The following is a 56807-nucleotide window of genomic DNA, read 5'->3' as shown; positions in this document are numbered from 1 at the left end:
GCCTGGACAAGCACGATCAGCACCACGACGACGGCAAGCATCACATCCGGCATGAAGCGCTGGTAGCCGTAGCGGATGCCGAGATCCCCCAAGCCGCCGCCGCCGACCGCGCCGACCATGGCCGAATAGCCGACCAGGCTGACGAGAGTGAGCGTCAGCGCCAGCGTCAGGCCGGGCTTGGCTTCGGCAAGGAGAACCTTGAAGACGATCTGCAGCGGCGTCGCGCCCATGGCACGCGCAGCCTCGATCAGGCCCTTGTCGACCTCGCGGATCGCCGCTTCGGCAAGCCGCGCGACGAAGGGAATGGTCGCCACCGTCAGCGGCACGATCGCCGCATAGGTGCCGATCGACGTGCCGGTGACGAGACGCGTGAACGGGATGATCGCCACCACCAGGATGATGAACGGCGTCGAGCGCGCCGCATTGACGATCGCGCCGATGATGCGGTTGGTGACCGGCGCGGGAAAGAGCTCGCCCTTGCCGCTGGTCGCCAGGAAAACGCCGATCGGCAGGCCGATCAGCGCGCCGATCAGGCCGGCGACGGCAACCATCTGCAGCGTCTGGCCGAGCGCTTTCAGGAGCAGGTTGAAGAGCATGTCAGGCGACATAACCGAGCACCTCCGTGGAAAGACCTGTCGCGGCATAAAAGCGCTCTGCGCGTTCCGTGACGGCAGGATCTGCCGGATAGGCAACGACCAGCGAGCCGTAGGGCTCGCCGGCGATTTCCTCGATCGTGCCGGCGAGGATGTTGACGTCGGCGCCGAGTTCGGTGACCAGCCGGGCGGTCAGCGGCTGGAAGGCCGTCGCGCCGAAGAAGATCAGCCGCACCAGCACGCGATCGCCTGCCGACGGCTGCTGCTTCAGGTTCGAGCGGATCCATTCCGGCAGGGTGGTGCCGAGTGCGGCCGACAGGAGCGAGCGGGTCGTCTCGTGCTTTGCGCCGGTAAAGACGTCGAAGGTACGGCCCGCCTCGACGATCTTGCCGCGGTCGATCACCGCGACGTCGGAGGCAATGGTCTTCACCACCTCCATCTCATGGGTGATCAGAAGCACGGTAAGGCCAAGCTCGGCATTGATGCGCTTCAGGAGCGCCAGGATCGACTGGGTGGTTTCCGGGTCGAGCGCCGAGGTCGCCTCGTCCGAAAGCAGCAGTTTCGGCGAGGTGGCAAGCGCCCGGGCGATGCCGATGCGCTGCTTCTGGCCGCCGGAGAGCTCGGCCGGGTAGCGGTCCGACTTGTCGCCGAGGCCGACCAGATCGATCAGCGGCGCCACCTTGTCGCGGATCGCCTTTTTATCGAGACCAGCGATCTCGAGCGGCAGCGCCACGTTCTCGAAGGCCGTACGCGAGGATAGCAGGTTGAAATGCTGGAAGATCATGCCGACCTGGCGGCGCAGATCCCGAAGACCGCTCTCCGACAGTCCTCCCACCTCGACACCATCGACGACGACGCGGCCCGACGTAGCCTTCTCCAGCCCGTTGACAAGGCGGATCAGCGTCGACTTGCCTGCGCCCGACCGGCCGATGATGCCGGTTATGGCGCCGCGAACGACCGAAAGGTCGATTCCATCAAGGGCGGTGAACTGGTTCTTGTCGTCGGCGCCGCCGAAACGTTTGGTCACCGCTTCGAACACCACCATGGAGGCTGGCGAAGTCAGTGACTGATTGGGCGGTATCGACACGGCGCCATTCTGCGCCTCCGACAGGATTTGAACGTTTGTGGACATCAGGAACTCTTTATTGGGCGCCGGACGGCGCAACGATGACACAAGGCAACATGCCGCTGGTCAGTCGCACATTCGACGGTTCAGGCGCCGATATAATAGTCTACCCATGTCTCGTCCACACGCAGCCGCCATCCGGGCCGGCAATACAGCGCTGTTATTGCACCGCAGCGTCGCAGCGCCGAGAAACGAATTTCCAGATATAGCACAGGATGGAAAATATTCGGGCGGAGTTGGCGGTACTCCCGCTTCAGGACGCCAGTTTCAGCTCCGGACTTGCAAAGCTCTCGAAGGTAGGCCGGCTGAAAATGTAGCCCTGCACCAGCGATACGCCGAGATCCTGCAGGACCTTGAGTTCGTCCAGCGTTTCCACGCCTTCGCATAGGGCAACGACGCCCAATTCGTCGAGCATCGCCAGGCTGTGTTTGACGACGATGCGCTTGGCCGGGTCGGTATCGATACCGCGGATCAGCTCCATGTCGAATTTGACGATATCCGGCTGGAATTGCGAAAGCAGGTTGAGCCCCGAATAACCAGCGCCGAAATCGTCGATCGCCGTCTTGAAGCCCATGTCTTTGTAGGTGCGCAAGATATTCAGGAGATGTTTTACATCGACCTGCTCGCCCTCGGTGAATTCGAAGATGATGCGATCCAGCGGAAAACCGACCTGCATGGCCGTCGCAAGCGTCAGCCGGATACAGGCCCGCGGCTCGTAGACGGCGTTCGGCATGAAATTGATGGAAAGCTTGGTATCCGGAGAATCGGCGCCCAGGCGCGCCGCAAGCTGAATGGCTTTGACGCGGCACTGCTGGTCGAACGCATAACGGTTATGCTCCGTCACCTGCGACAGGACCGACATGGCCCCCTCGCCGCCGAGCCCGCGAACCAGGGCCTCCTGCGCGAAGACCGTACCGGTTCGCAGATCGACGATCGGCTGGAAAGCCATCGAAAATGGGACTTCGAAACCTTCGCCCTCGCGGCATCCCGCACAACCCGTCATCGCACCATCTCCAGCAATCAGGAGGCGATGGGTATCACAGCATCCCTTAAAAAAGGATCTTCGAATTTATCCGGGCTTATGGTTGCCCTTCGGGAACAACGACGCCAGCTCGCGATACCATTTGCCGCTGTTCTTGATCGTCCGTTCCTGGGTTTCGTAATTCACATGCACGAGGCCGAACCGCATGCGGTAGCCCTCCGCCCACTCGAAATTGTCCATCAGGCTCCAGGCGAAATAACCCTTCATCGGATAACCGTCCTTGATAAGGTCGGCGACGACCGAAAGGTGCTGGACATAATAGTCGAGACGCGGCTGGTCATCCACCTCGCCGTTTTCCGGCTCCATATTGTAGCAGGCGCCGTTCTCGGTGATGTAGCAGTCCGGCAGGTCGTAGCGGCGGTAGAGGTCTTCGACGAGCAACTTCAGCCCCGGCGCATAGACTTCCCAGCCGATATCCGTCTTGACGTCGCTGGCGGGCTTGGCTTCGACCGTCCAGGGGAAATCGCCGGTGCGCGTCGCATCATCATGGACCCGGTCCGGCTTGTAGTAGTTGAGACCCCACCAGTCGAGTTTCTGGTTGATGATCTTCAGGTCCCCTTCTTCGACGACTGGCATGCGGTCCCCAAGCGCTTCCAGGAATTGCTGCGGATACTCGCCCTTGAAGACCGGGTCGAAGAAGGCGCCGTTGTGAAACTGGTGGGCGCGCTCGGCGGCTGCGAGATCGGCCGGGCTGTCGGAGCCGGCGATGATCGACGCGGCGTTGATGACGGTGCCGACCGGCACGTCCGGCGTCACATGCCGGATAGCCTCGACACCGAGGCCGTGCGCGAGATTGACGTGGTGCATGGCGGCAAGCGCCGCCTGCATGTTCTTCTCGCCCGGCGCATGGATGCCGTAGAGGTGGCTGAGCCAGACGATGCACCAGGGCTCGTTGAAGGTGGCGACCGCATCCAGCCGGTCACCGAGCCGCGCCATCACCACCTTGGCGTAGCGCTGGAAGGCATAGGCCGTCGACCGTGACGCCCATCCACCCTCGCCCATCAACGAAAGCGGCAGGTCCCAATGGTAGAGCGTCGCATAGGTCTTGATGCCGCGCGCCTTGCAGCCGTCGATGAGGCGATCGTAGAAATCCAGCCCCTGCTCGTTGATGCGGCCGGTACCGTCCGGAATGATCCGCGGCCAGGCGATCGAGAACCGGTAGGCTTCGACGCCCATCTCCTGGATGAGATCAAGGTCCTGCTCCCAGCGATTGTAATGATCGCAGGCGACATCGCCGTTATGCCCCTGATAGACCCGGCCCGGCATCTTCGAGAACGCATCCCAGATCGAGGCCTTGCGGCCATCCGCCTTGGTGGCCCCTTCGATCTGGTAGGATGCCGTCGCGACGCCCCAGAGGAAATCACCCGGAAACCCGGCCGCGAATTTTTGAGGATCGGGCGCTTTGGGATTGCGAGACTGGGGATTGCTCATTTTGGAATCGGTCATGAGGATGCCGCCATATCTGTTGCGCGAGGTCTGCGGGACCATCTTTCGCGGCGGTTTAACCAAGCTGGGCGCAGTTGTACAGATGCGAAATCTGAAACGTTGCAGGGGCGCAGCTACTCCCTCGCCGAATATGATCGCATCGACGTGGTAGAACTTTAGGAGGCTGATGAAATGGATATCGATTCTGTGCGTACCCTCATCGACGAGACGGAATACGAAGCGGCGTTGAAATCCGTGCGCCCCTATTTCGAGAACGAACCGGAAGCAGGGACAATCGAAGCCGCGCATTTCGATGCGCTCGTGCTGCTGATCGAGGAATACGAGGCCAAGCATTATTCTATTGCGCAAGCCTCGCCGGTCGAGGTGCTGAAATCGGTCATGGAGGCAAACAACTACACCCGCGCCGACCTGATCGAGATCGTCGGTTCGAAATCGCGCGCCGCCGACCTCTTGAACGGCCGGCGCGAGATCAATCTCGACCAGATCAGGAAGATCAGCCGGGCATGGCACATCCCGGCCGGTGCGCTTGTCGGCGATATGTCAGCCTGAGGCCAGCCACCTAAAGCTTCACCCACGCCCCGTTCTTCTTCGAGGACGCCACGCACGCCTCGACGAACTCCACGCCCTTCACGCCGTCGTCGACCGTCGGGTAGATCACGGCCTTGTCGACCGCGACGCCCTTCTTGACCGCGTTGATGGCGCGGGCGGCTTCCGTGTAGATCGTCGCAAAGGCTTCGAGATAACCTTCCGGGTGGCCGGACGGGATGCGGCTGACGCGGGCGGCGGACGGGCCGGACCCGGCGCCGTTGCGGGTGATCAGGCGCTTCGGCTCGCCGAACGGCGTGAACCACAGATAGTTCGGATCGGCCTGTACCCATTCGATGCCGCCCTTGGTGCCGTAGACGCGGATCTTCAGGCCGTTCTCATGGCCGGGCGCCACCTGGCTGCACCAGAGCATGCCCTTGGCGCCGCCTTCATAGCGCAGCATCACATGCGCGTTGTCGTCGAGCCTGCGGCCCTCGACGAAACTGTCGAGATCGGCGGCGAGGCTCTCCAGTGTCAGGCCGGTGACGAAGGCCGCGAGGTTATAGGCATGCGTGCCGATATCGCCGGTCGAACCGCCGGCGCCCGACTGGGCCGGATCGGTGCGCCAGACGGCTTGCTTGGCGCCGGTCTGCTCTACGGCCTCGGTCAGCCAGTCCTGCGGATATTCGACCTGCACGACGCGGATTTTCCCGAGATCGCCATTGGCGACCATTTCGCGCGCCTGCCGCACCATCGGATAACCGGTGTAATTGTGGGTGAGGATAAAAAGCGCGCCGCTCTCGTCGGCCGCCTTCTTCATTTTCCTGGCGTCTGCGAGATTGGAGGTCAGCGGCTTGTCGCAGATCACGTGGATGCCGCGTTTCAGGAACTCCTTGGCGGCATCGTAATGCACGTGGTTCGGCGTGACGATCGACACCGCCTCGATGCCGTCCTTCAGCCGCGCCTCGCGGATCGCCATCTCCTTGTAGGAGCCATAGGTGCGCGACGGATCGAGACCGAGATCGCGGCCCGATGCGATCGCCTTTTCCGGCGCCGACGACAGCGCGCCGGCGACGAGGTCGAACTGATCGTCCAGCCTTGCCGCCATGCGATGCACCGCCCCGATGAACGCGCCGGCCCCGCCGCCGACCATGCCGAGCCGGATGCGCGGCTCCCGCGCCTGTTCGTCCTTGCCTTCAATTGCCATGATGATTCTCCTTATTCGATTTCTTGAAAACCCTGTGGTGGATTTTGTCCCGCGATCAGGCTAGTTTTTTCTGCTGCGAGACAAAAGGACGCTCTGACCGTGAACACCAAGCTCCGCCTCCGCTGAGGCTCCACGTATTTCAAACAGCCGCCCGTCGAACGATAGGGCGCCTCTTGCAAATCCATGGAAAAGGTCCGGTCATGCCCCTTCTCGACGCGACAGCCACGCATCCCATCACCCTTCCCGATGGCAGGCTTTACCGCGATACGGTTTACCTGAAGAATGTCATCGATCACCCGCGCATGGAGATCGGCGATTTCAGCTACTACACCCATTCCGGAGAACCCGAGGACACCGCCGGCATCCTGGCGCCCTACCTCTTTCGCGGCAGCCTGGAGCGGCTGGTGATCGGCAAATTTGTGCAGATCGCCAGGGGCAGCTATTTCATCACCAGTTCCGCCAACCATCCGATGACGGGTTTTACCGCCTATCCGTTCCGCATCTTCAAGCCCGAGACATTCGGCTACAAGGATCTGCCAGTCCGGGACACGATCGTCGGACACGACGTCTGGATCGGCCACAACGCCGCGATCATGCCCGGCGTCACGATCGGCCACGGCGCGATCGTTGCCGCAGCCTCGGTGGTCGCGCGCGACGTGCCGCCCTATGCGGTTGTCGGCGGAAATCCGGCAGGTCTCATCCGCATGCGTTACCCCGCGGAGATCATCGCCGAACTTCTCGAGCTTGCTTGGTGGGATTGGCCGATCGACAAGATAGAGGCAAATCTGCCCGCCCTCGAAAGCGGCGATCTTGCAGCTCTCAAGAGGGCTTGAAAGTTTCACAGTATCACCGCCATGTGGAGCTCACGCGCCCCTTCTTGCCAGCACTCGATTGCCATGATTTGTCCCCTCGACGAACTTGAACAGTCGTCGTTTCCACGAATCCATTCTCCCCAGCGGGGAGAATGTGGCGGCAGCCGGATGAGGGGGCTTCGCGGCAGATTCTGCCTTTCGCGGTAGCGCTCAAGGCGTCGCTTCGCTCCTCCCCCTCATCTGCCCTATCGGGCATCTTCTCCCCGCCGGGGAGAAGAGGAGATCACAATCCCAGCATCCGCCGGTTCGCCGCCTCGTCGGTACCGCCGCTGGCAAAGTCGTCAAACGCCTTTTCGGTGACGCGGATGATATGCGCCTTGACGAATTCAGCCCCTTCGCGGGCTCCATCCTCGGGATGCTTCAGCGCGCATTCCCATTCGACCACGGCCCAGCCGTCGAAATCGTTGGCGGCCATTTTCGAGAAGATCGAACCGAAATCGACCTGGCCGTCGCCGGGCGAGCGGAAGCGGCCGGCGCGGCCGACCCAGCCCTGGTAACCGCCGTAAACACCCTGCCGGCCGGTCGGGTTGAATTCCGCGTCCTTGACGTGGAACATCTTGATCCGGTCCTTGTAGATATCGATGTTGTCGAGATAGTCGAGGCATTGCAGCACGTAATGCGACGGATCGTAGAGCATGTTGGCGCGCGGGTGGTTCTTCACCCGCTCAAGAAACATCTCGAAGGTGACGCCGTCATGCAGGTCTTCGCCTGGATGGATCTCGTAACATACGTCGACGCCGCAGGAATCGGCATGGTCGAGGATCGGCGTCCAGCGCTTGGCAAGTTCGTCGAAGGCGGTCTCGACGAGACCGGCCGGGCGCTGCGGCCACGGATACATGTAGGGCCAGGCAAGCGCGCCGGAAAAGGTCGCATGCGCCTTGATGCCGAGGTGCTTCGAGGCGGTGATCGCCATCTTCACCTGCTCGACGGCCCAGGCCTGGCGCGCCTTCGGATTGCCCCGCACTTCGGGTGCCGCGAAACCATCGAAGGCTTCGTCATAGGCCGGGTGCACCGCGACGAGCTGGCCCTGCAGATGGGTGGAAAGCTCGGTCACCTCGACGCCGTTCGCCCGCGCCACACCGGCAAATTCGTCGCAATAATCCTTGGAGGTGGCGGCCTTATTCAAATCGATGAGCTGACCGGCCCAGGTCGGCACCTGCACTCCGAGATACCCCTTGTCGGCCGCCCATTTGGTGATCCCGTCCCAGGTATTGAACGGAGCCGCATCGCCCGCGAACTGGCCGAGAAAGATGGCGGGGCCCTTGATCGTCTTCATGATGTTTCCTCTTCGGCTACGTGCAGTTAGTCGGTAACAACCTCAACTCCCTCATCCCTGTGACAAGCACAGGGATAAGGGTGATCGGGGTTGGCGGCGCCCGCCAGACGGGCGCCGTGTCGGTTATCAGAACGGAGAATCCGGGAAGTAGAAATTCTTGGCATTTTCCTTCGTCACCAGGGTGGCGTCGAGGATGTAAGTGCCGCTCACCGGAACCTTGTCGTAGAAGTTGCCGGCGGTGAGTTCCATGGCGGTCGCCACCATTGCCGGCGGATAGAGAACGTCGACCGGGATCATCTTGTCGCCGTCCATGACCTTCTTCACCATGTCCTTGGAGCCGGCGCCGCCGACCACATACTTGATGTCCGTGCGCTTGGACTGAGCGATGGCTTCGAGAACGCCGACGGCCATGTCGTCGTCCTGGCACCACACCACGTCGATCTTCGGGTACTTGGTCAGGTAGTCCTGCATGACCTTGAACGCGTCGTCGCGGCTCCAGTTGCCGAACTGGCGATCGAGGACCTTCACCTTGGAGCCGGCAATGCCCTTGTCGAAACCGTCCTGGCGCTGCTGGTCGATCGGAATCGGCAGGCCGCGGATGACGACGACCTGGGCGTCCGGCGTGGTCTTCTTGATATATTCGCCGGCGACCTGGCCGAGTGCCGGATTGTTGCCGGCGACATAGAGGTCACGGATGGTGCTGTCGTTGACGGAGGGCGCGCGGTCGACCAGCGCCACGAACGTACCCTTGTCCTTGACCTGCTGGATGGCATTGACAAGCGGATCCGGATCGGACGGCAGGATGACCAGCGCGTCGAGCCCCTGGACCGCAAGGTCCTGCACGGCGTTCGCCTGGCTTGCCGCGTCCGGCGAGGTCTTGACGATGACGTTGAGGCCCGGATGCTCCTTCATCAAGAGCTTGGCGACGCGTTCGGCATGGAACACGACGCCGGCGGTCCAGCCATGGTCTGCGGCCGGAATGGAAACGCCGATCGTCACCTTCTTGTCCTGGGCGAAGGCGGTGCCGGCGAGAAGCGTCAGCGACGCCACGGCCAGTCCCAAAATTTGTCTGCGCATTGTTTCTCTCTCCCACGATATCAGGGTCTTTAGTATTTCAGGACCGGGCGCGACCCATCAGCCCGGTCAGTTCTCGTTTGCCTGCCTCGGCGGGCTAATCAGCTTCAGCGGCCTACCTCCGCATCAGCGACCTTTGAACCAGCATGGCGATGATGATGATCGCTCCCTGGATGGCGCCGATCAGGTATTCGCTGACGAAGTTGGACAGCAGCATGATGTTGCCGACGATTTCCAGAATGAAGGCGCCGCAGATCGTGCCCCAGATGCGCCCGACCCCTCCCCGGAGTGCGGTACCGCCGACCACGACCGCGGTAATCGCCTGCAGTTCCCAGAAGCTGCCGGTCGTGGCGGACGTCGAGCCGAGGCGCGGCACGTAGAGCAGCACGGCGACGGCTACGCAGAGCCCCTGGATGACATAGGTGACGGTGCGCACCCGGTTGATCGAAATGCCGGAATAGCGCGCCACGTCCTCGTTCGAGCCGACCGCAGTGACATGCCGGCCGTAACGGGTGCGGTAAAGCACGAAGGCGGCAATCGCCGCGGTGACGAAGATGACGATGATCGGAATCGGTACGCCGGCGAACGAACCGGAATAGACCGGCCGGTAGAGCGCCAGAATATCGCGGTCGCGCACGGTGATGGCGCCGCCCTGGCTGAGCCATGTGGTGAGGCCGCGATAGATGCCCATCGTGCCGAGCGTGGCGATGAACGGTTCGATCCGGCCGATCGTAGTGATCAGGCCATTGGCGAGCCCGCAGGCGGCGCCGATCGCAATCGCCAGCGCCATACCGGCGGTGAGTGCCAGCGCGGGGTCGGCGATCGTCCCCGAGTTCAGGAAGAGGATCATCAGGCTGGCGACGAAGGCGAGCATCGCGCCGACCGAAAGGTCGAGCCCGCCCGAAGTGATCACATAGGTCGCGCCGAGCGCGATGACGGCAATGAAGGAGCTGCGCGTCACGACGTTCAAAAGATTGGCGGTCGTCATGAAATTCGGGTTGGCGAAATAGCCGAGCACCAAGAGAAGGGCGAGCGCAATGAACGGCGCGATCGCCGCCATGTCCCAGTCCTTGGAGGTCTTCGGTGCCTTGGCCGGTTCGGTAGCGACATTCGCCATCACGCGGCCTCTTCTTTGTTGACGCCCGTGGCGAGCACGACGATCTCGTTTTCGTTCATATGGTCCCCCGTCACTTCGCCGACGATCCGGCCGGAGCGCATGACGAGGATGCGGTCGCAGATGCCGATCAGTTCCGGCATTTCGGAGGAAACGACGATGATCGAACGCCCCTCCTCGGCCAGGTTGGCGATGAATTTGTAGATCTGTTCCTTGTTGCCGATATCGATGCCGCGCGTCGGCTCGTCGATGATGACGATTGACGGATCGAGCAGCATCATCTTGGCGAGCAGCAGCTTCTGCTGGTTGCCGCCCGAAAGCTGGCCGGCCAGGATGTCCTTGGCGCCGGTGCGAATGTCGAAATCGCGGATGGCCTTGTCGAGTGCTGCACTTTCGCGCTTGCGGTCGATCTGCAGGACACCCGCGAACTTGCCGAGCGAGGCGAGCGTCAGGTTGACGATCAGGTCCTTGGTGAGCAGCAGGCCCTTGCCCTTGCGGTCTTCGGAGAGATAGACGATGCCGGCCTTGAGGCTTGCATGCACGTCCCGGAAATTGACCGGCTTGCCGAGGTGACGGACCGTCCCGCGGCTGGGGCGAAGGCCGACCATGCCCTCCATCAGCTCGGTGCGGCCGGCGCCGACGAGGCCGGCAAAACCGAGAATCTCGCCTTTTTTCAGCTGAAACGAGGCATCCTGCGCATAACCGGGGACATTGAGGTGCTCGACTTCAAGCACCGTCTCGCGCGCCTGCGCCGCATGCCGGTCCGGATAGAGCTTTGCGACGTCGCGACCGACCATCAGCCGCGCCATGTCTGCGGGCTGGAGTTCGCTCGTATTATGAGAGGCAACAAGCCTTCCGTCGCGCAGCACCGTCACCCGGTCGGCGATCTCCTTCACCTCCGGCAGGCGGTGGGAAATGTAGAGCACGCCGACGCCCTTGGCGCGGATCTGCCGGATGACCTTGAGCAGTGCATCGGTCTCGTGCGGCGTCAGCGACGCGGTCGGCTCGTCGAAGATGACGATGCGATGCGGCACCAAGAGGACGCGGGCGATCTGCACCAGCTGGCGCTGGGCGATCGACAGGCGGCTGACGATCGTATTCGGATCGATATCGCTGCCGAGATCGCGGACAGCCTTGGCGGCGCCTTCGTTCATGGCGCGGTCGTCGATAAAGACGCCCTTGTGCAGCTCGCGGCCGAGATAGATGTTCTGGGCGACGGTCAGGTCCGGCGCCAGCAGGATTTCCTGATGCACCAGAACGATGCCGCGATGTTCCGCATCGACCGGGCCGGAAAAGGTGACGGTCTCGCCGTCGATCTTCATCTCGCCACGGGTCGGCGGCTGATTTCCGGCGATGATCTTCATCAACGTCGACTTGCCGGCGCCGTTTTCGCCGATGATCGCATGCACCTCGCCAGCGCGGAGGTTGATATTGATGTCCTTCAGCACCTCGACGATGCCAAATGTCTTGGAAAGGCCGGTCGCTTCGAACAGCGGCGCGACGGGGCTCGTCTCCGCGGAGCTCATCGCGCAGCACCCATGACCATTGGGCAATGCGCGGCCGGACAGCGGACCGCTGCGTTACCGACAGCACGCCTGTATATGATAATCTGCACCCAAGCTCCTCCCGATCAGAACGCTAGCCCAGATTCTGAGGTACGTAAAGCAGATTTGCCAAGCTCACACGCGAACGTGGGGACACTTTGCGCAAACCTCCTGCTGGTTGTCGTTTGTCGCGCTGTTGCCCTTCTCCAACGGCAGCGTCCGCCCCTCATCCGGCTGCGTCCCGCGGACCCTTCTCCCCACCTGCGGGGAGAAGGGTTATGCCGCGCCCGTCTCCCTCAAACGTAGCGTTGCGTGTGGCAAGTCCCTCTTCCCCGTTTTACGGGGAGAGGGCTAGGGTGAGGGGCAATCCGCTCAAACGTAGCGATTGACGACGTTTTCCAGGTATTCCTGGCGGCCGGACTTCGGTTCCGGGTTGATGTTCTGCTTCTCGACCCAGGAGGCGATGTCGTCGAGCTTGTATTCGCCACGCAGCATTTTCTGGTATTCGGGGCTGTCCCACTTCTCGTAGCGGGCATCGAGCGGAGCTTTCAGCGCACCGTCGTCGAGCATCTTCGCCGCCGCCTTGATGCCGCGGGCGCAGCAGTCCATGCCGCCGATATGGCCGATCAGCAGGTCTTCCGGATCGAGCGACTGGCGGCGCAGTTTCGCGTCGAAATTGGTGCCGCCGTTCTGGAAGCCGCCGCCGGCGAGCACGTGGTAATAGGCGAGCGCCATTTCCGGCACGTTGTTGGGGAACTGGTCGGTATCCCAGCCGGACTGCATATCGTTGCGGTTCATGTCGATCGAGCCGAAAATGCCGAAGGCGTTGGCCATGGCGATCTCGTGTTCGAAGGAATGGCCGGCGAGGATCGCGTGGCCCTGCTCGATATTGACCTTCACTTCCTTCTCGAGCCCGTTCTTCTGCAGGAAGGCATAGACGGTCGAAACGTCGTAGTCGTACTGGTGCTTGGTCGGCTCCTGCGGCTTCGGCTCGATCAGGATCGTGCCCTCAAAGCCGATCTTGTACTTGTATTCGACCACCAGATTGAGGAAACGGCCCATCTGGTCGAGTTCGCGTGACAGGTCGGTGTTGAGCAGCGTCTCGTAACCTTCGCGGCCGCCCCACAGCACGTAGTTGGACCCGCCGAGCTTCTTGGTGGCGTCGAGGCAGGTCTTCACCGTCGCCGCGGCGAAGGCGAAGACCTCCGGATCCGGATTGGTGGCGGCACCCGACATGTAGCGGCGGTTGGAGAAAAGGTTCGCCGTGCCCCAGAGAAGCTTCACACCGGTCTCGGCCTGCTTCTTTTGGAAATAGTCGACGATCTCGTTGAGGTTCTTCGTATTCTCGGCGAAATTGTTGCCTTCCGGACGCACGTCGGCATCGTGGAAGCAGTAGAAGGGCGCGCCGAGCAGCTGGAAGAATTCGAAGGCGACGTCCGCCTTCATCTTCGCCGCTTCCATCGTATCGGAGAACCACGGGCGCTGGAAGGTCTGGCCACCGAAGGGATCGCCGCCCGGCCAGGTGAAGGTATGCCAATAGGCGACGGCGAACCGGAGGTGATCCTCCATGCGCTTGCCGGCGACGATCTCATCGGGGTTGTAGTGCCGGAAGGCCAGCGGATTGGTGCTGTCCGGGCCTTCGTATTTGATCTTCTGGATGTCTCCGAAAAAGCCTGTGTTCATGGGGTGTTTCTCCTATCGAGTAATTGAGAGCGCCAAAGATCCCCTTCTGCCTGCCGGCATCTCCCCCACAAGGGGGGAGAACGCTGGTGGCACCGCCTTGCCCAATCGGAAAAGCGGAACTCGGGGCAATAAAGCCCCTCCCCCTTGTGGGGAGGGGTTGGGGAGGGGTCTTTTCAACGCACCTCCAGTGGAAGCTGTTCAATGCGCCAGCGACTTGATCGCCGGATAAAGCGCCCGGTAGCGGCCATAGGCAGCCTCATAAGCCTCCGACAGCCCCGAGACCGGCTCGACGGTCTCATCGGTCTTCGGTGCCGAGCAGACGGAAAGCGGGTCGGCACCTGTCGCGGCGATCAGGCCGAGGCGGGCAGCCCCGAAGGCGGCTCCGAAATCGCCGTCCGCCGGAATATCGACCGGAACCCCAAGCGACGTGGCGATCGACTGCAGCCAGTAGCGCGAGCGCGAGCCGCCGCCGATCGCGGTGACGCGGGAAATCGAGGTGCCGGCGGATTTCAGCGCTTCGAGATTGTCGCGGATCGCAAAGGTGACGCCTTCGAGCACCGCCTGGGTCAGCACCGTGCGGTCGCTCTCGTGTCCGAGGCCGACGAAGACGCCGCGGATGGCCGCATCATTGTGCGGCGTGCGCTCGCCGGAAAGATAGGGCAGGAAAGTGACGCCCGACGGGGCCTTCAGCACATCGCCGAGTTCCTGGGTGAGTTCGGCGGCGGTCTTGGCCGTAATGTTTGAATACCAGTTGAGCGCGTCGGTCGCCGACAGGATGACGCCCATCTGGTGCCAGGTTTTTGGCAGCGCATGGCAGAAGGCATGCACGGCGCTTTCCGGCTTCGGCAGATAGGAGGCGTTGGCGGCAAACAGCACGCCGGACGTGCCGAGCGAGACGAAGGCTTGGCCCTCCGCGACCGTGCCCATGCCGCAGGCCGACGCCGCATTGTCCCCTGCCCCACCGGCGATCACGACCCCCTCGGCCATGCCCCATTTGTAGGAAAGTTCGCCGCGCAGCTTGCCGGCCTGTTCGGTGCCCTCGACCAGCGACGGCATCTGGCTTTCGTCAAGGCCAGTTGCGGCAAGCAGTTCGGACGACCATTTGCGGGCGCCGGTATCGAGCCAGGACGTGCCGGCGGAATCGGACATTTCGGACATATGCTCGCCAGTCAGCCACAGCCGCAGATAATCCTTCGGCAGCAGCACCTTGGCGACCTTCGCAAAGATCTCCGGCTCGTTCTTGGCGACCCAGGCGAGCTTCGGGGCGGTAAACCCCGGGAAGACGATATTGCCGGTGAGCTTGCGGAAGATCGGATTGGCGTCGAGCGCAGCGGCTTCCTGATGGGAACGGGTGTCGTTCCAGAGGATGCAGGGCCGCAGCACCTTGTCTTCGGCATCCAGCAGCGTCGCGCCGTGCATCTGGCCGGAAAGCCCGATGCCCTTCACCGCCGCCAGTTCCTTCGGGAACTTCGCCTTGAGGCCGGCGACGGCCTCTTCCGTGGCGCGGATCCAGTGGGCGGGATCCTGCTCCGACCAGCCGGAATGCGGACGCGAGACGTCGAGCGAGCCGCTCGCCGAACCGATGATCTTCTGATCGCCGTCGATCAGCATCGCCTTGACGCCCGAAGTGCCGAGATCGAGACCGAGATACATGGTGTTTCTCCTAGTGCTCCGCCCTTCAGGGCAGATTGTCTTTCAAGAATATGTCGATGCGGATGCGTTCCTGGGCGGCGAGCACCGGCAGGCCGTCGGCCTTGGCTTTCAGCACCCGGATCGCACTTCTGACTTCGTGGCCCGCATCCTGGTTCAGAACCGCGTCGATGATACCGTCCGAAAGTGCTGCGCGGGTCGAGGCGGTGAGTTCATGGGCGATGACCAGCGGCCGGCGGGGGCCGTGCGCCTTCTGAAGCGCGCGGATGAGGCCTCGGTTGCCGGCACCGAGACTGTAGATGCCGGCAATGTCGGCATTGCGGCGCAGCGCATCCGCAACCATCGTCTCAGTGAGCGCCGGGTCGTCGCGGCCTTCGAGCACGGGCAGGATGTGAACGTTCGGATAGGCCTCACCGATGACGGTCGAAAAACCTTCCAGCCGCTCGCGATGGTCGCGCACCAGCATGGAGCCGGCCAGCACCGCGACGGTCGCCCCCCGTTCGGCGAGGAAAGGCCCGCTAAGGAACCGTCCCATCAGGCTGCCGGCGGTGCGGCCGGCGGCGATATTGTCGATGCCCGCATAGTGGTCGCGGGAGGAATCCGGCAGGTCGGAGACCAAAGTCACCATCGGGATGCCGGCCTGCCGCAGGCGCTCGGCAGCGACGCGGACTTCCGGCGCGTCGATGGCGACGAAGGCGACCCCGGCCGGCTTGTCCGCAAGCACCGCCTCGAGTGAGGCGACCAGCGCGCCCGGATCGAAGGGCGGCACATCGACGATGCGGATGCCGGTGCGCTCGAAACTGGAGCGGGCAACGACGCCGCGGACTTCCTCGTGCAGGCCGATCATGAACGAGTTGTCGTTGGCAGGCAGGATGAAGACGAAGGAATAGGTGCGGCTCTTGGCGAGGTTGGCGGCGGCGAGATCGCGCACGTAACCCAGCGAGGCGATCGCCTCCTCCACCTTGCCGCGGGTGACGGAGCGCACACCCGGCCGGCCGTTGAGAACCCGGTCGACAGTCGCAAGGCTGACGCCGGCGATCTTCGCGATGTCGTGGACAGTGGGCTTCATGAACTCCTCCGCCGACCGTGTTAGCGGAAAATCTGAGGTACGTAAATCAAAATTTGAGGTACGTGTTTCACCGAAGCCCGAACACCCCAAGAAAAAGGCCGTCACTTGCGTGGCGGCCCCCTTCCCGGCGGTGGAATGCTGCAATCAATGCCCGCCGCCACCGGCGCCCGCGAGGCGGGCCGGCTTGGCGATCAGGAAGACGAAGAAGATCAGGCTGCCGAACAGCCCCGTCAGGATGAAGAACACATCCATGAAGGAAAGCAGCAAGGCCTGCTGGGTAATGATGCCGGAGAGCTTCTGCAGCGCGACGGCGCTGCCGTCGAGGCCGAAGGAATTGTAGTTGGCGCCGACGCTGTCCAGCCAGTTGAGCGCTGCCGGGTTGCCGTAGTTGACGTGCTCGGAAAGCCGGGCGTAGTGCTCGTCGGAACGTTGGGTCAGCGCGGTGTTGATAACGGCGAGCCCGACCGCGCCGCCGAGGTTGCGGGTCAGGTTGAAAAGGCCTGACGCGCCCTGGATACGTTGCGGCGCGAGCGTCCCCAGCGCGATATTGCTGATCGGCACCATGCACATCATCATCCCGAACCCGCGCAGGATCTGCGGCAGCAGCAGTTCGTAGAAATCCCAATCGGCGGTGATGCCGGTCATCAGCCAGGTACCCGCCGCAAACGAGCCGAAGCCGACGGCCATCAGGATGCGCAGGTCGACACTGTTCGATAGCCGTCCGACGAGCGGCGCGGAGACGAACATGGCGATGCCGGAAACGAACATCGTCTCCCCGATCATCAGCGAATCGTAGTGGCGGATGCGGCCGAGATAGAGCGGATAGAGATAGGTGAGCCCGTAGAGCCCGACGCCCATGATAAAGGAGAACAGGGAGCCAAAGGCGAAATTGGCGTTGCCGAACGCCCTGAGATCGACGATCGGGAACTCGACCTTGAAGGCACGCCAGAAGAACACCACCGCGCCGATGACGATGAAGACGGTGCCGACGACGATCTTGTCGTCGCTGAACCAGTCCTTGTTGTTGCCTTCTTCCAGCACGTATTCCAGCGCTCCGAGGAAGACAGCCATGGAGGCGAGCCCCCACCAGTCGAACTTCTTCATCAGCTGCAGCTGCGGCTTGTCGAAGTCGATCAGCGTGAAGGTGACGACGGTGACGATGATGCCGGGGATGACGTTGACCAGAAACAGCCAGTGCCAGGAGAAGGAATTGGAAAGGTAACCGCCGACAGTCGGGCCGATCGTCGGGGCGAGCGTCGCGACAAGGCCGATGATCGGCGAGACGATGCTGCGCTTCGATGGCGGGAAGATCGTAAAGGCCGCCGCGAAGACCGAAGGGATCATGCCGCCGCCGATGAAGCCCTGGATGGCACGATAGACGATCATCTCGTCGATATTCGTGGCGGTGGCGCAAAGGATGCTGGCCAGGGTGAAGCCCGCCGCGCACGTGGAGAACAGGATGCGCGTCGACATGATGCGGGCAAGGGTGCCCGACAGCGGGATCATGATCACCTCGGCGATCAGGTAGGAGGTTTGCACCCAGGCGATTTCATCCGAGCCGGCGGAAAGGCCAGCCTGGATTTCCGCGAGCGAGGCCGAGACGATCTGGATGTCGAGGATCGACATGAACATTCCGAAGACCATCGCGAAGAAGGCGATGAGCTTGCGTCTGTCCATCGGCTGGTCGGCCGGCATCGCCATAGGGGGCGGACCCGCCGTGGCCGTTGCTCCTGCCATGGCCGCTCTCCTTGGTTCTCTTTACTTGGCAGCGACGGCGCTGATGCCGGGTGCGGTCCGGGTATCGACGTCGACGACGACGCTCAAGCCGGCACGAAGATGCTGGCGTTCGAGGTCTTCCTTCGGGATCGAGATGCGAACCGGAACGCGCTGTACGATCTTGGTGAAGTTGCCGGTTGCATTTTCCGGCGGCAGCATCGAGAAGACGGCACCGGAAGCCGGCGCTATCGACACTACCGTGCCAGTGATGTTGTGATCCTCATAAGCATCCACATGCACGCGGACCTTGGAACCCGGCTGCAGGTTGCCGAGCTGGGTTTCCTTGAAATTCGCCTCGATATAGAGCTCGGTCAGCGGCACCAGCGACGCGAGGCGCTTGCCGGTCGAGACGAGATCGCCCGTCTGGACGGACAGGTTGCCGATAACGCCGTCATAGGGCGCCTTCAGGACGGTGAAGTTCAGATCGCGCTGGGCCTGGTCCCGGGCGAGCTCCTGGGTATGGATGGTATTGACCGCCTCGTCGCGCTGGGCACGCAGGAGGCCGATATTGGCCTGTGCCGACGCGACCGCCGCCTGGCCGGCGACGAGATTGGCGCGGGCCTGTTCAAGCGCAATCTCGGCATTGTCGAGCGCGGCGGTGGTGCCGACCGCACTGGCCTGCAGGCTCGTCGCGCGCTTCTGGGTGATCTCGGCGCCGCGAACCGCGGCTTCAAGAGCGCCCTGCTGGGCCTGGGCCTGCTTCAGCGCCGCGTCGCCGCCGACGATCTGCGCATCGATGCGGGAGACGGCGAGATTGGCGGATTCGATGGCAGCCTGTGCCTTGCGAAGCGCAAGTTGATAGTCGCCGTCGTCGAGCGTGACGAGCGGTTCGCCGGCCTTGACGGCCTGGTTCTCGACAACGTTGACCTTCGCGACGTAACCGGACACTTTTGGCGAGATGACCGCGATATCGCCTTCGACATACGCGTCGTCGGTGGAAACCAGGAACCGACCGTCGATCCACCAGTTGTAACCATACCAGCCAGCGCCAGCGAGGAGGGCAAGCGCAATGACAGGCAACAGCAGACCGCGGCGTTTCTTCTTTTCAGGCGCCTTGGCGGCCGCGGGGGCCGCAATCGCTTCGGCCGCAGCGGGCTGTTCCGCAGGCGGCGAGCCCTTGCGGGCCTCAGCCGTGGGAAGGCCAGCATTTTCCGTCGTCACAGCGCGCAGTGCGCCGGAATTCTGAGAGGACGTCATCTTCTATCTACCGTCTTGGGAGCGTCTTATTCCATCGAACCGATCGGTTCAGCGAGCTTGACATAGACCCATCGATAACACATATCAAGAGCAATCGAACCGCTCGGTTCGAAAAGGTTAAAAAAGGGCATCGAAATGGCCAGGCAGACAAGGAAACTGGAAAGATCCGATCCGGTTCCCGCCGGACGTTTCGCAGCGGGCGAGGACCCGGCGAAACGGGAGCAGATTATCGACGGGGCGAAAAGGGTCTTCATGAAGCTCGGCTTCGACGCCGCGAGCATGAACGACATCACGCGCGAGGCAGGCGTCTCGAAAGGGACGATCTACGTTTACTTCCAGAACAAGGAAGACCTGTTCGGCGCGATGGTTGCGCGTGAGCGCGAACGGATCACGCTGCGCATGCGCGACATCCTTGCCGGCAGCGAGGAAGTCGAGGACGGCCTCTACCGCTTCGGCATGGGTTTTGCCACGCATATGACCGCAACGCAGGTGATAGAGGCGATGCGGACCGTGATCGGCGTCGTCGATCGCCTGCCAAGCCTATGTCGGCATTTCTTAAATTCGCCGTCCCAGAACGTCCGTACCGTGCTTGAGGATTTCATCAGGCGCCACGTCGCGCTTGGCAATCTCAAGGTGGAGGATACGGATCTCGCAGCCCGTCAATTCATCGACATGGCGAGCGGCACCTTCTTCAAACTCCGCCTTTTTGGCGATCTCGACGACGTACCGCCGTTCAGCGAAATCGACCATGTCGTCACGGGAGCAATCCGGGTGTTCATGGCAGCCTACGGCGTCCATGACAATTCCGTGACCGAAAAAACGAAAGAACATGCCTGATTTCAGGAGGTTGTAGCGCAACCTCCTCTTGTCTTCCGCTCATCACTCCTTAAATCGTGCAGGCAATTACGCCTTGCGATTGAAAGAAGGGAATGTTGATGCAGGATATCGTCGTGCTGGTTCAGGATCCGGCCGCCTGGGTGGCGCTTGTCACACTCGTCGTCATGGAAGTCGTGCTCGGCATCGACAACCTCATCTTCATCTCCATCCTCACCAACAAGCTGCCACCCGAAAGCCGCGAGCGCGCCCGCAAGATCGGCATCGGCCTGGCGCTTGTCATGCGTCTCGCCCTGCTCGGCACCGTCGCCTGGATCGTTCAGCTCACCAACCCGATCTTCGAGGCCTTCGGCCACGGTTTCTCCTGGAAGGACCTGATCCTGATCGCCGGTGGTCTCTTCCTCGTCTGGAAGGCGACCAAGGAAATCCACCATTCCGTCGACGTCGACGATCACAAGGAAGACCTGGTCGGCGCCGGCAAGGACGTGGTCAGGATGAGCTTCGCCTCGGCGATCGGCCAGATCCTTCTGCTCGACCTCGTCTTCTCGGTCGACAGCATCATCACCGCCGTCGGCATGACGCCACATCTGCCGATCATGGTAGTCGCCGTCGTCGCCGCCGTCACCGTGATGCTGATCGCCGCCACGCCGCTTGCCAATTTCATCGAGAAGAACCCGACCATCGTCATGCTGGCACTCGCCTTCCTGCTGATGATCGGCGGCACCCTGATCGTCGAAGGTTTTGGCGTGCATGTGCCGAAGGGCTATATCTACGCCGCCATGGCCTTTTCCGCCGGCGTCGAAGTGCTCAACATGGTGGCGCGCAACGCCCGCAAGCGGAAGAAGGCTGGCGGCACGACGCTGCATTGAGTTGACGAGAGCTTACGTCGTTCTGCGGAAAGCTCGACTGGAGACGGCTATTGAGTTCTGGCACGGGTCTTTGGCGTTCGCGAACTCGTAGCCATCCGCCTTGTGGATCGGGCCAAATTGCAGCCCTCGCTCCGCCGCCCGGCTGCAGAACGCTTCGACATCCTCCACGTCGAACACCAGTTTGACGATCACCTGGCCGATCTTCTGCGATTTGGCGGCCGGGTGAAACATCAGGTTGGCGCCGCCATCCTTGCTGACCAGCTCGACGATGCGATCACCGGGCAATCGCAAGACTTCGAACTCGAAATGCGTCTCGTAAAAACGCACCATCGCTTCAACATCCTTCGCATAGAGCGTCACACGGTTGAGCGGCACGGTTATCTCCCGATGGATCCGTTCGTGCTGGGAAGCGAGAAGATGTTGAGATTACCGACACCCGTTTCCACGCGCTGCCAGCCTATCCTCTCGTAGAACGGCGAATTGGCAGGCGAGGCGCATAGATAGACGATTTCGATACCCTGTCCGATAGCCGCCTGAGCTGCGGCGGTGACCAGAGCTGATCCCACACCTTCGCCGCGACATTCCGGTTCCACCCAAACCGCAGCAACCCACGGGCTGTATTGGGGACGTTCGTCCATGTCGCTCGTGATCAGCGACGCAGTTCCCAGAAACCGATCCCCTTGATGCGCCACGATGGCCAAGGGTATCCCGGTCGAGACCAGGTTTTCCTGCACCCGACCGGTTATGTATTCCAGCGGAACACCCTTGCTCCGCCACCAGGCATTCCAGACGCGATCGGCCACGTCCCCGGCAAAGCCGGGCCGCGCACGCAGGTCGGAGATCGAGAAACCATCAGCCGTCTTCACGGATCGATCCCTTTTCCCAGTCCATACTTTCGCAGGCCTTAGCTCTTCGCCAGTTCCCGCTCGACCGCCTCGACCAGCCGGTTGTCCTGCGCATCGACGTCAGGCGCGAAACGTGCCTTGATCTGACCATCGCGGCCGATCAGGAATTTTTCGAAATTCCAGACGATTTCGCCGTCTTCGACCTCCATGCCGAAGCCGCGCAGCTTTTCCTTCATCGGGCCGTCGCCGGTGGTCGGAACGCCGGAACCAGTGAGGCCTTGGTAGAGCGGGTGCTTGTCCTCGCCCTTGACGGAGATCTTCGAGAAGATCGGGAATTTCACGTCATAGGTGAGCTGGCAGAATTCGACGATCTCGGCGTCCGTGCCGGGCTCCTGGCCCTTGAAGTTGTTGGCCGGGAAGGCCGCAATGACAAAACCGTCGGCGCGCTTGTCCTCGTACAGCTTTTCGAGGCCTTCATACTGCTTGGTCAGGCCGCATTTCGACGCGACGTTGACGACCAGCATCACCTTGCCCTTGTATTCGGAAAGCGTGGTCTCGCGGCCGTCGGCCAGCTTCACCGGTACGTTCAAAACATCAGTCATCGACAAATCTCCATTCAAAACAAACTGGTCTCTTTGCCGCGACACCCTATCGAAGCGGCTCCCGTTGTCCAGTGGACAGGCCCCCCGGCCTTCGGCGCGCCGGAACTTTGGACCCATCCCCGCATTGACGGGCGGCGCGGCTACGCCACGTTATCCTCCTGCCGGCGGTGATCCTTCCGCCGGTCCTCTCGATATCAAGGGCGGCATGACCACTCAGCAGATCCTCGCGTTTTCCGTCATCGCCATCATGATGGTGGTCTTCATCTGGGACCGGTTTCGCTACGACGTGGTCGCCTGCTGCGCGCTGGTGCTGGCCGTCGCACTCGGCGTCGTGCCCGTCGACAAGGCGTTCTCAGGCTTCTCGGACGATATCGTCATCATCGTCGGCAGCGCGCTGGTGGTCAGCGCCGGCGTGGCGCGGTCGGGCATCGTCGATATCGCCATCAAGAAGCTCTTCCCGAACCTCAACACGCTGCATACCCAGCTTGCGCTCTTGATGATCGTGGTGGCGCTGCTTTCCGCCTTCATCAAGAACATCGGTGCGCTGGCGATCATGATGCCGGTCGCCTTCCAGTTCGCCAGGAAATCCGGCGCATCGCCATCCAAATACCTGATGCCGATGGCGTTTGCGGCCCTGCTCGGCGGGCTGATGACCCAGATCGGCACCTCGCCCAACATCGTCGTCTCGCGGCTGCGCGAAGAGCTGACCGGCACCTCGTTCACGATGTTCGACTTCACACCGATCGGGGCGATCCTCACCGTCGTCGGCATCACCTTCCTGCTCTTCTTCCATTGGCTGGTCCCGAGCCGCACCAGGGAAAACAGCTCGATCGAAGAGGCGGTGGAGATCAGGAACTACACGTCGGAAGTCTCCGTGACGTCCGATTCCACGCTCCTCGAAAAATCGATCGGCGATCTCCTGAAACTCGGCGACGGCGAGGTACTGGCCACTGCCGTGCTGCGCGGAACGGCCCGCATGTCGCCCTTTCCGGATCTCGTCCTGCGCGAAGGCGATGCCGTTCTCCTCGAAGGCCCGTCGGTCGCGCTGGACAGGATCGTCTCCGGCGGCAAGCTGAAACTGTCCGGCAAGCCGCTGAGGGAAAACGGCCAAGCACAGGCGGACGTGATCTCGGTCGAGGCGATCATCACCCAGGAATCGCCGCTCAAGGGCCTCTCCGCCAAGGAACTGGCGCTTTCCTACACGCGCGGCATCAATCTTCTGGCGATCAGCCGGCGCGGCGAGCGGCTGAAGCAGCGGCTGGGCGAGCTGACACTGATGGCCGGCGACGTGCTGGTGCTGCAGGGCAGCCGCAAGAACCTGCCCGCGGTGCTGCAGGACTTTTCCCTGCTGCCGCTGGCGCAGCGGGAAATCCTGCTCGGAACCCGCCGCCGTGCCTTCATTCCGCTGGTCATCCTGGTGCTGGCCATGGCCGCGACCGCCGTCGGCATCGCGCCGGTTCCGGTTGCCTTCTTCACCGCCGCCCTCGGCATGGTCGTCTTCCGGGCGATCCCGCTCAACGATTTCTACAAATCGGTCGACGGGCCGATCCTCGTCATGCTGGCGGCCTTGATCCCCGTTTCGGATTCGCTGAAGACGACCGGTGGCAGCGAGCTGATCGCAGGTTGGCTCGGCCAGGTGGCCGCGACGCTTCCCGCCTGGGGTGCCCTGGGGCTGATCCTCGTCACTGCCATGGCGGTGACGCCGTTCCTCAACAATGCCGCGACGGTGCTCGTCATGGGCCCGATCGCCGCGAGCTTCGCCACCAGTCTCGGTTTTCGGCCGGAAGCGTTCCTGATGGCGGTGGCGATCGGCGCCGGCTGCGATTTCCTCACCCCGGTCGGCCACCAGTGCAACACGCTGGTCTTCGGCCCCGGCGGTTACAAGTTTTCCGACTATCCGAGGCTCGGTCTGCCGCTTTCCTTCCTGATCATCCTCGTCAGCGTGCCGGCACTGCTCTATGTCTGGCCGGTAACGTAGGGTTCAAGGCCAAAAACCTTGACGCTTGAGGCTGAATATGGCCTAAGCCTGCGCCAATCCGCATTTCAAAAACAGGCTTGGCGCCTTTTAGGCCGCCACAGATAGAGCATTCTTCATGATCGCCACGAAGCCCCGCGTCCGCATCGCCCCCTCGCCGACCGGCGAGCCGCATGTCGGCACCGCCTATATCGCGCTCTTCAACTACCTCTTCGCCAAGAAACATGGCGGCGAATTCATCCTGCGCATCGAGGATACCGATGCGACGCGTTCGACGCTGGAATTCGAACAGAAGGTGCTGGACGCGTTGCGCTGGACGGGCCTGACCTGGGCGGAAGGCCCGGATGTCGGAGGCCCCTACGGTCCCTATCGCCAGTCCGACCGCAAGGACATGTACCAGCCCTATGCCCAGCAACTGCTCGACAAGGGCCACGCCTTCCGCTGTTTCTGCACGCCCGAGCGGCTGGAGCAAATGCGCGAAGGCCAGCGCGCCGCCGGCAAGCCGCCGAAATACGACGGTCTCTGCCTGAGCTATACGGCCGAGGAAGTCACGTCCAGGATGGCGGCCGGCGAAGGCTCGGTCATCCGCATGAAGATCCCGACTGAAGGCTCCTGCGACTTCCACGACGGCGTTTATGGCGACGTGTCGATCCCGTGGGATTCGGTCGACATGCAGGTGCTGATCAAGGGCGACGGCATGCCGACTTATCACATGGCCAACGTCATCGACGACCATCTGATGAAGATCACCCATGTGGCGCGCGGCGAGGAATGGCTGGCATCGGTGCCGAAGCACATCCTGCTCTATCGTTATTTCGAGTGGGAACAGCCGGTGTTCATGCACCTGTCGCTGATGCGCAACGCCGACAAGTCGAAACTGTCGAAGCGCAAGAACCCGACCTCGATCTCCTATTATTCCGCGCTCGGCTACCTGCCGGAAGCGCTGATGAACTTCCTCGGCCTGTTCTTCATCCAGATCGCCGAAGGCGAAGAGATGCTGACCATGGACGAGCTGATCGAAAAGTTCGATCCGGACAACCTCTCCAAGGCCGGCGCGATCTTCGACATCCAGAAACTCGACTGGCTGAACGGCCGCTGGCTGCGCGAAAAGCTGTCTCCGGACGAATTCGTCGCCCGCGTGCTGGAATGGGCCATGGAGAACAGCCGCCTGACGGAAGGCCTGAAACATTCGCAGAGCCGCATTTCCAAGCTCGGCGAACTGCCGAACCTCGCCGGCTTCCTGCTGTCCAGCGATGTCGGCCTGACGCCGGCCTCGTTTGCGGGCCTGAAGACCAGCCCGGCCGAGACGCTGGAAATCCTCACCACCGTTCAGACGGATCTCGAAAAGATCCTCGAATGGAATGTCGAGACGATCGACGCGGAACTGCGCGCCGTCGCCGACAAGCTTGGCAAGAAGCTGCGCGTCGTCACCCCGCCGCTATTCGTCGCCATGTCGGGTTCGTCCCGCTCGCTGCCGCTGTTCGATAGCATGGCGCTGCTCGGTCGCTCAGTCGTCAGGCAGCGGTTGAAGATTGCCGCGACGGTGGTGGCGTCCATGGTGGGCGACGGAAAGTAAAGACATACGCGACGGGTCCCCTCCCCCTTGTGGGGAGGGTTAGGGAGGGGCCTTTCTTCCTAACATCCAGGAAAACCCCTCCCCGTCGCTTCGCTCCGACCCTCCCCACAAGGGGGAGGGTTACGCCGAGCCAGCCGCACCGACAAAAACAAGACAAACCTGCCCGAAGAAGGCGAAATACCATGACCGAGAACACGACCAACGAAACCGCCCTCTCCTCCGACGCCACGCAGGTGCGCGCGCAAAAACTCGCCATCCTTCGCGAAAAGATCGGCGACGTCTATCCGGCGCATTTCCACCGGACGATGACCAATGCGGAACTGGCCGAGAAATACAAGAACCTGGAGGCGGACGTCGAGACGCAGGACATCGTCACCGTCGCCGGCCGGGTCTATTCCTCGCGCAATTCCGGCATGTTCATGGATATCCATGACGCGTCGGGCAAGGTTCAGATCTTCTCCCACAAGGACACCACGCCGCAGGAAGCGCGCGACCTGCTGCCGCTGGTCGATATCGGCGATATCATCGGCGTCACCGGCGTCGTGCGCCGCACCAAGCGCGGCGAACTGACGATCAACGCCCAGAACATCACCATGCTCACCAAGTCGCTTCTGCCGATGCCGGAAAAATGGCATGGCCTGTCGGACGTCGAGCTGCGCTACCGCAAGCGCCATCTCGACATCATGACCAACGAGGAGTCGAAGCTCCGTTTCCAGCAGCGCAGCCGCATCGTCTCCGGCATCCGCCGCTTCATGGAAAACGACGGCTTCATGGAAGTCGAGACGCCGATGCTGCATTCGGTTTATGGCGGCGCAACGGCAGAACCCTTCAAGACGCATCACAACACGCTGAAGCTCGACATGTACCTGCGCATCGCGCCAGAACTGTTCTTGAAGCGCACGCTGGTCTCCGGCCTCACCGACAAGGTCTTCGAGATCAACCGCAATTTCCGCAACGAAGGCGTTTCGACCCGGCACAACCCCGAATTCACGATGATGGAGTGCTACTGGGCCTATGCCGATTACGAGGACATCATGGACCTCGTCGAACGCATGTTCTCGACATTAGCCATGACCATCCACGGCACCACCGAAGTGAAGTTCGGCGACAAGGAATTGTCCTTCAAGGGCCCGTTCAAGCGCGTGCCGATGCCCGACGCCGTCAAGGAAGCGACCGGCATCGACTTCCTCGCGATGAAGACCGATGAGGAAGCCCGCACCGCCGCCAAGGCCGCCGGCTTCGCGGTCGAGAAGGATTGGACCTGGGGCGAATGCCTCGCCTTCATCTTCGAGGAAAAGGTCGAGGCCACGCTGATCCAGCCGAGCCACGTGACGCATTTCCCGAAGGACATCTCGCCCTTCGCCAAGGAAGTCCCGGGCGAACCGCGCCTCGTCGAACGCTTCGAGACCTATTGCAACGCCTGGGAACTGGGCAACGCGTTTTCCGAACTCAACGATCCCGAAGAACAGCGCAAGCGCATGGTCGAACAGCTGGAGCAGGCCCATGCCCGCGGCGAGAAGGACAAGCAGCTCGACGACGAATTCCTGGACGCCATCGACCAGGGCATGCCGCCCGCCGGCGGCCTCGGCATCGGCGTCGACCGTCTGGTCATGCTGCTGACGGACTCACCGTCGATCCGAGACGTGATCCTGTTCCCGGCGCGCCGGGCCAAGGCGGATTGATAGCGGTTCACCGCACCGCAAATGCCGTCATCCTCGGGTCAAGCCTGAGGATGACGGGGACACGCCGCCAGCGACAAGGGCCGGTCGTGGGCACCGGAACGGCCCTCATGACCGCCTGTCCGGGTGCGAGGCAGCCCCGTATGCCGGTAAGTTCGACCCGTAACGTTTGGGACCATGGCGGAAGACACTTTGATCATCGAACTCAGCCTGGCGGAGATCCGCGAGGTCACTGGTTATGCGGCAGCGTGCGGTCGATCCGCATTGGCGATCTTCGAACGTGAACGCCCCGAGGACCCGCGCCCATGGGACGCGATCAATGCTGCGCAGGATTTCGCCGACGGAGGCCGCCGGACCAAAACGCTCCGGGACCGCGCCTGGGGCGCGCAACGGGCCGCTCATGAAGCCCGCGACGCCGGAAAGGCCGCCGCGAGCGAGGCCGCCCTCGCGGCGCTGGCGGCAGCCGGGGCGGCCTTCCTCCACCCGCTGGCGAAGGCGGCTCAGGTCAAGCACATCCTCGGATCGGCCGCTCACGCCGCGCGCGCGTTTGAACTCGCCGCCCAAGAGAACCCCGCTGGCGAAGCCAGCCATATGGCGCAAACACCGATCCGCCCGCATCCAGTAGTGGTGGACGTCCTCAAGCGTTATCCAGCCGCTCCAACTGGCGGCGGACGGGTCGGCGAACTGGTCCGTCAGCTCGATGCTTCGCTCCGACAAGCTGAATAGAGAAGGCTCTCCGGGAAGTTACGACTAGGAGAGCTACCAAGATCCGACGCTCAGATCGCCACCCTAGCAAGGGGCGGGGGGCTCGGTGAATACCGTCCAGGGATGACGACGGAGAGGGTGGTGGCGATCACGGCGGCGGCATCCCTATCTCTCCAGCGGGAGAGATAGGAGTTTCAATATTTTGCGAAGCCAAGTTGGAAATCGCAAGTGAGGGGTCCTCCCCCACTCTCAATGCACGACCTGCGCGGCCGGGCCCTTGGCATCCGAAGCTGAAGCCGCCTGGGCGGGTTTCGCGGGTGCGGCCGGAGCCGGTTGGCCCCTGAGCTTTGCAAGCCATTCGGCGCCGGCGGCGTCCGCGTCCGTGGCGCCGGCGGTCTTGGCCGGAGCCGCTTCGGAATGCGCCGTTTCCGACGGCTTGGCGTCTGAACGAACGGCATCGCCATCGGTCTGCTTCGACCAGCGCTTGCCGCCTTCCGCAGACGTGCGGGGCGCGGGCGCGGGTTCCGATGCCTTGGCGGCGGCCGGGGCTGCGCCGGGTTTCTCCTGTTCCCCGCCACCGGAGAACATGCCCATTACCGAAGCGAGAAACCCGCCCTCTTCCTTTTTCGGTTCTGCGGATGCGACCTGGGCAGGTGCGGCCGGTTTCTGGTTGCCCTGGCTCTGATCGGGGGCCTGATTGGCAACGGACTTGTTCGGTGCCGCGGGCGCCGCGTGCGCGTCGGCGGCCGGGGCTGCGGGGGCAGCAGCAGCCGGGGCAGCGGCATGGGTTTCAGCGGCGGCAGGATTGCCAGCGGGTGCTTGGCCTTGCGCGGGTGCTTCCTGCCCGGAGCCGAAGATCATGCCGGTGACGGAACTGAGGAAGCCGCCGCTCTCCTTGGCCGCGACCTCGCCGCCCTGTCCCTCGGCTGGAGCGCCGTGACCGTCTGCAGGGGCGCCATGACCGCTGGCGACTGGTTCGCCATGGCCGGCGGGTGCGCTCGGCGCGCCGTGACCGTCCGCCTTCGGCTTCTGGCCGTGTTCGGCTTCCGGCGTGGCGACGACAGGGCCGACGCAATCGGCATGGTCGGTCAGCCGGGCGGTGAGCGCCTCGACATCCTCGAGCGGCAGATCGACGCGCATGCCGTAATATTCGCCGTTCGAATTGGCGGTGCCGTCGAGGTAATATGCCGAATAGGGCTGTGCGTCGGTGCCCTCGGGCGCCTTCTTGGGATCGGGAATATAGACGACCTGGGCGCCGATCGCGCGGCCGCGCATCTGGGCCCGATCGCGGGGACCTGCCTTGTCGATCATCGCCACCTGGACGAGATCGGCCTTTTCCTTCTCCTGGACCGCCTTGGCGACACGCAAGGCCGTGCGGATGCGCGCCAGTCCGTCACCGGCCTCGTCGCTCACCACATATTTGCGTACCCAGTAACGCTGGTCCCGCTTGATCTTGACCGTTTCAAGCGCGGTGCATTCGAGCCCGTTGATCTCCAGATAGGAGGGGCCGAGGATCTTGTCCGTGCCGATGAGCACCGCCGCCGCACCGCTGCCACCGCCGAGCACGACGATGCTGCCCATGAGGATGAAGACAAGCTTCTTGGAAAACCGGAACTTCAGACCCTTCACTTGCCGAACTCCGGCATGGTCAACTCCATTTTACGCAGAACAACAGGATGGAATAGTGCCGGGATAGTCGCCTATTCTTGTTGAGGAAGCTTTAAGCCGGGAGGTTCTTTTCGCCGTCCGGAGGAGTTTCTCGCAGCCGGCGTGCTTCATTCCGGAACGCACCTGCTTCTGATGCACCCCTCTTGCGCAGATCGAACCGCGGGTATATACCCGCTCCATGCCGAACGATACCTGCCACTGCATCCTGCTGCGCAAAGCCTCCCGAAAGGTCTCGTCCTATTACGACGAGGCCCTGGCGCCGCTCGGCGTCAACATCGGGCAGTTCAGCCTGCTGCGCAACATCAACCGGCTGGCGCCGATCTCGCTGACCGATCTCGCCGTCCAGGTGGAACTGGACCGCTCGACGGTCGGCCGCAATGCCAAGGTGCTGGAGCGCATGGGTCTGGTGGCGATCGGTCATGGCGAGGATCAGCGGGAAGCGATGCTGACCATCGCGCCGCAGGGCCATGCGATCTTGAAACAGGGCGCGCCGCTGTGGGACGGCGTCCAGGACGACATCGAGGCCCGGCTCGGGGCCGAGAAAACCAGGCAACTGCAGGAACTGCTTGCAGCCCTCTGATTTTTAACCAGAAGCGGGTATATACCCGATTTCATCACGCTGCCGGTGCGGCTACGACCAGGAAAGGGACAGACCATGATCTCCAATCGCGCCGCCCAATGGATGGCGGCCAGAAATCTGCATTATGGATGGGTGGTCGCCGTCACCACATTCCTGACCATGCTGGCGACCGCCGGCGCCATGGGCTCGGCCGGCGTGATGATCCAGCCGCTGCATCAGGAGTTCGGCTGGGATATCGCCGACATCTCCTCGGCCATGGCCGTCCGCCTCGTGCTTTTCGGCCTGCTCGGACCGTTTGCCGCCGCCTTCATGAACCATTTCGGTGTCCGCCAGGTGGTCGCCTTTGCCCTGGCGCTGATCATGGGCGGCATTGTCCTGTCGTTGTTCATGACGCAGGTCTGGCAGCTCGTGGCGCTCTGGGGCGTGGTGATCGGGGTCGGCACCGGCATGACGGCGCTGGTTCTCGGCGCAACGGTCGCGACCCGCTGGTTTTCCAAGAGCCGCGGCCTCGTCGTCGGGCTGATGACCGCCAGCAACGCCACGGGCCAGCTCGTCTTTCTGCCGCTGCTCGCCGCCATGACGGAAGCCTACGGCTGGCGCACCGCGCTCACCTTTACGGTCGTCGTCATATCCGCCGCGATGCTGCTGGTCCTGCTTCTGATGCGTGACTATCCATCCGATGTCGGCCTCCCTGCCTATGGCGAGACCGCGGTGACACCGGCGCCGAAGCAGGACCACAAGTTCCTGGCGACGCTCTATTCGCCGATCGGCGCGCTCAGCCACGCCTCGAAGAGCGGAACATTCTGGGTCCTGTTCGGCACGTTCTTCGTCTGTGGCCTCTCGACAAACGGGCTGATCCAGACCCATTGGATCTCGATCTGCGGCGACTTCGGCATGGCCGCCGTCACCGCCGCCAGCACGCTTGCGGTGATCGGCATCTTCGACTTCTTCGGCACCATCTTCGCCGGCTGGCTGTCGGACCGCTATGACAATCGCTGGCTGCTGTTCTGGTTCTACGGCCTGCGCGGCCTGTCGCTGGTCTACCTCTCCCTCTCGGGTTTCAGCTTCGTCGAACTGTCGCTCTTCGCGATCTTCTACGGCCTCGACTGGGTGGCGACCGTGCCGCCGACGGTGAAGCTCGCCGCCGCCGAATTCGGCCGCGAACGCGCCGGACTGATCTTCGGCTGGGTGTTTGCCGGCCATCAGATCGGCGCGGCCACCGCTGCCTTCGGTGCCGGGTTCCTGAAGAGCGACTTCAACACCTATATGCCGGCCCTGCAGATCGCCGGCGTGATGTGCATGATCGCCGCGGTTTCCGTCCTGCTGCTGCGCAAGCCGGGTGCTGCCAAGCTGGTACCGCAGCCGGCCTGACCTCCTCTCGGCCTGCCGGTGAGTTTGCCCCTCATCCGGCTGCCGCCACCTTCTCCCCGCACGCGGGGAGAAGGGATATGCCGCACCGTCACCATCCTTTTTTGAAGGCAAAGAGCGATGCCGCGAATCTCCTTCTCCCCGCGTGCGGGGAGAAGGTGCCCGGCAGGGCGGATGAGGGGCAAGCCGCGAACGAACATCAAAAAGGCCCGTCGCGAGACGGGCCTTTCTTCATGCCGGCGGTGGAAGCTGGTATCAGGCGGCCGCGAGGGTCAGTTCCTTCTTTACCATCTGGCGCAGCGAAGCGAGGTCCTTGGCGAAGGCGCGGATGCCTTCCGAGAGCTTTTCGGTCGCCATGGCGTCCTCGTTCAGCATCCAGCGGAAGGACTTTTCGTCGAGCGACTGCAACGGCTCCGCGTTGAAGGTCTCCGGCACGAGCTTGCGCTCCAGCTTGCCGGTATCCTTGTCGAGCTCGTCGAGCAGAGCCGGGCTGATCGTCAGACGGTCGCAGCCGGCCAGCGCTTCGATTTCACCGGCATTGCGGAAGGAGGCGCCCATGACGATCGTCTTGATGCCGTTCGCCTTGTAGTAATTGTAGATGGCGCGCACGGACACGACGCCCGGATCGGTCTCGGCCGTGTAGTCCTGGCCGGTCGACTTCTTGTACCAGTCGAGAATGCGGCCGACGAAGGGCGAGATCAGGAAGACTTTGGCTTCAGCGCAGGCGATTGCCTGGGCCTGGGAAAAGAGAAGCGTCAGGTTGCAATCGATGCCTTCCTTCTGCAGCACTTCCGCGGCGCGGATGCCTTCCCAGGTGGAGGCGAGCTTGATCAGGATGCGGTCACGCTCGATGCCGCGCTCCTTGTAGGCGGCGATGATCTGGTGCGCCTTGGCGATCGACGCTTCGGTATCGAAGGAAAGGTCGGCATCGACTTCGGTCGAGACGCGGCCCGGCACCAGTTCGGAAAGCGAGGCACCGACGGTGATCGCCAGGCGGTCGGCCACGGCGGACACGACGGCATCCGGGTTGCCCGACTGCTTGCGGCCCCAGGCGATCGCTTCCTGGACCTTGTCGGCGAAGACGGGCGTGCCGAGCGCCTTGAGAACGATGGTCGGGTTGGTGGTGCAATCCACGGGCTTCAGGCGGGCGACCGCCTCGATGTCGCCGGTATCGGCAACGACCGTGGTCATGGAACGAAGCTGCTCTAGTTTAGACGTCATCCGAATATTCCTCGATATGGAGAACTAAACGCCTGTTGCGCGATTTGGCTCCTCCGGCGCGTTGATAAGAACTATCCCCCGCCCACGGTTAAAAAGTCAAGACATTTGTCCTTCGGAATTGACATATGTGTCAGCTGGAACAAGTATGATCTCACTTGTCCAAGATCGTCCCGGAGGCCCGTTGGCTAGGCTCAGACGCGAGACCCATACCGCCTATTCCGAGGCAGCCTCCATGAGGCTGAGGGCGGCGTGGCTTTATTATAACCAGGGATTGACGCAGAAAGATGTCGCCGAGCGACTGGGATTGAGCCGCTCGACGGTGATCCGCCTGCTCGACGAGGCGATGAAGCGCTCCGAGGTGCAGATCTGGATCAGCGAGGGCATCGACACCTGCGTCGAGCTGGCGATCCGGCTGGAAAAGGCTTACGGCCTCGACGAGGCCGTGGTCGTGCCGGCTCCTCGCGACAACAGCGCTGCGGCGCTCGCCAGTTCCGTCGGGCTGGCGCTCGGACAATTCCTCTCCGAAGTGGTGCAGGACGACATGACCATCGGCGTCGGCTGGGGCCGCACGATGACCGCCTCGCTCGGCAGCTTTCGGCCGCCGCGGCGGAAGAACTGCAAGGTCGTGTCGCTGCTCGGCGGCATCGTCGCCGTGCACCAGACCAATCCGATCGATTACACCTGGCGTTTCGCGGGCCAGCTCGGTGCCGAGTGTTACATGTTTCTGGCACCACTGCTTGTGGACTCGGTCAAGACCAAGCGGGCGCTGATCGAGCAGTGCGGGCTCAACACGATCTACGACCTTGCCGAAAACCTCGATCTCGCGGTGGTGAGCTGCGGCGACATCGGCCCGCATTCGACCTCGCTGTCGGAAGGCTTCATCTCCAAGGCGGAACTCGACCGGCTGATCGCGGCCGGCTGCGTCTGCGACACGATGTTCAACTTTCTCGACGAGGAAGGCCGCTCCGTGGATCACAAGCTGAACGAGCGGGTGATGTCGGTGGATCTCGATACGCTGAAAAAGGCCCGGCACATCGTGCTGTCGTCGGGCGGTGCGCACCGGGCGGTCGCGATCCGCGCCACGATCCGCAGGATCGGGTGCCATACGCTGATCACCGACGAGACTGCGGCCAAGGAATTGCTGCGGCTGAACGAGCCCTCCGAGATCGCGCAAGGGGCAGCCTGACCCCTGGCCGCGCGTGAACGGACGGCAATCAGGCAGCGGTCAGGAACTCTACGCCGAGGGAATTGATCCGCCGCCAGCGGACTTCGCATTCGAAACGTCGACCATCTGACAAGGCAAGGCCGAAGCTTTCCGGAACGGACAAGGCGTTCTCGATCTTGATCAACGCGCCGCCGTCCGAGATTTCCTTCACGATGCAGTCGAAGGTCGAATGATCGCCATTGAAGATGATTTTGGCGCCCAGGAAGCTTTTCGATCTCTGGTATCTGCGCTCATGCACCTGACCGCGTCCCTTCGATGATCATTTCAGCCATAGCTTATATGCCCCAATGGGCAATCCCGCAATCCTCAGTGGCAGCCTATGGTTTGCAGGCGACCTGGTATGTGCCGGCTCGCGGCGTTCGGCCCCTTACGCGTTTCCCGCTTCCCAGCCCAGGATCGCCCGCTTGCGCGTCAGCCCCCAGTGATAACCCGTCAGCGCGCCGCTCTTGCCGAGCGCCCGATGACACGGCACCACGAACGAGATCGGGTTTGCCCCGACCGCCGCACCCACCGCGCGGCTGGCCGTCGGCTGGCCGATGTCGTTGGCGACGTCCGAATAGGTGACGGCCTTACCGAACGGGATTTTGAGCAGGCTCTGCCAGACGCGCACCTGGAAATCGGTGCCGATAAGCACGACCTTCAGCGGCCGGTCGCACGACCAGTTCGCACGGTCGAAGACGCGGCCGACATAAGGCGCCGTCATCTCCTGGTCGGGAACGTATTCGGCATTCGGCCAGCGGCGCATCATGTCGTCGAGCGCCGCCTGCTCATGGCCGAGATCGGCAAAGGCAAGGCCAGAAAGACCGCGATCCGTTGCCATGACCAGTGCCTCGCCGAAGGGCGACGGGTGGAAGCCGTAGCGGATCGTAAGCCCACCGCCGCGCGCCTTCCATTCGCCGGGCGACATCGCCTCATGGGTGACGAACAGGTCGTGCAATCTTCCCGGACCCGAAAGCCCGAGCTCATAGGAGGCTTCGAGCAGCGGCAGTTCCTCCTTGCCGAGGAGGCGCTTGGCATGGTCGAGGGTGACGGCCTGCAGAAAAGCTTTTGGCGACAGCCCGGCCCAGCGGGTGAACACTTTCTGGAGTTGGGTCGGCGACTGGCCGAGTTCGGAAGCAATCGCCTCAAGCGACGGCTGCTCGCGATAGTCGAGCGTGATCATCTCGATGACGCGGCGGACGGTTTCGTAGTCGGAACCCTCGGGCGTCACGTCGATGGGCGGCGAGTCGATCTGGGCGAGAGCGTTCATCATCTGTCTCCTCTGCAGCGCCGCGCACCGGCCAACCCGGACCTTGGGCGCGCAAAAACCGCTGTGCAACTGGTATGCTGCCTAGATGCGCCTTCGGCTTGACCGAAACCACCCGTTTCTTGCCCTATTGCAGGTTTGCCAACCGTTCAAACCCGCTGCTTGACGGTCGCCAGGGCTCCTCGGAAGGCCTTGGCGAAACTCTCCCGATCGTCCGGATTGAGGAAAGAGCCGATATCAGTGCCGCGCCCCTCGCCCGTTACAGACATCGAGGTGATGCCGAACTCTTCGTGGCGGCGGACGTTGAAGCGCGCCCAGAACGGATTGAAGCGATGCTCCACCACTCGACCCGCCGGCGAGAATTTCCGGATCGAAAGGTTGCTGCGCGAGACAGTCACTTCCTCTCGCGCGCGGCCGGAGCGGTAGCTCATTTTCAGCGCGATATAGAGGCCGAGGAAATCCAACCCGAAGAAGAAGCCGATCGGATAGGCGCCGGTGATCAGGAAAAAGCCGCCATAGAGAAGGCAGATCCCGCCCGTCAGCACCAGCACGACACGAAATCCCGTCTTGCCGAGCGAACGGTAGGGCGTCAGTTCGGCTGCGAAAACGGGCTGATCCTCGGAAACGTCCACGTTGATTTCCCTCCTGCGGGATGCCTATACAGGCATATGGCGACTCCAAAGATCAGATCCAAAACCAGCACCCCGCAAAAGTCAAATCACACGCCCGACGGCAGGGCCGCACCCAAGCCGGCGACCAAGCCGAAGCGCTTCAAATCCGCCTACACCAAGGCGGAAATGGAGGAGATCTTTCGCCGCTTTTCGGTGCAGCGGCCGGAGCCGAAGGGCGAATTGGAGCATGTAAACCCGTTCACGCTGGTCGTGGCGGTGGCACTGTCTGCCCAGGCGACCGATGCCGGCGTCAACAAGGCGACGCGGGCCCTGTTCAAGATCGCCGACACGCCCGAAAAGATGCTTGCGCTCGGCGAAGAGGGCGTCACCCAATATATCAAGACGATCGGGCTCTACCGCAACAAGGCGAAGAACGTGATCGCGCTCTGTCGCATGCTGATCGACGAGTTCGGTTCCCAGGTGCCGAAGACGCGCGAAGAGCTGATCCGCCTGCCGGGCGTCGGCCGCAAGACGGCGAATGTGGTGATGTCGATGGCCTTCGGCGTGCCGACGCTGGCGGTCGACACGCATGTCTTCCGCATTGCCAACCGGCTCTTGATGGCGCCGGGCAAGACGCCCGACGAGGTCGAGGAAAACCTGTTGAAGGTGATCCCCGACCAGTATCTCTTCCACGCCCACCACTGGCTGATCCTGCACGGGCGTTATTGCTGCAAGGCGCGAAAACCGGAATGCGAACGCTGCGTGATTGCCGATCTCTGCCGCTCGCCGGAAAAGACCGTCGACGTACCGGCGGCATTGGTGGAACTGCCGCAGCAGCTCATCGGCGCGGCCGTCGAATAGGGCCGCGACGTACGACGCTTCCGCCCTGCCCGGCTAGAGCTTGAAGCCGGGATCGCGCTTCGAGACTGCCTTGTGGAGATGCACCATCAGGCCGGCGGCGAACAGCGGGGTCAGAAGGTTGACGATCGGGATCGCCAGGAAACAGGCGATCAGCAGGCCGGCCATGAACACGGTGGAGGAATGTTTGGCGCGGAAGGCCCGCGCTTCCGCCTGCGTCCTGAACCGCGTCGCCGCGAACTCGAAGAACTCCCGGCCGAGCAGATAGCCGTTCACCATGAAGAAGGCGATCAGGTTGATGCCGGGGATAAACAGCAGGAAGAGCGCGATGATGTTGCCGAGGATGACGACGCCCAGAAACTGGATGGAACCGATAATCGCCTGGGCGAGCGGCATTGCCTTGCCGGGCGGGTCGTTGGGATAATCGCGCTTTTCGACGACTTCCGCGACATCGTCGAGGAACAGGCCGGCGATGAGGGCGGTAATCGGCGCGATCAGCAACGCGAGCGCCAACGCCAGCCCGATGCCGGCGAAGATCGCCGCAAACAGGGTCAGCCACCCCGCCCAATCCGGCAGGTCGGGAAAGAAGGCCGCGAACCATGGCCAGGCATAGAGGATGAAGATCTCCCGCAAGCCGAACCAGATGCCGATCAGCACGAGGGCGGTGAGGCCCAGTGTCTTCCAGAAAACGGAACGGGTCTCGGGTGCGAAAAGGTTGGCGAGCGAAAGGCGTGCGGCGTCGAGGATCATCGGCGTCTCCAGGTTGGCGGGAGACATGTAGGTTTTGGGAGGCGGAGGAGCAAGGAGGCGGGTGGCAAGGCCGGGCGGTATCCCTGCAATCCTTGTTGCAGGGTTGGCTGCGACGAAATTGCCGTCGCCGCGCGATACACCGAAAGGCGCAGACGCGGGATATGGCACCGCACGTCTACAGCCCGACAAAACGTCGGTTAACTTTCCGCCAAGCAATCGAATACAACTTTAATTGTATATTAATGCAACTTTAAACATGTCGGCCCGCCCATGGGCTCTGCTGTTGGCTTCCGGGTCAACCGCGTGCAGGCTGTAGCGCGCGGCCGACGACCGCTCAAGCTTCGCCTTCGGCTGATATATTTTTTGGATTTGTTCGGAATGATCTCTTTTGTCGTCCGGCTCAGAAGCCGTGCACATTTCATCGTAAAGAGCAATGTCACTACCAAAAATGCGACCTTCCTGGGCACACGCGCAAGTCGCAGAAAGGAAGCCAGACAACGGCTCGGGATCCTGATCGCCGGGTTTCTTGCGGTCTATTTCGTCATCGGCGCGCGCCTTGTCCAATACGGCCTTGCCGAGCCGGCCGTGACGGGAATGATCGGCAGCAGCGCGGTTCCCTCCAGACCGGACATCGTCGACCGCAACGGAGCGCTGCTGGCCACCGACGTCAACATGATCTCGCTCTACGCCGATCCGCGCAGGATCGTCGATGCGGACGAAGTCGTCGAAAAGCTTGCCTTCGTCATCCCCAACCTCGACTGGAGCGAAACTCACAAGAAGCTGAGATCACAGACCGCATTCCAATGGCTGAAGCGACAGCTCACACCCAAACAGCAGTCTGATATCATGGCCCTCGGCATTCCCGGCATCGGCTTCAGGCCGGAAAAACGCCGGTTCTACCCGGGCGGCGCGACCGCCTCCCATATAGTCGGCCATGTGAATGTCGACAATCAGGGCCTTGCGGGAATGGAGCGCTATATGGACCAGCAGGGTCTTGGCGATCTTCGCCTGGCCGGGCTGACCGGTGGAGCCCCGCTCGAGCCCGTGAGACTGTCCATCGATCTCCGCGTCCAGAATATCGTCCGCCAGGTGGTCGCGAACGCGATGACCGCCTATAAGGCCGAGGCAGCGGGTGCCGTGGTTCTCGATGTCGATACCGGCGAGGTCCTGGCGATGGCATCGGTGCCAGATTACGACCCGAACGAACCATCCCGAATGTTGCCGGACGGCAGTATCGACAAGGACTACGAGAAGGGCTGGTTCAACCGGATGAGCAACGCCACATTCGAGATGGGCTCGACATTCAAGAGCTTCACGCTGGCAATGGGTGTGGACGAAGGCAAGATCACCCTGAACTCCGTCATCGATGCGTCCCGGCCCATACGCATGGGCGGTTTCACCATCAAGGACTTCCACGGAAAGAACCGGCCACTGACGATCTCCGAAGTCTTCCAGTATTCGTCGAATATCGGCACCGCGGCGGTCGCCGACAGGGTCGGGATCGAGGGCCATCAGCAGTTCCTGACGAAACTCGGGCTCCTCTCCAGGATGGAAACCGAGATGCCGGGCGTGGCGACGCCAACCCAGCCGAAGACATGGAAGAAGATCAATTCGGCCACCATCTCGTTCGGCCACGGGGTCGCAACCACCCCGCTGCAGACCGCGGTTGCCGCCGCCGCTCTGATCAATGGAGGAACTCTTGTTCCTCCCACCTTTCTGCCCCGCTCCCGGGAAGAGGCCCAGCGGGTCTCCCGCCCGGTGATAAAGCAGGGCACCAGCGCCGACATGCGCTACCTGTTCACCTGGAACGGCGTGAAGGGCTCCGGACGCGCCGCGCAGGTCGAAGGTTTCCAGGTCGGCGGCAAGACGGGCACGGCCGACAAGGTGATCAACGGACGTTATGCCAAGGACATCAATTTCAATGCCTTCGTCGCAGCCTTCCCCATGGACAGGCCGAAATACATCGTACTGTCGATCATCGACGCTCCGCAGACAGGCGAACACGGCGGAAGGACGGCCGCATTCACCGCCGCACCGATGATCAAGGAAATCATCAGTCGATCAGCGCCTTTGCTCGGTGTGCAGCCCCGTTTCGGGTCTCCGGGCGCGCCACATCTGCTGGAGAACTATTAGACCGCAGGATAGCTCGCCGCGCAGCCGCCTACTCCATCCCCCGCAATTCCTCCCGATGCCTGACCATGGCCAGGAACCGTCGGTAATCCCGCCCGTATTGCTCGGCCCGCGCTGGGTCCGGCAGCAACTCGGTCCCTCCGCCGTCCATCGCCTGCCCCGCTTCGAACAGCGAGCCATGCACCCCGCCGGCAACCGCGGCCGCCATCGCCGTGCCGAGCAGCACCGCGTCCCGGTTTTCCGGGATCACCACCTTGCGGCCGGTAACATCGGCATAGAGTTCGATCAGCAGCGGGTTGTTCACGTGGCCGCCGGTGACGTGGAGAGTTTCGAAGCGGTAGCCGTAGTCCGAGAGCGCATCGAGAATGTGCCTTATGCCGAGCGCGATCGAGACGCAGGTCCGCCAGTAGAGCCGGCAGAGTCCGTCAAAGGACGTGTCGAGCGTCAACCCGCTGATGACGCCGGTCGCGTGCGGGTCAGCAAGCGGCGAGCGGTTGCCGTGGAAATCCGGCAGAATGTGGAGATTCGGCGCGATATCGCCCTCGGCTTCAGCGCGCAACTCGCCGACACGGGCAATGATGCGGCCGTGGAGTTCTGTTGTCGGCTCGCCGCCGGCCGCGTGCATCAGCACGATATGGTCGAGCAGCGCCCCCGCCGCCGATTGCCCGCCTTCGACCAGCCAGTGGCCGGGCAGGATCGCCTCGTAATAGGGACCCCAGAGGCTGCGGCCGGGCTTGGAATCCCTGGTGAAGGCGACGATGCAACTCGACGTGCCGCCGATCAGCGCCACGCTGGTTTCGAGTTTGGAGCCTTCGGAGGCGCCGCCGGAAACCCCGCCAAGGACGCCAAAGGCGCCGGCATAGGCATCGATCATGCCGGGCGCCACCTGCACTTTCGTGTCGAGGCCGAGTTCTTCGGCTGCCCGACGACTGAGGCCGCCGACGCTTGTCCCGACGCCGATCGTATCATCCGGCAGGCCGCCCTTTTCGAGAAGGTCCTCGAGGCCGGCGAGCGCCAGGTAATCGGCGCTCCAGCCGGGATTTTCGTGGGCGAGATAGTTCCATTTGGCGGTCAGCGTGCAGCGCGAACGGGCGGGCGAGCCGGTCGCCTTCCAGGTGAGGAAATCGGCGAGATCGAAGAAATAGCCGGCCCTCGCCCAGCTCTGCGGCAGATGCTGTTTCAGCCACATCAGCTTCGGCATTTCCATCTCGGGCGACAGCGAGCCGCCGGAGAATTCGAGCACCTTGTGGCCGGTGGCGGAAAGCTGCTCGGCTTGTCTGATCGCCCGGTGGTCGAGCCAGACGATGGTGTCCTGGTTGGCCTTGCCGGTCGTCGAAACCGTGAGCGGCCTGCCCTCCCGGTCGCGGGCGACGAGCGAACAGGTGGCATCGAAACCGATCGCGGCGATGCGGTCGGCGCCGATGCCGGCCTCGGCCATCGCCTCTTTCACCGCGCGGCAGGTGGCCGCCCAGATATCCTCGGAATCGTGCTCGGCATGGTTTTGTTTCGGGCGGAACATCAGGATCGGATGCTTGGCCTTGGCAAGCAGGCGTCCGTTGCGATCAAAGACGCCGGCGCGGGCGCTGCCCGTGCCGATATCCACCGCAACGAGATGATCACGCATCCGGATTTGTTTCCTGTCCCTTGTGGTCGCTCAGGTATTTCGCGGGCAACAGCTAGACTGCCAACTGCGAAACGGGGCCGTTGCGACCCTCTATATGTTTCCGGACAAGGTGGATCAAATCCGGCATCGCGTCAAACACGACTTCCGGTGAAAGCGCATCGATCCGCTCCCGGTAACCGGGAACGCTGGCATGTGAACCGCCGACGAAGGCAAACACCGCCATGCCGGCGCTGTGGCCCGCCTGGATGCCGGCGGGGCTGTCCTCGATGACGATGCAGCTTCTGGGATCAACGCCCATTTCACTCGCCGCATGCAGGAAGAGATCCGGCGCCGGCTTGCCCTTTTCCACCATCGTGGCGGAAAAGATGTTCGGCTCCAGCTTGTCGATGAGACCGGTCAGCGACAGGGACAGGCGGATGCGCTCCGGCTGGCTGGAGGACGCCACGCAACGGCGGAAACCCAACGTGTCCAGGGTCTCGGCTATGCCCGGCATCGGCTGCAATTCGGCGCGGAAACGAGCGTAGAGATCGTGGCGCATGCCCTCAAGGAACGTGTCGTCAGCCTCGACGCCGAATTCCTCGCGCATTGTTTTCGTCACGGTGCCGAGGCTGCGGCCGAGGAAGCGGCGATAGGCCTCCGCCGCATCCATCTCGACCCCCTTGCGGCGCAGCGCATCGACCAGCACGCGCACGGAGACGGGCTCGCTGTCGACGAGGACCCCGTCGCAATCGAAGATCACCAGTGGTCCCGCCGACTGTTGCACGTCCGTCACCCGCTATTTGACCAGCTTGCCGCCGAGATAAAGCTCAAGCGTCTTTGCCGTCCCCTCAACCCAGAGCGTCTTCAGCGCATGCGTAAAGCGGGTGCGGAACAGCTCGGATTTCGCAACGTCACCAAAAATGTCGCCAAGCGCAAGGAAGGCGTCCGGGTTATCCTTGGCTTTCAGCGCCGCGGCGTTCAGGCGGTCGGCGCTGGCGTCGTTGAAGACGATCTCCTTGCCGCTGTCCGACGTGCCGGCGAAGTAACGGCACCACAGCGCCGAAACCAGCGAGAGGCCGACAATGTCCTGGCCTTTAGCGAGCCGGTCGGCAGTCGAGGGGAGGATGAATTTCGGCTGGCGATTGGAGCCGTCCTGCGCCAGACGCGGAATAGTGTCGCCGATCTTGGGGTTGGAGAAGCGCCGCTCGATCAGCTTGTAGTAATCAATGAGATTGGTGTTCGGCACCGGCGGGATGACCGGGATGATCTCGTCCTTCTCCAGCTTTTCGAGGAAGGCGCGGATCAGCTTGTGCTCCATCGCCTCATGCACGAAATGGATGTCGAGAAGGGCTGCCGGATAGGCGATAGCCGCGTGGCCGCCGTTCAAAATGCGGATCTTCATCAGCTCGTAGGGCGCCACATCCGGCACGAACTGGACGCCAACCTCTTCCAGCCGCGGACGGCCGGAGGGGAACTTGTCCTCCATCACCCACTGCTTGAATTCCTCGCAGAAGACAGGCCAGTTGTCGTCGATGCCGAAATCGTTCTTGAGGATATCGATCTCGCGTTGGCCTGTGGCCGGCGTGATGCGGTCGACCATCGAGTTCGGAAAGGCGACGTTCTTGTGGATCCAGTGGGCGAAATCCGGGTCGGAAAGCTTGGCAAGCCCGATGACGGCGTTCTCCGTTACCTCGCCGTTTCCGGGAATGTTGTCGCAGGACATGATGGTGAACGGGGCGATTCCCCGCGCCTTGCGCTCCTTGAGGCCGGCGAGGATCAGGCCGAACACGGTCTTCGGGTTCGCGGGGTTCTTCCCATCCTCGGCGATCGCCGGATGGGCCGGGTTGAACGCGCCAGACGCATCGATGAAATAGCCGCCTTCGGTGATCGTCATCGAAACGATGCGGATGTTCGGGTCGGCCAGCGTCTCGATCAGGGTCGCAACGTCGCCGGGGGCGATGATGTCGATCATCGGCGCGGTGATGCGGGCGGCGGTCCGGTTGTTGTCCTGCTCCACGACGGTGGTGAGGAAGTCCTGCGCCTTCAGCTTGTCGCGCATCGCCGCGTCGGACGGCATCACGCCGGCGCCGATGATCGCCCAGTCATGCGCCTTGCCGGTGTTGAACAGGTCGTCGAGATAGATCGCCTGGTGGGCGCGATGGAAATTGCCGACACCGAAATGCAGGATGCCGGCGGTCAGGCTTTTGGGATCATAGGCCGGCACGGCGGCGGTGGCCGCAGCGTCATTCAAGCTCGCCAGCGAAAGCTTCACAGTCATTGTCTTTACTCCGATATGGCCGCGTCAGGCCTTCAGGGCGATGCCCTTGTCGTCGAATCGATGCAGCTTGGCCTCGTCCGGCGTGAGGTAGACCCGGTCGCCGTACTGGGCGCCGAACTCGCCGCCGACCCGCGCCGTGATCGGGCCGATGCCGTCGACATCGAGATGCAGGAACGTGTCGGCGCCGAGATGTTCGGCGACCTTCACCGTGCCGGTCCACAGCCCGCTGTCCTTGGAAAGGTTCAGGTGTTCCGGCCGGATGCCGGCAGTCTTGGCGCTCTTCGACTGGGCGTAGGCACCGTTGACGAAATTCATGTGCGGCGAACCGATGAAACCGGCGACGAACAGGTTGCGCGGGCTCTTGTAGAGTTCCAGCGGCGAACCGACCTGCTCGATATTGCCGCGATTGAGCACGACGATCTTGTCGGCCATGGTCATCGCCTCGACCTGGTCGTGGGTGACGTAGACCATCGTCGTCTTGAGCTGGTGGTGCAGGTCGCTGATCTCCAGCCGCATCGTGCCGCGCAATGCGGCGTCGAGGTTGGAAAGCGGCTCGTCGAACAGGAAGGCCGAGGGCTCGCGCACGATCGCGCGGCCGATCGCGACGCGCTGGCGCTGACCGCCGGAAAGCTGCGAGGGGCGGCGCTCCAGATAGTCGGTAAGGTTCAGCACGCGCGCCGCATCCGTGACCTTCTTGTCAATGATAGCCTTGTCGAGCTTCGCCATCTTCAGGGGAAAGGCGATGTTGTTGCGCACGCTCATATGCGGATAGAGCGCGTAGGACTGGAACACCATGGCAAGGCCGCGCTCGGCGGGTGCCGCGTCGGTGACATCCTTGCCGTCGATCAGGATATGGCCGCTGGACACGTCTTCCAGCCCGGCGATCAGGCGCAGAAGCGTGGACTTGCCGCAGCCGGAAGGGCCGACGAAAACGACGAATTCGCCGTTGTTGATTTCGAGGTCGATGTACGGAATGACCTTCGCCTCGCCGAACACTTTCGACACTTTTTGGAGCGTGATGCTGCCCATGTCCGTTTTCCTTACTTAACCGCGCCAAACGTGAGGCCGCGAACGAGTTGTTTCTGTGAGAACCAGCCGAGGATTAGGATCGGTGCGATCGCCATGGTCGAGGCGGCCGAGAGCTTTGCCCAGAACAGCCCCTGGGGACTGGAGAAGGAGGCGATGAAGGCCGTCAGCGGCGCCGCATTGGTGGTCGACAGCCGGATCGTCCAGAACGACTCGTTCCAGGCAAGGATGATGTTGAGAAGCAGCGTCGAGGCGATGCCCGGCACCGCCATCGGCGTCAGCACGTAGACGATCTCCTGCCAGAGCCCGGCCCCGTCCATCCGCGCCGCTTCCAGGATCTCGCCCGGAATTTCGCGGAAATAGGTATAGAGCATCCACACCACGATCGGCAGGTTGATCAGCGTCAGCATGACGGTCAGGCCGATGCGGCTGTCGAGCAGGCCGAAATCGCGGAACAGCAGATAGATCGGCACCAGGACCGCGACCGCCGGCATCATCTTGGTGGAGAGCATCCACATCAGGATGTCCTTGGTCCGCTTGGTCGGCGAGAAAGCCATCGCCCAGGCGGACGGGATCGCGATGATCAGCGCCAGAATGGTGGAGCCGACCGACAGGATCACCGAATTCATGAACGGCTTCAGGTAATCGCGCTGGGTCTGGACCGTGATGTAGTTCTCGAACGTGCCGGACGGCCACAGGCTGAAGCCTGCGATTGCTTCCGGCTCGGTCTTGATGCTGGTGATGATCGTGTAGAGGATCGGGAAGAAGATGATCAGCGCGACGATCCAGGCGGCGACCGTGGCGGTGATCTTGTGTCTTGTCGTAACGTTGCGTGCCATGATCTTCTCCTACCGGTCCAGGTTCTTGCCGACGGCGCGCATCAGGAAGAAGGCGACGATATTGGCGAGCACGACTGCGATAATGCCGCCTGCCGAGGCGCCGCCGACATCGTAGCCAAGAAGCGCCGTGCGGTAGATCAGGAAGGCGAGGTTGGTGGAGGCGTAACCGGGGCCGCCATTGGTGGTAACCAGGATTTCCGCATAGACGCCCAGCAGGAAGATCGTCTGGATGAGGATGACGACCGTGATCGACCGAGCGAGATGGGGCACCACCAGGTAGATGAAGCGGTTGAGGAAGTTGGCGCCGTCCATCTCCGCCGCTTCCTTCTGTTCACCGTCGAGCGACTGCAGGGCGGTGAGCAGGATGAGCGTCGCAAACGGCAGCCACTGCCAGGCAACGATGATGACGATCGAGAAAAGCGGATATTGCGCGAACCAGTCGATCGGCCGGAGCCCGAAGAATTTCGAGATGTCGGCAAAAACCCCGTAGCTCGGGTTCATGATCATGTTCTTCCACACCAGTGCCGCAACCGGCGGCATGACGAAGAAAGGCGAGATGATCAGGATGCGGACGATGCCCTGCCCGAAGATGGGCTGGTCGAGAAGCAGCGCGATCGCGATGCCACCGATGACGGTGATCAACAACACCCCGCCGACGATGACCAGCGTGTTCCAGATCGACTGGAAGAAGGCCGGGTCGGTATAGAAGAACTGGTAGTTGAAGAGACCCGTGAAACTGACATTGGACGGATCGAGCAGATTGTAGTTCTGGAACGAGAACCACAGCGTCATCGCCAGCGGCACGATCATCCAGACCAGAAGAAGCAGAACGGAGGGCGCCATCATCAGGCGCGCCAACGTCTTGGTGTTTTGCGTTGCCATATCAGACGCCCTCCCGTGGAACGTGGTCGTTCCAGTTATCCCGCGCCTTTTTCTTTGGGGAAGGAGACGGACGCAGGATGCAGCTTTTTGTTGTTATGTGGTTGTTGTCGAATTGCTTTGCCCGAACATCGTCTGCCTCAAATCGTCAAGGCGGGATGGTCTCTGCCAAGATCCGGCTGTCCGGCGCAGGGTTGCCGGACAGCCGTGGCTCTGGAGCTTACTTCGGATAGCCGGCGCGCTTCATTTCGCGCGTCGTAGCCGTCTGGGCCTGGGCAAGCGCATCGGCGACCGTGGACTGGCCGGCGACGACCGCCGAGAACAACTGGCCGACATTGGTGCCGATCGCCTGGAATTCAGGGATCGCCACGAACTGGCCACCGGTATAGGGCACCGGCTTGACGGTCGGCTTGGTGATATCGGCAGCGCCCATCGCGGCAAGGGTCGGTGCTGCGAAGGCGGCGGCCTTCTGATAGTCCGCATTATTGTAGAGCGAGGTGCGGGTGCCCGGAGGAACGTTGGCCCAGCCTTCCTTGGCGGCTACGAGCTGGGTATATTCCTTGCTGGTTGCCCAGGAGATGAACTTCTGCGCCGAGTCCGCCTTCTTCGAAGAGTTCGGAACGGCGAGGTTCCAGGACCACAGCCAGTTGCCATGGTTCTTCAGCTCGCCTTTCACCGGGAAGAGCGCGTAACCCACCTTGTCGGCAACCTTGGAGTCTTTCGGATTGGAGACGAAGGAGGCCGCCACGGTGGCGTCCATCCACATGCCGCATTTGCCCTGCTGGAACAGCGTCAAATTTTCGTTGAAGCCGTTCGAGGAGGCGCCGGCCGGGCCAGCATCCTTCATCAGGTCGACGTAGAACTGCAGGGCAGCCTTCCATTCCGGCTGGTCGAACTGCGGGTTCCACTTCTCATCGAACCAGCGGCCGCCAAACGAGTTGGTAAGCGCCGTGATGAAGGCCATGTTTTCGCCCCAGCCGGCCTTGCCGCGCAGGCAGATGCCGTTCACGTCTGCCTTGCGGTCGGTGATCTTGCGAGCCGCATCGCCGATGAATTCCCAGGTCGGGTTTTCCGGCATCTTCAGGCCGGCTTTCTCGAACAGGTCCTTGCGATACATGATCATCGCCGACTCGCCGTAGAACGGCGCGGCATAGAGCTTGCCGTTGACCGTCAGACCGCCCTTGATCGCCGGCAGGATGTCGTTGGCGTCGTATTTGTCGCCGAGCTTGTTCAGCTCGAGCAGCCAGCCCTGCTTGGCCCAGATCGGCACTTCGTAATTGCCGATCGTCAGGATGTCGTACTGACCGCCCTTGGTGGCGATGTCGGTGGTGACGCGCTCGCGAAGAACGTTTTCTTCGAGCGTGACCCAGTTGATCTGGATGTCCGGATTGGCCTTGGTGAACTCACCCGTGAGGCCCTGCATGCGGACCATGTCGCCGTTGTTGACCGTCGCGATGGTGAGGGTTTCAGCCGAGGCTGCGGTGGAGAAAAGGCCGGCAAGCGCCAGCGCCGAGCAGGCGCCCAGCAAAATCGTCTTCAATGTCATATCTTCCTCCCAGAAGATGAGTAACGAGCATTCGCTTTGCTCATGGGCAATTACCCACATTATGGCAGAGAAAGTCAATTGCCATTCGTCGCTGCAATGCAGCAGACAAAGGTCATGTCGTTGATTTAGCTGATTATAATTTTTGCTCAGCGCGCGAGCAATTGCTCTGCAGTCGCCTCGTCGGTGATCACACCGTTGATGATATTGCCTCTGAGCGCCGCGGAAATCGCCTGGAATTTCTTGCGCCCCTGAGCGATCCCGATGACGGAGGAGGTCTCCCGCGAAGGGATCGGCACGCTGGCGACCCGGTCATTGATGGAATTGGCGAGAAGCCGGCCCTCGCTGTCATAGACCCAGCCGCAGATCTCGCCGGCCGCGCCTTCCCGGACGAGCTTTTGCATTTCCTCCTCGCCGAGAAAGCCGTCGACGCAGAGCGGCCCGTCGGGCCCAAGTTCGCCGATACCGACGAAGGTGACATCGGCCTGCGCCCCGAGCTTGAGCGTCGAGCGCACCAGCGCCTGGTCGTGCAGGGTCTCGCGCTCCTCGGCCGAGGAACAGAGAACCGGCAGCGGCATCGGAAAATGCCGCGCCTTGATCGCGTCGGCCATCGAGAAGATGACGTTGTAGAAGGCGGCCGATCCGTCCGGCCCGATATTGCCGGTGAGCGATACGATCCGATGCTGCGGACATTCCATCGGCGGCAGCTGATCGACGGCGGCCTTCAGCGTGCGGCCGGTGCCGACCGCGATGACGATAGGGTCCGGCCGTTTCAGCCAGCGCTCGATCTCGGCGGCTCCGGCTTCGGCGATGCCGACGGTGCTCGAAACCCCTGCCGGGTCGCTCGGCACCACTTCCACATGCTTGAGATCGTATTTCTTGCGCAGGCCCTCGGCGAGTTCCAGGCAGGCGGCGATCGGATGGTCGAGGCGCACCTTGATCAGCCGTTCGGCAACCGCGAGCGACACCAGCCGCTGCGCCGACTGCCGGGAGATGCTCATGGCTGCGGCGATCTCGTCCTGGGTGCGCCCGGCGACATAGTAGAGCCAACCGGCCCGCGCCGCATCGTCCAGCCGCCCCTGCGTATCAGACCGTTTTGCCATGGCAGAAATTCTCCTCCACCTGTTGCTGCCATGGTTTCGGATGGTCTGTCAAACGGCGAAACGGCGTGGGAAGAGTGATGCAACCTTTATGATGCAGCCTTGCTGGAACCTCGTGACGACCACTCCCTCACGTCAGGCGTAGCGCATCGTTTATCACCCGTCCCATGAGATCGTATCGAGCGCGGTGAGTCTCTTTCGATGCCTCCAGCCATCCGGCCGCATCGATCTTCGTCAAGTCGAACGAATGGCCTGCCCGCTCCGAGAGCTGTTTCAAATATTGCAGCTGGGTGCGGCCGTTCCCATCGCGAAAAGGATGGACATAGTTCACGTCGCCGATAATCCGGGCAGCCTCTGTCGCAAATACCGATCGCTCCAGATCTCGCAGAAAATCGGATTTCACGATGCGGCGGTGAACATCGGCCATGCCGGTTTCGATATATTGCCGGAACTGGAATTGGCTCTCGCCTTTGGAAATCTCGACAGTGCGGATCTGTCCCGCCCATTCATAGAGATCCTGGAAGAGATGGTGGTGGATTGCCTTCAGATGCTTGAGATCGAAATCGCCTTGCGGGATGCCCTGGCGGGCCCGAACGGTCGAGAAACGACGCTCGGCGAAATCCAAGTCGGCGGCGTCTCTGATATCCAGCTTGTTTCGTAGGATTTTCGTGCCGGGATATACGTACGGATCGGCGCTCATCGAGGCATTGGCTATCGTCTGGCGACAGCGGAAACAATCGACTCTTTCTTTTGCTGCATTCGCTTTTTCAGGTCTTTGCGAACATAAGCCAACTGCTCTTCGGTCGAAAATCCTTCTCGGTCGAACATTTCGAACATAGCGATATCGTCCGCATCGAGGGGATTGCCCTCGATCATCTGGAGATGCGCGGCTTCAAGAGTGCGCTGCCGGATCGTGTCCTTATCGCTCATGCGAGAAAGTATCCTCATATCAAGACAGCCAATCGCCCGGATTTCTGGCACCACAAAGATACCAGAAATCCGGGCGATCGGCAAATTCAGCAATCACTGGCAGCGTGGAAAAACCTACGCCACCTGCACCACGTGCCCCGCACTCACCTCGCGGTATTCGCGCTTCGGCGGCACGTAGTTGACCGGGCGGATCGGGCTCTTGATCTCGTCGGTCGACATGTTGCGCTTGATGCGGCGGCGGGATGGATCGGGCACCGGCACCGCCGACATCAGCTTGCGCGTATAGGGATGCTGCGGGTTTTCGAACACCGCCGCGCGCGGGCCGATCTCGACGATTTCGCCCAGATACATGACCGCCACCCGATGGCTGACTCGCTCGACGACGGCCATGTCATGGCTGATGAACAGGAACGCGAGATTGAGGCTCTGCTGCAGGTCGAGAAGCAGGTTGCAGACCTGCGCCTTGATCGACACGTCGAGTGCCGAGACCGCTTCGTCGGCAACGATGATCTTCGGGTCGAGCATCAGGGCGCGGGCAATCGCGATGCGCTGGCGCTGGCCGCCGGAAAACTCGTGCGGGAAACGCTTCATCATGTCCGGGGAAAGGCCGACCTTCTCCAACAGGCCGGCGGCCTTGTCGCGGGCCTGCTGTTTGGTGCCGAGGCCGTGCTCGATATAAGGCTCCATGACCGCCGAGCCGATGCTCATGCGCGGGTTGAGCGAAGCAAACGGATCCTGGAAGACCATCTGGATCGACCGGCGCATCTGGCGCAGCGTCGGCTGGTCGAGTTTCATCACCTCATAGCCGTCGAGGGTGACCTCACCGCTGGTCGGCGTGATCAGGCGGGTGACGGAGCGGCCGGTGGTCGACTTGCCGCAGCCCGATTCTCCGACCAGCGACAGCGTCTCGCCCGGGAACAGGTTGAAAGAGACCTTTTCGACCGCGTGCACGGCGCCGGACTTGCGGCCGAACAGGCCGGAATGGATATCGAACCGGGTCGTCAGGTCCCTGACGTCCAGGATCGGCGTCTTGCCCTTGCCGACCGTATCGGTGACGTCGGCAAGCGGCTGCTGTTCGCCGGTCTTGATATCGACGATCGGGAAGCGCAGCGGAAGCTTGCGCTCGCCCATCGAACCGAGCCGCGGCACGGCGGAGAGAAGCGCGCGGGTATAGGGATGCTGGCCGCGGTGGAAAATGTCGCTGGTCTCGCCCGTCTCGACCGCATCGCCGCGATACATGACGATCGTGCGGTCGGCAACCTCGGCCACCACGCCCATGTCGTGGGTGATGAACAGGACCGACATGCCCTCCTCTTCCTGCAGCACTTTGATGAGATCGAGGATCTGGCCCTGGATCGTCACGTCGAGCGCCGTGGTCGGCTCGTCGGCGATCAGCAGCTTCGGCCTGGCGGCGAGCGCCATGGCGATCATCACGCGCTGGCGCATGCCGCCGGAAAACTGGTGCGGATATTCGTCGAAACGCGAGGAGGCGTTCGGGATGCGCACCTTTTCGAGCAGGCGAATGACTTCGGCCTTCGCATCGGCATTGCTGATGTCGGTATGGACAGTGAGCGCCTCTGCGATCTGTTTGCCGATCGGGAAGATCGGGTTGAGCGAGGTCATCGGCTCCTGGAAGATCATCGAGATGTCTTTGCCGCGCACGCGGCGCATCTGCTCTTCCTCAAGCGACAGCAGTTCGCGGCCGTTGAGGAAGACCTGGCCTTCGATCCTGCTCGAATTCTTCGGCAGCAGCCGCATGATCGACAGCGAGGTGACGCTCTTGCCCGAGCCCGATTCGCCAACGATCGCCACCGTCTCGCGCGGTGCCACGTCAAACGAGATGTTGCGCACCACGGTGCGCCATTCGTCGTTCACCCGGAACGAGGTGGACAGATTGCGGACCGACAGGATCGGGGTCACCGAACCACCGCCCTGTTCCATGGAAGTGCCGGAAAGCAGCATGGAGATCTCCTTTGGATCAGGCGGCGAGCGCGGTTTCGGCGAGCGTGACCCAATAGCTGACGCCAAAGGGGATAGCCTCGTCGTTGAAATCATAGGCTGCGTTGTGGAGGCTGGCGGTATCGCCATTGCCGATGAAGATGAAGGCGCCGGGGCGCTTCTCCAGCATGTACGAAAAATCTTCCGCACCCATATGCGGCGCCATGCCGGTCTGCACCGCCTTGGGACCGGCAACCTTGGCGGCGACCTCGACGGCAAAGTCGGTCTCGTTGTCATGGTTGAAGGTGACGGGGTAACCGCGGCGATACATGATGTCGGCCGTCGCCCCATGGGCGATCGCGGTCGATTGCGCCACTTCGCTCAGGCGCTTTTCGGCAAAATCGCGGGTTTCCGGCAAAAGCGTGCGCACCGTTCCGGCCATCTTCACGTAGGCGGGAATGACGTTGCTCGCCTCGCCGCCATGGATGGAGGCGACGGTGACGACGAGCGACTTCAGGGGGTCGGTCTCGCGCGACACGATCGACTGGAGCGCCAGTACGATATGTGACGAAACCAGGATCGGGTCGATCGAATTGTGCGGCTGCGCGGCATGGCTGCCGCGGCCGTGGACGGTGATCTCGAACGTGTCGGCGGCCGCCATGATGCCGCCCTTGCGGGTAGCGAAACTGCCGACCGGAAGGCGCGGCTCGTTATGCATGCCGTAGACTTCCTTGATGCCGAACTTCTCCATCATGCCGTCGTTGATCATCGCCAGCGCGCCCGCGCCCCCCTCTTCCGCCGGCTGGAAGATCACCGCGACCGAGCCTTTGAAATTGCGGGTCTCGGAAAGGTATTGAGCCGCGCCAAGCAGCATGGCGGTGTGGCCGTCATGGCCGCAGGAATGCGCCTTGCCGGGCGTCTTGGAAGCCCAGGGCTTGCCGGAGGTTTCGAGGATCGGCAGCGCGTCCATGTCGGCGCGGAAACCGATCACCGGCCCATCGCCCTGGCTGCCCTTAATGATGCCGACAACACCGGTCCTGCCGATGCCGGTCTCGACGACGTCGCAACCGAATGCCTTCAGCTTCTCGGCGACGAATTTCGAGGTCTCGTGAACGTCGTAGAGCAGCTCCGGATTCTCGTGAAGATGGCGCCGCCATTCGGCAACCTGATCCTGCATTTCCGCGACGCGATTGATGACTGGCATTACGCAGACCTCATTGTTTTTTTGCTGTTTCCCACTCTGGTCGGAGCGGATATTGCGACGCGAAGACACGATTTTGCAAGCTTCAATTTTCCGGCTTGAACGGAAAATAGGCCTATGCTTAGATGGCTCAAAATTTGATCATGCTCGCCAAAAGCGGCAGGATGTAACTTGTTCTTAAGGTAGTTTCGGAGGAGGGACGGTCTAAAAATACGCTGCGAAGTCAATAAGTTGAGGAAGGCGACTTCGCAGTCCCGAGGCATAAAAAAGCCGGCTTGACCGGCATGCCCAACCACAACTCATAAGAGAACGATAAGGGGAATAGCAGCATGAAAAACCTCAAACTTCTTCTGGCCGGCACAGTAGCCGCCCTGGCCTTCGCAGGCTCGGCCGCCTACGCGGCCCGCGGCACCGACGGGGATCTGAAGATCCTGTTCTGGCAGGCAGTCTCCACCATGAACCCGTACCTCTCCGGCGGCACCAAGGAAGTCTACGCTTCCTCTATGGTCATCGAGCCGCTCGCCCGCTACGACGAGAAGGGCGAACTGGTGCCGACGCTGGTCACCGAGATTCCGACGGTCGAGAACGGTGGCGTCGCCAAGGACCTGATGAGCATGACCTGGAAGATCAAGCCAGGCGTCAAATGGTCGGACGGCACGCCTTTTACGGCCGACGATGTCATCTTCACCTGGAAATACTGCATCGCGCCGGACGGCGGCTGCGCTCAGGCTGCCCAGTATGAAGGCGTCAAGAGCGTCGAGGCTCCGGATCCTCAGACGGTCAAGATCACCTTCACCGAACCGAAGCCCTATCCCTACAGCGCGTTTGTCGGCGCCCAGTCGCCGGTCATCCAGAAGAAGCAGTTCGAGAACTGCGTCGGCGCCAAGGCCCCGGGCTGCACTTCGGCCAATTTCGGCCCGATCGGCACCGGTCCTTTCGTCGTCAAGGAATTCAAGCCGAACGACGTCATCACGCTGACCGCCAACACCAACTACCGCGATGCGGCCAAGCCGGCCTTCGCGACGGTCACCCTCAAGGGCGGTGGTGACGCCGCGTCCGCTGCGCGCGCCGTTCTCGAAACCGGCGAATACGACTATGCCTGGAACATGCAGGTAGAGCCGGAAATCCTCGCCAAGATGGTCGCCGCCGGCAAGGGCAAGCTGGAAACGGCGTTCGGCACCCAGGTCGAACGTATCAACCTCAACCACTACAATGCCGATCCGTCGCTTGGCGCCAAGCGCTCCACCAAGGAAGCCGGCCCGCATCCGTCGCTTTCCGACCCGGCAGTCCGCCGCGCGCTTTCGCTCGCCATCGACCGCGACATCATCGTCGAGGCCGGTTACGGCGCAGCCGGCAAGGCGACCTGCAACATCGTGCCCGCACCGGCCGCCGTCGCTTCCACCAAGAACGACAGCTGGTGCCTGAAGCAGGATCTCGCGGCAGCCAACAAGCTGCTTGACGATGCCGGCTGGAAGAAAGGCCCGGATGGCATCCGCGCCAAGAACGGCGTGAAGCTCTCCTACCTTTACGCAACCTCCACCAACTCGGTTCGCCAGGCGACCCAGGAACTGGTGAAGGACATGTGGTCGCAGATCGGTGTCGGCGCCGAACTGCGCAATGCCAGCGCCTCGGTCTTCTTCGGCGGCGATCCGGCAAGCCCGGACACCTTCCAGAAGTTCTATGCCGACGTCGAAATGTACACCAACAACTTCGACGGCACCGATCCGGAAAAGTACCTCGCAGAATGGCTGTGCGACAAGGTTCCCGGCCCGGCGAACGGCTGGCAGGGTCAGAACATCCCGCGTTACTGCAACCCGGCCTATGACAAGCTGGTCGGCGAACTCTCCAAGACCGCCGAACTCGACAAGCGCGCAACGCTTGCCAAGCAACTCAACGACATGCTGACCGAAGAAGGCGCGCATATCCCGCTCGTCCACCGCGGCAGCGTCTCCTCGCATTCTCTCAAGCTCGCCGGCGTGAAGATGAATGCGTGGGATAGCGAACTGTGGAACGTCGCCGACTGGTCGCGCGCGAAGTGATGCTGATCGCCGGGCCTGCCCCAAGGGCAGGCCCGGCGCCCGCATTTTCTTCTCCGTGCTTAGTCTGGAGACTTATGGATGTTCACATACACTTTGCGGCGATTGCTCTTCGCAATCCCGACGCTGCTGATCATCAGCTTCGTCATTTTCGCGCTGCTTGATCTTGCCCCCAACGATCCGACCGGCGACCTGCCGTTGACGATCCCGCCGGAGGTCCGCGAACAGATCCGCGCATCACTCGGCCTCGATCAGCCGTTCTTCTTCCGCTACCTCTATTGGCTGCAGCAATTCTTCATCAACGAACCGCTCAACATCCTCGAACGGATGACCGGTTGGCAGTTCGGCGACGGCAACCGCATGCGGGTGCTGTCCTGGGCGACCAGAAGCCCGGTGGTCGACCTGATTGTCCAGCGCCTGCCCCAGACGCTGTGGGTCGTCGGCCTCGCCTACGTGTTCGGGGTGCTGATCGCCGTTCCGATCGGCGTTATCTCCGCCTACAAGCAGTATTCGATCTTCGACCAGATCGGCACCTTCGTGTCGATGGTCGGTTATTCGGTACCGACCTTCTTCACCGGCGTGCTGCTGGTGGTGATCTTCTCCTCGTATCTGCAATGGTTCCCGTCGGTCTATGACACCAACCTTGTTGTCACCGACTTCTCGAGCTTCGTCCAGCAGATCAAGCAGATGGCCTTGCCGGTGGCGGTGCTGTCGCTCTTCAACGCCTCTCAGATCACCCGCTTCGTGCGGGCCTCGATGCTGGACAACCTGCATCAGGACTACGTACGCACGGCGCGCGCCAAGGGCGTCAAGGAAAAGTCGGTCCTGCTCATCCACGTTTTGCGCAACAGCCTGATCCCGGTCGTCACCGTGATCGCGCTCGGCGTGCCGACGATCTTCTCGGGCGCCATCATCACCGAGCAGATCTTTCGCGTGAATGGCCTCGGCCAGCTTCTGATCATCGCCGTCCAGGGGGCCGATATCCCACTCGTCCAGACCCTGACCTTCATCTTCGCGGTGCTGATCGTGCTCTTCAACCTCATCGCCGATGTGCTTTACGGCATTCTTGACCCGAGGATCCGTTATGACTGATGCGACCGTCGCAACCGCGCCGCCCGCCAAGGCAGCAACTCCCACCCGATCGGCCCTCGCTGACATCTGGCGCCAGTTCCGTGCCCACAGGGGCGGCGTTGTCGGGCTTATCGTCTTTACCTTCATAGTCCTGGCCGTCTTCGTCGGCCCCTATATCCACCGGGTGGCCCCGAACGCCATCAACATCCGCGACAAGAACCAATGGCCTTCCCTGGCTCATCCGTTCGGCACCGACAACCTGGGCAAGGACATGCTTGCCCAGGTGCTCGCCGGCGGCCGCATCTCGCTTGCGGTCGGCATCACGGCCATGTTGCTGGCGCTCTTCCTCGGAACGCTGGTGGGAGTGGTGTCCGGCTATATCCGCAGGCTAGACGGGCCGCTGATGCGCATCACCGACCTGTTCCTG

51 protein-coding genes (2 of these 51 only partly in view) are annotated in these 56807 nt (G+C 62.3%); 16 read left to right on the top strand and 35 right to left on the bottom strand.

All coding sequences use genetic code 11. From position 1 onward, the window contains the following. From ACZ9EJ_RS01925 to ACZ9EJ_RS01910, 4 genes are all read right to left on the bottom strand, one after another. Positions 1–608, bottom strand: partial view of a methionine ABC transporter permease gene (locus ACZ9EJ_RS01925; RefSeq protein ID WP_046629063.1) — the 5' portion only. It extends 61 nt beyond the left edge of the window; 608 of the gene's 669 nt are visible here — the first part of the coding sequence; the start codon lies at positions 606–608; the stop codon falls past the left edge of the window. Then, on the bottom strand, positions 598–1680 hold the full coding sequence (locus ACZ9EJ_RS01920) for a methionine ABC transporter ATP-binding protein (RefSeq protein WP_370649706.1): 1083 nt from the start codon (positions 1678–1680) through the stop codon (positions 598–600). Before ACZ9EJ_RS01920 ends, ACZ9EJ_RS01925 begins: the two co-directional genes overlap by 11 nt. A gap of 292 nt (positions 1681–1972) precedes the next feature. Beyond that, a complete protein-coding gene (locus tag ACZ9EJ_RS01915) occupies positions 1973–2722 on the bottom strand; it encodes an EAL domain-containing protein (RefSeq protein ID WP_046629061.1) in 750 nt (249 codons plus the stop codon). Between the two features lie 66 nt (positions 2723–2788). Then, positions 2789–4207, bottom strand: coding sequence for a GH1 family beta-glucosidase (locus ACZ9EJ_RS01910; protein WP_255743071.1), 1419 nt, complete (start codon positions 4205–4207; stop codon positions 2789–2791). A 171-nt stretch (positions 4208–4378) separates the two neighbouring features. Here ACZ9EJ_RS01910 and ACZ9EJ_RS01905 point away from each other — a divergent pair, with 171 nt between their 5' ends. Continuing rightward, entirely contained in the window at positions 4379–4756 is a 378-nt protein-coding gene (locus tag ACZ9EJ_RS01905; RefSeq protein WP_046639513.1) for a helix-turn-helix domain-containing protein, read from the top strand. 10 nt (positions 4757–4766) lie between these two features. Here ACZ9EJ_RS01905 and ACZ9EJ_RS01900 read toward each other — a convergent pair whose 3' ends face one another. After that, positions 4767–5939, bottom strand: coding sequence for a Gfo/Idh/MocA family protein (locus tag ACZ9EJ_RS01900; protein WP_046639512.1), 1173 nt, complete (start codon positions 5937–5939; stop codon positions 4767–4769). Between the two features lie 200 nt (positions 5940–6139). Here ACZ9EJ_RS01900 and ACZ9EJ_RS01895 point away from each other — a divergent pair, with 200 nt between their 5' ends. After that, positions 6140–6772 carry a CatB-related O-acetyltransferase gene (locus tag ACZ9EJ_RS01895; protein ID WP_046639511.1) on the top strand — a complete coding sequence of 211 codons (633 nt, stop codon included), beginning with the start codon at positions 6140–6142 and terminating at the stop codon, positions 6770–6772. A 262-nt stretch (positions 6773–7034) separates the two neighbouring features. Here the strand turns inward: ACZ9EJ_RS01895 and ACZ9EJ_RS01890 are convergent, their stop codons facing one another. From ACZ9EJ_RS01890 to ACZ9EJ_RS01850, 9 genes are all read right to left on the bottom strand, one after another. Beyond that, complete coding sequence (locus tag ACZ9EJ_RS01890) at positions 7035–8087, bottom strand: sugar phosphate isomerase/epimerase family protein (RefSeq protein ID WP_046639510.1); 1053 nt, start codon at positions 8085–8087, stop codon at positions 7035–7037. A gap of 126 nt (positions 8088–8213) precedes the next feature. After that, a complete protein-coding gene (locus ACZ9EJ_RS01885; protein ID WP_046639509.1) occupies positions 8214–9164 on the bottom strand; it encodes a substrate-binding domain-containing protein in 951 nt (316 codons plus the stop codon). 112 nt (positions 9165–9276) lie between these two features. Beyond that, entirely contained in the window at positions 9277–10278 is a 1002-nt protein-coding gene (locus ACZ9EJ_RS01880; protein ID WP_046639508.1) for an ABC transporter permease, read from the bottom strand. Further along, complete coding sequence (locus ACZ9EJ_RS01875) at positions 10278–11801, bottom strand: sugar ABC transporter ATP-binding protein (protein WP_046639507.1); 1524 nt, start codon at positions 11799–11801, stop codon at positions 10278–10280. The genes ACZ9EJ_RS01880 and ACZ9EJ_RS01875 overlap by 1 nt, the downstream gene beginning before the upstream one ends. 390 nt (positions 11802–12191) lie before the next feature. Next, entirely contained in the window at positions 12192–13502 is a 1311-nt protein-coding gene (xylA, locus tag ACZ9EJ_RS01870) for a xylose isomerase (RefSeq protein ID WP_046639506.1), read from the bottom strand. Positions 13503–13700: 198 nt separating this feature from the next. Continuing rightward, positions 13701–15155 carry a xylulokinase gene (gene xylB / locus ACZ9EJ_RS01865; protein WP_046639505.1) on the bottom strand — a complete coding sequence of 485 codons (1455 nt, stop codon included), beginning with the start codon at positions 15153–15155 and terminating at the stop codon, positions 13701–13703. A gap of 25 nt (positions 15156–15180) precedes the next feature. Next, on the bottom strand, positions 15181–16221 hold the full coding sequence (locus tag ACZ9EJ_RS01860) for a LacI family DNA-binding transcriptional regulator (RefSeq protein ID WP_046639504.1): 1041 nt from the start codon (positions 16219–16221) through the stop codon (positions 15181–15183). Between the two features lie 144 nt (positions 16222–16365). Next, positions 16366–17958, bottom strand: a complete 1593-nt coding sequence (locus ACZ9EJ_RS01855; RefSeq protein ID WP_046639503.1) for a DHA2 family efflux MFS transporter permease subunit — start codon at positions 17956–17958, stop codon at positions 16366–16368. Between the two features lie 21 nt (positions 17959–17979). Further along, entirely contained in the window at positions 17980–19194 is a 1215-nt protein-coding gene (locus ACZ9EJ_RS01850) for an HlyD family secretion protein (protein WP_046639502.1), read from the bottom strand. Positions 19195–19329: 135 nt separating this feature from the next. Here ACZ9EJ_RS01850 and ACZ9EJ_RS01845 point away from each other — a divergent pair, with 135 nt between their 5' ends. Continuing rightward, positions 19330–20031 carry a TetR/AcrR family transcriptional regulator gene (locus ACZ9EJ_RS01845; protein ID WP_046629034.1) on the top strand — a complete coding sequence of 234 codons (702 nt, stop codon included), beginning with the start codon at positions 19330–19332 and terminating at the stop codon, positions 20029–20031. A gap of 98 nt (positions 20032–20129) precedes the next feature. Beyond that, a complete protein-coding gene (locus tag ACZ9EJ_RS01840; protein WP_046639594.1) occupies positions 20130–20897 on the top strand; it encodes a TerC family protein in 768 nt (255 codons plus the stop codon). Between the two features lie 12 nt (positions 20898–20909). Here the strand turns inward: ACZ9EJ_RS01840 and ACZ9EJ_RS01835 are convergent, their stop codons facing one another. The 3 genes from ACZ9EJ_RS01835 to ACZ9EJ_RS01825 are packed head-to-tail and all read right to left on the bottom strand — an operon-like array spanning position 20910 to position 22344. Next, on the bottom strand, positions 20910–21272 hold the full coding sequence (locus ACZ9EJ_RS01835) for a VOC family protein (RefSeq protein WP_046639501.1): 363 nt from the start codon (positions 21270–21272) through the stop codon (positions 20910–20912). Positions 21273–21274: 2 nt separating this feature from the next. Then, positions 21275–21763 (bottom strand): GNAT family N-acetyltransferase, encoded by a 489-nt coding sequence (locus ACZ9EJ_RS01830; protein WP_046629030.1) that lies wholly within the window; start codon positions 21761–21763, stop codon positions 21275–21277. A 38-nt stretch (positions 21764–21801) separates the two neighbouring features. Next, positions 21802–22344 (bottom strand): glutathione peroxidase, encoded by a 543-nt coding sequence (locus ACZ9EJ_RS01825; protein WP_046639500.1) that lies wholly within the window; start codon positions 22342–22344, stop codon positions 21802–21804. Positions 22345–22549: 205 nt separating this feature from the next. Between ACZ9EJ_RS01825 and ACZ9EJ_RS01820 the strand changes: the two genes are divergently transcribed. The 4 genes from ACZ9EJ_RS01820 to ACZ9EJ_RS01805 all read left to right on the top strand — a co-directional run bounded on the left by ACZ9EJ_RS01820 (position 22550) and on the right by ACZ9EJ_RS01805 (position 28300). Beyond that, positions 22550–24322 carry an SLC13 family permease gene (locus tag ACZ9EJ_RS01820; RefSeq protein ID WP_046639593.1) on the top strand — a complete coding sequence of 591 codons (1773 nt, stop codon included), beginning with the start codon at positions 22550–22552 and terminating at the stop codon, positions 24320–24322. Between the two features lie 115 nt (positions 24323–24437). Next, on the top strand, positions 24438–25895 hold the full coding sequence (gene gltX / locus ACZ9EJ_RS01815) for a glutamate--tRNA ligase (RefSeq protein WP_046604469.1): 1458 nt from the start codon (positions 24438–24440) through the stop codon (positions 25893–25895). 182 nt (positions 25896–26077) lie between these two features. Then, positions 26078–27577: a lysine--tRNA ligase gene (gene lysS / locus ACZ9EJ_RS01810; RefSeq protein WP_046639499.1), complete on the top strand. Its 1500-nt coding sequence runs from the start codon at positions 26078–26080 to the stop codon at positions 27575–27577. A gap of 189 nt (positions 27578–27766) precedes the next feature. After that, positions 27767–28300, top strand: coding sequence for a putative immunity protein (locus tag ACZ9EJ_RS01805; RefSeq protein ID WP_251089665.1), 534 nt, complete (start codon positions 27767–27769; stop codon positions 28298–28300). A 228-nt stretch (positions 28301–28528) separates the two neighbouring features. On the opposite strand, the gene ACZ9EJ_RS01800 is transcribed toward ACZ9EJ_RS01805, so the two are convergent. After that, a complete protein-coding gene (locus ACZ9EJ_RS01800) occupies positions 28529–29908 on the bottom strand; it encodes a hypothetical protein (protein WP_052764546.1) in 1380 nt (459 codons plus the stop codon). A gap of 217 nt (positions 29909–30125) precedes the next feature. Between ACZ9EJ_RS01800 and ACZ9EJ_RS01795 the strand changes: the two genes are divergently transcribed. Both ACZ9EJ_RS01795 and ACZ9EJ_RS01790 read left to right on the top strand, forming a co-directional pair. Further along, on the top strand, positions 30126–30527 hold the full coding sequence (locus tag ACZ9EJ_RS01795; protein ID WP_046639497.1) for a MarR family winged helix-turn-helix transcriptional regulator: 402 nt from the start codon (positions 30126–30128) through the stop codon (positions 30525–30527). Positions 30528–30602: 75 nt separating this feature from the next. Beyond that, the gene (locus tag ACZ9EJ_RS01790) at positions 30603–31898 is read left to right on the top strand and encodes an MFS transporter (protein WP_046639496.1); all 1296 of its coding nucleotides are present in this window, start codon (positions 30603–30605) and stop codon (positions 31896–31898) included. A gap of 252 nt (positions 31899–32150) precedes the next feature. Here ACZ9EJ_RS01790 and tal read toward each other — a convergent pair whose 3' ends face one another. Further along, entirely contained in the window at positions 32151–33116 is a 966-nt protein-coding gene (gene tal / locus ACZ9EJ_RS01785) for a transaldolase (protein WP_046639495.1), read from the bottom strand. Between the two features lie 232 nt (positions 33117–33348). Here tal and ACZ9EJ_RS01780 point away from each other — a divergent pair, with 232 nt between their 5' ends. After that, a complete protein-coding gene (locus tag ACZ9EJ_RS01780; RefSeq protein WP_370649705.1) occupies positions 33349–34302 on the top strand; it encodes a sugar-binding transcriptional regulator in 954 nt (317 codons plus the stop codon). A 28-nt stretch (positions 34303–34330) separates the two neighbouring features. Here the strand turns inward: ACZ9EJ_RS01780 and ACZ9EJ_RS01775 are convergent, their stop codons facing one another. The 3 genes from ACZ9EJ_RS01775 to ACZ9EJ_RS01765 form a co-directional block, all read right to left on the bottom strand. Next, the gene (locus ACZ9EJ_RS01775; RefSeq protein ID WP_046629013.1) at positions 34331–34579 is read right to left on the bottom strand and encodes a PilZ domain-containing protein; all 249 of its coding nucleotides are present in this window, start codon (positions 34577–34579) and stop codon (positions 34331–34333) included. A gap of 129 nt (positions 34580–34708) precedes the next feature. Further along, the gene (locus tag ACZ9EJ_RS01770) at positions 34709–35590 is read right to left on the bottom strand and encodes a methylated-DNA--[protein]-cysteine S-methyltransferase (protein WP_046639591.1); all 882 of its coding nucleotides are present in this window, start codon (positions 35588–35590) and stop codon (positions 34709–34711) included. Between the two features lie 146 nt (positions 35591–35736). Beyond that, positions 35737–36219 (bottom strand): DUF2244 domain-containing protein, encoded by a 483-nt coding sequence (locus ACZ9EJ_RS01765; protein ID WP_046639493.1) that lies wholly within the window; start codon positions 36217–36219, stop codon positions 35737–35739. Between the two features lie 36 nt (positions 36220–36255). On the opposite strand from ACZ9EJ_RS01765, the gene nth reads away from it, so the two are divergent. Beyond that, positions 36256–37059, top strand: coding sequence for an endonuclease III (gene nth, locus ACZ9EJ_RS01760; RefSeq protein ID WP_046639492.1), 804 nt, complete (start codon positions 36256–36258; stop codon positions 37057–37059). Between the two features lie 33 nt (positions 37060–37092). Here nth and ACZ9EJ_RS01755 read toward each other — a convergent pair whose 3' ends face one another. Continuing rightward, a complete protein-coding gene (locus ACZ9EJ_RS01755; RefSeq protein ID WP_046639590.1) occupies positions 37093–37806 on the bottom strand; it encodes a sulfate transporter family protein in 714 nt (237 codons plus the stop codon). A gap of 378 nt (positions 37807–38184) precedes the next feature. On the opposite strand from ACZ9EJ_RS01755, the gene ACZ9EJ_RS01750 reads away from it, so the two are divergent. Beyond that, positions 38185–39939, top strand: coding sequence for a peptidoglycan D,D-transpeptidase FtsI family protein (locus ACZ9EJ_RS01750; protein ID WP_046639589.1), 1755 nt, complete (start codon positions 38185–38187; stop codon positions 39937–39939). A 28-nt stretch (positions 39940–39967) separates the two neighbouring features. Here ACZ9EJ_RS01750 and ACZ9EJ_RS01745 read toward each other — a convergent pair whose 3' ends face one another. The 12 genes from ACZ9EJ_RS01745 to ACZ9EJ_RS01690 form a co-directional block, all read right to left on the bottom strand. Further along, positions 39968–41560 (bottom strand): FGGY-family carbohydrate kinase, encoded by a 1593-nt coding sequence (locus tag ACZ9EJ_RS01745; RefSeq protein ID WP_046639491.1) that lies wholly within the window; start codon positions 41558–41560, stop codon positions 39968–39970. A 52-nt stretch (positions 41561–41612) separates the two neighbouring features. After that, the gene (locus ACZ9EJ_RS01740; RefSeq protein WP_046639588.1) at positions 41613–42323 is read right to left on the bottom strand and encodes an HAD family hydrolase; all 711 of its coding nucleotides are present in this window, start codon (positions 42321–42323) and stop codon (positions 41613–41615) included. 12 nt (positions 42324–42335) lie between these two features. Then, positions 42336–43817 carry a mannitol dehydrogenase family protein gene (locus tag ACZ9EJ_RS01735; protein WP_046639490.1) on the bottom strand — a complete coding sequence of 494 codons (1482 nt, stop codon included), beginning with the start codon at positions 43815–43817 and terminating at the stop codon, positions 42336–42338. A 24-nt stretch (positions 43818–43841) separates the two neighbouring features. Next, positions 43842–44846, bottom strand: coding sequence for an ABC transporter ATP-binding protein (locus ACZ9EJ_RS01730; protein WP_046639489.1), 1005 nt, complete (start codon positions 44844–44846; stop codon positions 43842–43844). Between the two features lie 11 nt (positions 44847–44857). Beyond that, on the bottom strand, positions 44858–45682 hold the full coding sequence (locus ACZ9EJ_RS01725; protein WP_046629001.1) for a carbohydrate ABC transporter permease: 825 nt from the start codon (positions 45680–45682) through the stop codon (positions 44858–44860). 9 nt (positions 45683–45691) lie between these two features. Next, on the bottom strand, positions 45692–46564 hold the full coding sequence (locus tag ACZ9EJ_RS01720) for a carbohydrate ABC transporter permease (protein WP_037077461.1): 873 nt from the start codon (positions 46562–46564) through the stop codon (positions 45692–45694). A 217-nt stretch (positions 46565–46781) separates the two neighbouring features. Next, complete coding sequence (locus tag ACZ9EJ_RS01715) at positions 46782–48107, bottom strand: ABC transporter substrate-binding protein (RefSeq protein WP_046628998.1); 1326 nt, start codon at positions 48105–48107, stop codon at positions 46782–46784. A gap of 146 nt (positions 48108–48253) precedes the next feature. Further along, the gene (locus ACZ9EJ_RS01710; RefSeq protein ID WP_046639488.1) at positions 48254–49207 is read right to left on the bottom strand and encodes a sugar-binding transcriptional regulator; all 954 of its coding nucleotides are present in this window, start codon (positions 49205–49207) and stop codon (positions 48254–48256) included. 127 nt (positions 49208–49334) lie between these two features. Beyond that, positions 49335–49904, bottom strand: a complete 570-nt coding sequence (locus tag ACZ9EJ_RS01705) for a Fic/DOC family protein (protein WP_046639487.1) — start codon at positions 49902–49904, stop codon at positions 49335–49337. An 11-nt stretch (positions 49905–49915) separates the two neighbouring features. After that, on the bottom strand, positions 49916–50134 hold the full coding sequence (locus ACZ9EJ_RS01700) for a hypothetical protein (protein WP_046639486.1): 219 nt from the start codon (positions 50132–50134) through the stop codon (positions 49916–49918). Positions 50135–50248: 114 nt separating this feature from the next. After that, entirely contained in the window at positions 50249–52096 is a 1848-nt protein-coding gene (locus ACZ9EJ_RS01695) for an ABC transporter ATP-binding protein (RefSeq protein ID WP_046639485.1), read from the bottom strand. Positions 52097–52112: 16 nt separating this feature from the next. Then, positions 52113–53276: a M20 aminoacylase family protein gene (locus ACZ9EJ_RS01690; protein WP_046639484.1), complete on the bottom strand. Its 1164-nt coding sequence runs from the start codon at positions 53274–53276 to the stop codon at positions 52113–52115. A 326-nt stretch (positions 53277–53602) separates the two neighbouring features. Between ACZ9EJ_RS01690 and ACZ9EJ_RS01685 the strand changes: the two genes are divergently transcribed. From ACZ9EJ_RS01685 to ACZ9EJ_RS01675, 3 genes are all read left to right on the top strand, one after another. Beyond that, the gene (locus ACZ9EJ_RS01685; RefSeq protein WP_046628990.1) at positions 53603–55312 is read left to right on the top strand and encodes a peptide ABC transporter substrate-binding protein; all 1710 of its coding nucleotides are present in this window, start codon (positions 53603–53605) and stop codon (positions 55310–55312) included. Positions 55313–55390: 78 nt separating this feature from the next. Further along, entirely contained in the window at positions 55391–56401 is a 1011-nt protein-coding gene (locus ACZ9EJ_RS01680) for an ABC transporter permease (protein ID WP_046604447.1), read from the top strand. Continuing rightward, positions 56394–56807, top strand: the 5' portion of a protein-coding gene (locus ACZ9EJ_RS01675) for an ABC transporter permease (RefSeq protein WP_046628988.1). The gene runs 513 nt beyond the window's last position; only the first 414 of its 927 coding nucleotides appear in the window; it begins with the start codon at positions 56394–56396; its stop codon lies beyond the right edge, outside the window. Before ACZ9EJ_RS01680 ends, ACZ9EJ_RS01675 begins: the two co-directional genes overlap by 8 nt.

The organism is Neorhizobium sp. USDA 3394, assembly GCF_056280385.1.
Note: the sequence above shows the minus strand (reverse complement) of the source record. Positions and strands in the feature narration are given on the sequence as shown.

What these genes read in the sequence shown, in the direction of transcription:
- ACZ9EJ_RS01915 (WP_046629061.1), bottom strand. Translation starts at nt 2,722, where the DNA reads ATGACGGGTTGTGCGGGATGCCGCGAGGGCGAAGGTTTCGAAGTCCCA.
- ACZ9EJ_RS01910 (WP_255743071.1), bottom strand. Translation starts at nt 4,207, where the DNA reads ATGACCGATTCCAAAATGAGCAATCCCCAGTCTCGCAATCCCAAAGCG.
- ACZ9EJ_RS01905 (WP_046639513.1), top strand. Translation starts at nt 4,379, where the DNA reads ATGGATATCGATTCTGTGCGTACCCTCATCGACGAGACGGAATACGAA.
- ACZ9EJ_RS01900 (WP_046639512.1), bottom strand. Translation starts at nt 5,939, where the DNA reads ATGGCAATTGAAGGCAAGGACGAACAGGCGCGGGAGCCGCGCATCCGG.
- ACZ9EJ_RS01895 (WP_046639511.1), top strand. Translation starts at nt 6,140, where the DNA reads ATGCCCCTTCTCGACGCGACAGCCACGCATCCCATCACCCTTCCCGAT.
- ACZ9EJ_RS01890 (WP_046639510.1), bottom strand. Translation starts at nt 8,087, where the DNA reads ATGAAGACGATCAAGGGCCCCGCCATCTTTCTCGGCCAGTTCGCGGGC.
- ACZ9EJ_RS01885 (WP_046639509.1), bottom strand. Translation starts at nt 9,164, where the DNA reads ATGCGCAGACAAATTTTGGGACTGGCCGTGGCGTCGCTGACGCTTCTC.
- ACZ9EJ_RS01880 (WP_046639508.1), bottom strand. Translation starts at nt 10,278, where the DNA reads ATGGCGAATGTCGCTACCGAACCGGCCAAGGCACCGAAGACCTCCAAG.
- ACZ9EJ_RS01875 (WP_046639507.1), bottom strand. Translation starts at nt 11,801, where the DNA reads ATGAGCTCCGCGGAGACGAGCCCCGTCGCGCCGCTGTTCGAAGCGACC.
- xylA (WP_046639506.1), bottom strand. Translation starts at nt 13,502, where the DNA reads ATGAACACAGGCTTTTTCGGAGACATCCAGAAGATCAAATACGAAGGC.
- xylB (WP_046639505.1), bottom strand. Translation starts at nt 15,155, where the DNA reads ATGTATCTCGGTCTCGATCTCGGCACTTCGGGCGTCAAGGCGATGCTG.
- ACZ9EJ_RS01860 (WP_046639504.1), bottom strand. Translation starts at nt 16,221, where the DNA reads ATGAAGCCCACTGTCCACGACATCGCGAAGATCGCCGGCGTCAGCCTT.
- ACZ9EJ_RS01855 (WP_046639503.1), bottom strand. Translation starts at nt 17,958, where the DNA reads ATGGCAGGAGCAACGGCCACGGCGGGTCCGCCCCCTATGGCGATGCCG.
- ACZ9EJ_RS01850 (WP_046639502.1), bottom strand. Translation starts at nt 19,194, where the DNA reads ATGACGTCCTCTCAGAATTCCGGCGCACTGCGCGCTGTGACGACGGAA.
- ACZ9EJ_RS01845 (WP_046629034.1), top strand. Translation starts at nt 19,330, where the DNA reads ATGGCCAGGCAGACAAGGAAACTGGAAAGATCCGATCCGGTTCCCGCC.
- ACZ9EJ_RS01840 (WP_046639594.1), top strand. Translation starts at nt 20,130, where the DNA reads ATGCAGGATATCGTCGTGCTGGTTCAGGATCCGGCCGCCTGGGTGGCG.
- ACZ9EJ_RS01825 (WP_046639500.1), bottom strand. Translation starts at nt 22,344, where the DNA reads ATGACTGATGTTTTGAACGTACCGGTGAAGCTGGCCGACGGCCGCGAG.
- ACZ9EJ_RS01820 (WP_046639593.1), top strand. Translation starts at nt 22,550, where the DNA reads ATGACCACTCAGCAGATCCTCGCGTTTTCCGTCATCGCCATCATGATG.
- gltX (WP_046604469.1), top strand. Translation starts at nt 24,438, where the DNA reads ATGATCGCCACGAAGCCCCGCGTCCGCATCGCCCCCTCGCCGACCGGC.
- lysS (WP_046639499.1), top strand. Translation starts at nt 26,078, where the DNA reads ATGACCGAGAACACGACCAACGAAACCGCCCTCTCCTCCGACGCCACG.
- ACZ9EJ_RS01795 (WP_046639497.1), top strand. Translation starts at nt 30,126, where the DNA reads ATGCCGAACGATACCTGCCACTGCATCCTGCTGCGCAAAGCCTCCCGA.
- ACZ9EJ_RS01790 (WP_046639496.1), top strand. Translation starts at nt 30,603, where the DNA reads ATGATCTCCAATCGCGCCGCCCAATGGATGGCGGCCAGAAATCTGCAT.
- tal (WP_046639495.1), bottom strand. Translation starts at nt 33,116, where the DNA reads ATGACGTCTAAACTAGAGCAGCTTCGTTCCATGACCACGGTCGTTGCC.
- ACZ9EJ_RS01780 (WP_370649705.1), top strand. Translation starts at nt 33,349, where the DNA reads ATGAGGCTGAGGGCGGCGTGGCTTTATTATAACCAGGGATTGACGCAG.
- ACZ9EJ_RS01770 (WP_046639591.1), bottom strand. Translation starts at nt 35,590, where the DNA reads ATGAACGCTCTCGCCCAGATCGACTCGCCGCCCATCGACGTGACGCCC.
- nth (WP_046639492.1), top strand. Translation starts at nt 36,256, where the DNA reads ATGGCGACTCCAAAGATCAGATCCAAAACCAGCACCCCGCAAAAGTCA.
- ACZ9EJ_RS01755 (WP_046639590.1), bottom strand. Translation starts at nt 37,806, where the DNA reads ATGATCCTCGACGCCGCACGCCTTTCGCTCGCCAACCTTTTCGCACCC.
- ACZ9EJ_RS01750 (WP_046639589.1), top strand. Translation starts at nt 38,185, where the DNA reads ATGATCTCTTTTGTCGTCCGGCTCAGAAGCCGTGCACATTTCATCGTA.
- ACZ9EJ_RS01745 (WP_046639491.1), bottom strand. Translation starts at nt 41,560, where the DNA reads ATGCGTGATCATCTCGTTGCGGTGGATATCGGCACGGGCAGCGCCCGC.
- ACZ9EJ_RS01735 (WP_046639490.1), bottom strand. Translation starts at nt 43,817, where the DNA reads ATGACTGTGAAGCTTTCGCTGGCGAGCTTGAATGACGCTGCGGCCACC.
- ACZ9EJ_RS01730 (WP_046639489.1), bottom strand. Translation starts at nt 44,846, where the DNA reads ATGGGCAGCATCACGCTCCAAAAAGTGTCGAAAGTGTTCGGCGAGGCG.
- ACZ9EJ_RS01725 (WP_046629001.1), bottom strand. Translation starts at nt 45,682, where the DNA reads ATGGCACGCAACGTTACGACAAGACACAAGATCACCGCCACGGTCGCC.
- ACZ9EJ_RS01720 (WP_037077461.1), bottom strand. Translation starts at nt 46,564, where the DNA reads ATGGCAACGCAAAACACCAAGACGTTGGCGCGCCTGATGATGGCGCCC.
- ACZ9EJ_RS01715 (WP_046628998.1), bottom strand. Translation starts at nt 48,107, where the DNA reads ATGACATTGAAGACGATTTTGCTGGGCGCCTGCTCGGCGCTGGCGCTT.
- ACZ9EJ_RS01710 (WP_046639488.1), bottom strand. Translation starts at nt 49,207, where the DNA reads ATGGCAAAACGGTCTGATACGCAGGGGCGGCTGGACGATGCGGCGCGG.
- ACZ9EJ_RS01705 (WP_046639487.1), bottom strand. Translation starts at nt 49,904, where the DNA reads ATGAGCGCCGATCCGTACGTATATCCCGGCACGAAAATCCTACGAAAC.
- ACZ9EJ_RS01700 (WP_046639486.1), bottom strand. Translation starts at nt 50,134, where the DNA reads ATGAGCGATAAGGACACGATCCGGCAGCGCACTCTTGAAGCCGCGCAT.
- ACZ9EJ_RS01695 (WP_046639485.1), bottom strand. Translation starts at nt 52,096, where the DNA reads ATGCTGCTTTCCGGCACTTCCATGGAACAGGGCGGTGGTTCGGTGACC.
- ACZ9EJ_RS01690 (WP_046639484.1), bottom strand. Translation starts at nt 53,276, where the DNA reads ATGCCAGTCATCAATCGCGTCGCGGAAATGCAGGATCAGGTTGCCGAA.
- ACZ9EJ_RS01685 (WP_046628990.1), top strand. Translation starts at nt 53,603, where the DNA reads ATGAAAAACCTCAAACTTCTTCTGGCCGGCACAGTAGCCGCCCTGGCC.
- ACZ9EJ_RS01680 (WP_046604447.1), top strand. Translation starts at nt 55,391, where the DNA reads ATGTTCACATACACTTTGCGGCGATTGCTCTTCGCAATCCCGACGCTG.